This is a genomic window from Brevundimonas sp. EU05-FHT14B11 (assembly GCF_058790835.1).
The window spans coordinates 443112-496182 of record NZ_JBYTCY010000001.1; the positions used below are offsets into that span (position 1 = coordinate 443112).

Annotated in this window: 59 protein-coding genes and 1 tRNA gene (2 of these 60 only partly in view); 30 read left to right on the forward strand and 30 right to left on the reverse strand. The window is 69.6% G+C overall.

Annotation, left to right across the window (positions count from 1 at the left end; translation table 11 throughout):
• Window positions 1-936, reverse strand: the 5' end (the start) of a protein-coding gene (gene polA, locus AC3WRV_RS02240) for a DNA polymerase I (RefSeq protein ID WP_492311991.1). Its footprint begins 1974 nt before the window's first position; only the first 936 of its 2910 coding nucleotides appear in the window; it begins with the start codon at window positions 934-936; its stop codon lies off the left edge, out of view.
• A gap of 105 nt (window positions 937-1041) precedes the next feature.
• On the opposite strand from polA, the gene AC3WRV_RS02245 reads away from it, so the two are divergent.
• Window positions 1042-1671, forward strand: a complete 630-nt coding sequence (locus AC3WRV_RS02245; protein WP_492311992.1) for a hypothetical protein — start codon at window positions 1042-1044, stop codon at window positions 1669-1671.
• A 4-nt stretch (window positions 1672-1675) separates the two neighbouring features.
• Here the strand turns inward: AC3WRV_RS02245 and AC3WRV_RS02250 are convergent, their stop codons facing one another.
• Together AC3WRV_RS02250 and AC3WRV_RS02255 are read right to left on the reverse strand one after the other, a co-directional pair.
• Complete coding sequence (locus AC3WRV_RS02250; RefSeq protein WP_492311993.1) at window positions 1676-2143, reverse strand: hypothetical protein; 468 nt, start codon at window positions 2141-2143, stop codon at window positions 1676-1678.
• Between the two features lie 11 nt (window positions 2144-2154).
• Window positions 2155-3813, reverse strand: coding sequence for a thiamine pyrophosphate-binding protein (locus AC3WRV_RS02255; protein ID WP_492311994.1), 1659 nt, complete (start codon window positions 3811-3813; stop codon window positions 2155-2157).
• A gap of 97 nt (window positions 3814-3910) precedes the next feature.
• On the opposite strand from AC3WRV_RS02255, the gene AC3WRV_RS02260 reads away from it, so the two are divergent.
• Both AC3WRV_RS02260 and AC3WRV_RS02265 read left to right on the forward strand, forming a co-directional pair.
• Window positions 3911-4048 (forward strand): entericidin A/B family lipoprotein, encoded by a 138-nt coding sequence (locus AC3WRV_RS02260; RefSeq protein WP_291834039.1) that lies wholly within the window; start codon window positions 3911-3913, stop codon window positions 4046-4048.
• A gap of 123 nt (window positions 4049-4171) precedes the next feature.
• Window positions 4172-4564, forward strand: coding sequence for a YidB family protein (locus AC3WRV_RS02265; RefSeq protein WP_492311995.1), 393 nt, complete (start codon window positions 4172-4174; stop codon window positions 4562-4564).
• Window positions 4565-4608: 44 nt separating this feature from the next.
• On the opposite strand, the gene truA is transcribed toward AC3WRV_RS02265, so the two are convergent.
• The 7 genes from truA to AC3WRV_RS02300 form a co-directional block, all read right to left on the reverse strand.
• Window positions 4609-5346, reverse strand: a complete 738-nt coding sequence (gene truA / locus AC3WRV_RS02270; RefSeq protein WP_492311996.1) for a tRNA pseudouridine(38-40) synthase TruA — start codon at window positions 5344-5346, stop codon at window positions 4609-4611.
• On the reverse strand, window positions 5346-6275 hold the full coding sequence (gene fmt, locus AC3WRV_RS02275; protein ID WP_492311997.1) for a methionyl-tRNA formyltransferase: 930 nt from the start codon (window positions 6273-6275) through the stop codon (window positions 5346-5348). The genes truA and fmt overlap by 1 nt, the downstream gene beginning before the upstream one ends.
• 102 nt (window positions 6276-6377) lie before the next feature.
• Window positions 6378-6605, reverse strand: a complete 228-nt coding sequence (locus AC3WRV_RS02280) for a hypothetical protein (RefSeq protein ID WP_291837339.1) — start codon at window positions 6603-6605, stop codon at window positions 6378-6380.
• Window positions 6605-7159 (reverse strand): peptide deformylase, encoded by a 555-nt coding sequence (def, locus tag AC3WRV_RS02285; RefSeq protein WP_291837341.1) that lies wholly within the window; start codon window positions 7157-7159, stop codon window positions 6605-6607. The genes AC3WRV_RS02280 and def overlap by 1 nt, the downstream gene beginning before the upstream one ends.
• 57 nt (window positions 7160-7216) lie before the next feature.
• A complete protein-coding gene (locus tag AC3WRV_RS02290; protein WP_492312710.1) occupies window positions 7217-7573 on the reverse strand; it encodes an acyl-CoA thioesterase in 357 nt (118 codons plus the stop codon).
• Window positions 7574-7694: 121 nt separating this feature from the next.
• A complete protein-coding gene (locus AC3WRV_RS02295; RefSeq protein ID WP_291837343.1) occupies window positions 7695-8321 on the reverse strand; it encodes a response regulator transcription factor in 627 nt (208 codons plus the stop codon).
• A complete protein-coding gene (locus tag AC3WRV_RS02300; protein WP_492311998.1) occupies window positions 8318-9859 on the reverse strand; it encodes a sensor histidine kinase in 1542 nt (513 codons plus the stop codon). Before AC3WRV_RS02300 ends, AC3WRV_RS02295 begins: the two co-directional genes overlap by 4 nt.
• Before the next feature lie 303 nt (window positions 9860-10162).
• Between AC3WRV_RS02300 and AC3WRV_RS02305 the strand changes: the two genes are divergently transcribed.
• The 13 genes from AC3WRV_RS02305 to AC3WRV_RS02365 are packed head-to-tail and all read left to right on the forward strand — an operon-like array spanning window position 10163 to window position 20471.
• A complete protein-coding gene (locus AC3WRV_RS02305) occupies window positions 10163-10870 on the forward strand; it encodes a TorF family putative porin (protein ID WP_492311999.1) in 708 nt (235 codons plus the stop codon).
• Between the two features lie 47 nt (window positions 10871-10917).
• Window positions 10918-12822 carry a methyl-accepting chemotaxis protein gene (locus AC3WRV_RS02310; protein WP_492312711.1) on the forward strand — a complete coding sequence of 635 codons (1905 nt, stop codon included), beginning with the start codon at window positions 10918-10920 and terminating at the stop codon, window positions 12820-12822.
• Window positions 12822-13118 carry an STAS domain-containing protein gene (locus tag AC3WRV_RS02315; protein ID WP_492312000.1) on the forward strand — a complete coding sequence of 99 codons (297 nt, stop codon included), beginning with the start codon at window positions 12822-12824 and terminating at the stop codon, window positions 13116-13118. The genes AC3WRV_RS02310 and AC3WRV_RS02315 overlap by 1 nt, the downstream gene beginning before the upstream one ends.
• A complete protein-coding gene (locus AC3WRV_RS02320; protein WP_492312001.1) occupies window positions 13115-13480 on the forward strand; it encodes a response regulator in 366 nt (121 codons plus the stop codon). The genes AC3WRV_RS02315 and AC3WRV_RS02320 overlap by 4 nt, the downstream gene beginning before the upstream one ends.
• A 13-nt stretch (window positions 13481-13493) precedes the next feature.
• Window positions 13494-15728 (forward strand): chemotaxis protein CheA, encoded by a 2235-nt coding sequence (locus tag AC3WRV_RS02325; protein WP_492312002.1) that lies wholly within the window; start codon window positions 13494-13496, stop codon window positions 15726-15728.
• A 3-nt stretch (window positions 15729-15731) separates the two neighbouring features.
• Entirely contained in the window at window positions 15732-16193 is a 462-nt protein-coding gene (locus AC3WRV_RS02330) for a chemotaxis protein CheW (RefSeq protein ID WP_291836793.1), read from the forward strand.
• Window positions 16190-17053, forward strand: coding sequence for a CheR family methyltransferase (locus AC3WRV_RS02335; protein WP_492312003.1), 864 nt, complete (start codon window positions 16190-16192; stop codon window positions 17051-17053). Before AC3WRV_RS02330 ends, AC3WRV_RS02335 begins: the two co-directional genes overlap by 4 nt.
• Window positions 17050-18102: a protein-glutamate methylesterase/protein-glutamine glutaminase gene (locus AC3WRV_RS02340; RefSeq protein WP_492312004.1), complete on the forward strand. Its 1053-nt coding sequence runs from the start codon at window positions 17050-17052 to the stop codon at window positions 18100-18102. The genes AC3WRV_RS02335 and AC3WRV_RS02340 overlap by 4 nt, the downstream gene beginning before the upstream one ends.
• A gap of 10 nt (window positions 18103-18112) precedes the next feature.
• A complete protein-coding gene (locus AC3WRV_RS02345) occupies window positions 18113-18502 on the forward strand; it encodes a response regulator (protein WP_291836802.1) in 390 nt (129 codons plus the stop codon).
• A complete protein-coding gene (locus AC3WRV_RS02350) occupies window positions 18499-19050 on the forward strand; it encodes a chemotaxis protein CheD (protein ID WP_492312005.1) in 552 nt (183 codons plus the stop codon). The genes AC3WRV_RS02345 and AC3WRV_RS02350 overlap by 4 nt, the downstream gene beginning before the upstream one ends.
• Entirely contained in the window at window positions 19050-19400 is a 351-nt protein-coding gene (locus AC3WRV_RS02355; protein WP_492312006.1) for a DUF8776 family protein, read from the forward strand. Before AC3WRV_RS02350 ends, AC3WRV_RS02355 begins: the two co-directional genes overlap by 1 nt.
• A 4-nt stretch (window positions 19401-19404) precedes the next feature.
• Window positions 19405-20016, forward strand: a complete 612-nt coding sequence (locus tag AC3WRV_RS02360; protein ID WP_291836810.1) for a response regulator — start codon at window positions 19405-19407, stop codon at window positions 20014-20016.
• Window positions 20013-20471: a chemotaxis protein CheE gene (locus AC3WRV_RS02365; protein ID WP_492312007.1), complete on the forward strand. Its 459-nt coding sequence runs from the start codon at window positions 20013-20015 to the stop codon at window positions 20469-20471. The genes AC3WRV_RS02360 and AC3WRV_RS02365 overlap by 4 nt, the downstream gene beginning before the upstream one ends.
• Window positions 20472-20608: 137 nt before the next feature.
• On the opposite strand, the gene AC3WRV_RS02370 is transcribed toward AC3WRV_RS02365, so the two are convergent.
• The 4 genes from AC3WRV_RS02370 to AC3WRV_RS02385 form a co-directional block, all read right to left on the reverse strand.
• Entirely contained in the window at window positions 20609-22339 is a 1731-nt protein-coding gene (locus AC3WRV_RS02370) for a class I adenylate-forming enzyme family protein (protein ID WP_492312008.1), read from the reverse strand.
• A gap of 149 nt (window positions 22340-22488) precedes the next feature.
• The gene (locus AC3WRV_RS02375) at window positions 22489-23277 is read right to left on the reverse strand and encodes an alpha/beta fold hydrolase (protein ID WP_291836816.1); all 789 of its coding nucleotides are present in this window, start codon (window positions 23275-23277) and stop codon (window positions 22489-22491) included.
• Between the two features lie 271 nt (window positions 23278-23548).
• Window positions 23549-24340 (reverse strand): SDR family oxidoreductase, encoded by a 792-nt coding sequence (locus AC3WRV_RS02380; RefSeq protein ID WP_492312009.1) that lies wholly within the window; start codon window positions 24338-24340, stop codon window positions 23549-23551.
• On the reverse strand, window positions 24337-24663 hold the full coding sequence (locus AC3WRV_RS02385) for a nuclear transport factor 2 family protein (RefSeq protein ID WP_492312010.1): 327 nt from the start codon (window positions 24661-24663) through the stop codon (window positions 24337-24339). Before AC3WRV_RS02385 ends, AC3WRV_RS02380 begins: the two co-directional genes overlap by 4 nt.
• A 56-nt stretch (window positions 24664-24719) precedes the next feature.
• Here AC3WRV_RS02385 and AC3WRV_RS02390 point away from each other — a divergent pair, with 56 nt between their 5' ends.
• Entirely contained in the window at window positions 24720-25124 is a 405-nt protein-coding gene (locus AC3WRV_RS02390; protein WP_492312011.1) for a winged helix-turn-helix transcriptional regulator, read from the forward strand.
• A gap of 34 nt (window positions 25125-25158) precedes the next feature.
• On the opposite strand, the gene AC3WRV_RS02395 is transcribed toward AC3WRV_RS02390, so the two are convergent.
• A tRNA-Arg gene (locus AC3WRV_RS02395) sits at window positions 25159-25235 on the reverse strand.
• 249 nt (window positions 25236-25484) lie between these two features.
• Between AC3WRV_RS02395 and AC3WRV_RS02400 the strand changes: the two genes are divergently transcribed.
• On the forward strand, window positions 25485-26777 hold the full coding sequence (locus AC3WRV_RS02400; protein ID WP_492312012.1) for a hypothetical protein: 1293 nt from the start codon (window positions 25485-25487) through the stop codon (window positions 26775-26777).
• Window positions 26778-26780: 3 nt separating this feature from the next.
• Here the strand turns inward: AC3WRV_RS02400 and AC3WRV_RS02405 are convergent, their stop codons facing one another.
• From AC3WRV_RS02405 to zapE, 6 genes are all read right to left on the reverse strand, one after another.
• On the reverse strand, window positions 26781-27047 hold the full coding sequence (locus AC3WRV_RS02405; RefSeq protein ID WP_291834910.1) for a hypothetical protein: 267 nt from the start codon (window positions 27045-27047) through the stop codon (window positions 26781-26783).
• The gene (locus AC3WRV_RS02410; RefSeq protein WP_291834907.1) at window positions 26989-27468 is read right to left on the reverse strand and encodes a hypothetical protein; all 480 of its coding nucleotides are present in this window, start codon (window positions 27466-27468) and stop codon (window positions 26989-26991) included. Before AC3WRV_RS02410 ends, AC3WRV_RS02405 begins: the two co-directional genes overlap by 59 nt.
• Before the next feature lie 13 nt (window positions 27469-27481).
• Window positions 27482-27847, reverse strand: a complete 366-nt coding sequence (locus tag AC3WRV_RS02415; RefSeq protein ID WP_291834904.1) for a hypothetical protein — start codon at window positions 27845-27847, stop codon at window positions 27482-27484.
• A 14-nt stretch (window positions 27848-27861) separates the two neighbouring features.
• Complete coding sequence (locus AC3WRV_RS02420; RefSeq protein WP_291834901.1) at window positions 27862-28338, reverse strand: helix-turn-helix domain-containing protein; 477 nt, start codon at window positions 28336-28338, stop codon at window positions 27862-27864.
• A 377-nt stretch (window positions 28339-28715) separates the two neighbouring features.
• Complete coding sequence (locus tag AC3WRV_RS02425; RefSeq protein WP_492312013.1) at window positions 28716-29255, reverse strand: type III secretion system chaperone family protein; 540 nt, start codon at window positions 29253-29255, stop codon at window positions 28716-28718.
• Window positions 29256-29314: 59 nt separating this feature from the next.
• Window positions 29315-30418, reverse strand: a complete 1104-nt coding sequence (gene zapE, locus AC3WRV_RS02430) for a cell division protein ZapE (protein WP_492312014.1) — start codon at window positions 30416-30418, stop codon at window positions 29315-29317.
• 152 nt (window positions 30419-30570) lie between these two features.
• On the opposite strand from zapE, the gene AC3WRV_RS02435 reads away from it, so the two are divergent.
• The 3 genes from AC3WRV_RS02435 (at window position 30571) to AC3WRV_RS02445 (ending at window position 34094) form a co-directional block, all read left to right on the forward strand.
• A complete protein-coding gene (locus tag AC3WRV_RS02435) occupies window positions 30571-31617 on the forward strand; it encodes an aspartate-semialdehyde dehydrogenase (protein ID WP_291834893.1) in 1047 nt (348 codons plus the stop codon).
• An 83-nt stretch (window positions 31618-31700) separates the two neighbouring features.
• Complete coding sequence (rarD, locus tag AC3WRV_RS02440) at window positions 31701-32630, forward strand: EamA family transporter RarD (RefSeq protein WP_492312015.1); 930 nt, start codon at window positions 31701-31703, stop codon at window positions 32628-32630.
• A gap of 9 nt (window positions 32631-32639) precedes the next feature.
• Complete coding sequence (locus tag AC3WRV_RS02445) at window positions 32640-34094, forward strand: MFS transporter (protein ID WP_492312016.1); 1455 nt, start codon at window positions 32640-32642, stop codon at window positions 34092-34094.
• On the opposite strand, the gene AC3WRV_RS02450 is transcribed toward AC3WRV_RS02445, so the two are convergent.
• From AC3WRV_RS02450 to AC3WRV_RS02475, 6 genes are all read right to left on the reverse strand, one after another.
• Window positions 34079-35215: a serine hydrolase domain-containing protein gene (locus tag AC3WRV_RS02450; protein ID WP_492312017.1), complete on the reverse strand. Its 1137-nt coding sequence runs from the start codon at window positions 35213-35215 to the stop codon at window positions 34079-34081. The two genes, AC3WRV_RS02445 and AC3WRV_RS02450, sit on opposite strands and share 16 nt — an antisense overlap.
• 31 nt (window positions 35216-35246) lie before the next feature.
• Complete coding sequence (locus AC3WRV_RS02455; RefSeq protein ID WP_492312018.1) at window positions 35247-36890, reverse strand: M20/M25/M40 family metallo-hydrolase; 1644 nt, start codon at window positions 36888-36890, stop codon at window positions 35247-35249.
• A 17-nt stretch (window positions 36891-36907) separates the two neighbouring features.
• Complete coding sequence (locus AC3WRV_RS02460) at window positions 36908-38131, reverse strand: BaiN/RdsA family NAD(P)/FAD-dependent oxidoreductase (protein WP_492312712.1); 1224 nt, start codon at window positions 38129-38131, stop codon at window positions 36908-36910.
• A gap of 62 nt (window positions 38132-38193) precedes the next feature.
• Window positions 38194-39045 carry a metallophosphoesterase family protein gene (locus AC3WRV_RS02465; protein ID WP_492312019.1) on the reverse strand — a complete coding sequence of 284 codons (852 nt, stop codon included), beginning with the start codon at window positions 39043-39045 and terminating at the stop codon, window positions 38194-38196.
• The gene (locus AC3WRV_RS02470) at window positions 39045-40016 is read right to left on the reverse strand and encodes a diacylglycerol/lipid kinase family protein (protein WP_291837003.1); all 972 of its coding nucleotides are present in this window, start codon (window positions 40014-40016) and stop codon (window positions 39045-39047) included. Before AC3WRV_RS02470 ends, AC3WRV_RS02465 begins: the two co-directional genes overlap by 1 nt.
• 59 nt (window positions 40017-40075) lie before the next feature.
• Window positions 40076-40417 (reverse strand): hypothetical protein, encoded by a 342-nt coding sequence (locus AC3WRV_RS02475; RefSeq protein WP_291837001.1) that lies wholly within the window; start codon window positions 40415-40417, stop codon window positions 40076-40078.
• A gap of 159 nt (window positions 40418-40576) precedes the next feature.
• Between AC3WRV_RS02475 and AC3WRV_RS02480 the strand changes: the two genes are divergently transcribed.
• From AC3WRV_RS02480 to AC3WRV_RS02495, 4 genes are all read left to right on the forward strand, one after another.
• A complete protein-coding gene (locus AC3WRV_RS02480; protein ID WP_291836999.1) occupies window positions 40577-40918 on the forward strand; it encodes a YMGG-like glycine zipper-containing protein in 342 nt (113 codons plus the stop codon).
• Between the two features lie 97 nt (window positions 40919-41015).
• The gene (locus tag AC3WRV_RS02485; protein WP_492312020.1) at window positions 41016-41474 is read left to right on the forward strand and encodes an OmpA family protein; all 459 of its coding nucleotides are present in this window, start codon (window positions 41016-41018) and stop codon (window positions 41472-41474) included.
• 96 nt (window positions 41475-41570) lie between these two features.
• Entirely contained in the window at window positions 41571-43712 is a 2142-nt protein-coding gene (locus tag AC3WRV_RS02490; protein ID WP_492312021.1) for a protein-disulfide reductase DsbD family protein, read from the forward strand.
• A gap of 11 nt (window positions 43713-43723) precedes the next feature.
• On the forward strand, window positions 43724-44392 hold the full coding sequence (locus AC3WRV_RS02495; protein ID WP_492312022.1) for a thioredoxin family protein: 669 nt from the start codon (window positions 43724-43726) through the stop codon (window positions 44390-44392).
• Here AC3WRV_RS02495 and AC3WRV_RS02500 read toward each other — a convergent pair.
• Window positions 44389-44865 (reverse strand): hypothetical protein, encoded by a 477-nt coding sequence (locus AC3WRV_RS02500; RefSeq protein ID WP_291836994.1) that lies wholly within the window; start codon window positions 44863-44865, stop codon window positions 44389-44391. The two genes, AC3WRV_RS02495 and AC3WRV_RS02500, sit on opposite strands and share 4 nt — an antisense overlap.
• A 102-nt stretch (window positions 44866-44967) precedes the next feature.
• Between AC3WRV_RS02500 and pgi the strand changes: the two genes are divergently transcribed.
• Window positions 44968-46593 carry a glucose-6-phosphate isomerase gene (pgi, locus tag AC3WRV_RS02505; protein WP_492312023.1) on the forward strand — a complete coding sequence of 542 codons (1626 nt, stop codon included), beginning with the start codon at window positions 44968-44970 and terminating at the stop codon, window positions 46591-46593.
• Window positions 46594-46882: 289 nt separating this feature from the next.
• Here the strand turns inward: pgi and AC3WRV_RS02510 are convergent, their stop codons facing one another.
• Window positions 46883-47320: a YMGG-like glycine zipper-containing protein gene (locus AC3WRV_RS02510; RefSeq protein WP_291836990.1), complete on the reverse strand. Its 438-nt coding sequence runs from the start codon at window positions 47318-47320 to the stop codon at window positions 46883-46885.
• Window positions 47321-47478: 158 nt separating this feature from the next.
• On the opposite strand from AC3WRV_RS02510, the gene AC3WRV_RS02515 reads away from it, so the two are divergent.
• The 3 genes from AC3WRV_RS02515 to groL all read left to right on the forward strand — a co-directional run bounded on the left by AC3WRV_RS02515 (window position 47479) and on the right by groL (window position 51065).
• Complete coding sequence (locus AC3WRV_RS02515) at window positions 47479-48936, forward strand: tetratricopeptide repeat protein (RefSeq protein ID WP_492312024.1); 1458 nt, start codon at window positions 47479-47481, stop codon at window positions 48934-48936.
• Between the two features lie 140 nt (window positions 48937-49076).
• Complete coding sequence (groES, locus tag AC3WRV_RS02520) at window positions 49077-49364, forward strand: co-chaperone GroES (protein WP_492312025.1); 288 nt, start codon at window positions 49077-49079, stop codon at window positions 49362-49364.
• A 51-nt stretch (window positions 49365-49415) separates the two neighbouring features.
• Window positions 49416-51065: a chaperonin GroEL gene (gene groL / locus AC3WRV_RS02525; protein ID WP_492312026.1), complete on the forward strand. Its 1650-nt coding sequence runs from the start codon at window positions 49416-49418 to the stop codon at window positions 51063-51065.
• Between the two features lie 166 nt (window positions 51066-51231).
• Here groL and mdh read toward each other — a convergent pair whose 3' ends face one another.
• Entirely contained in the window at window positions 51232-52194 is a 963-nt protein-coding gene (gene mdh, locus AC3WRV_RS02530; RefSeq protein WP_291835762.1) for a malate dehydrogenase, read from the reverse strand.
• Between the two features lie 131 nt (window positions 52195-52325).
• On the opposite strand from mdh, the gene AC3WRV_RS02535 reads away from it, so the two are divergent.
• Window positions 52326-53071, forward strand: the 5' portion of a protein-coding gene (locus tag AC3WRV_RS02535; protein WP_492312027.1) for an EcsC family protein. 52 nt of this gene lie beyond the right edge of the window; the window shows 746 of its 798 coding nt (coding positions 1-746); its start codon is at window positions 52326-52328; its stop codon lies off the right edge, out of view.

Sequence of the window (53071 nt, forward strand, 5' to 3'; positions counted from 1 at the left end):
CTCCTTCGCGGCCGCCTTGCCGTCGCCGACCCGGTTGCGCAGGCTGCGGAACTCCATCTTGTCCAGGAACTCGGCCAGCAGGACCGGATCGGGGTCGCGGACGGCGAAGTCGTCGATCGGCTCGGGCGCGGGGGCGTCGCAGGTCAGCCTGACCAGCTCGCGGCTGAGCCGGATCTGGTCGGCGAAATTGATCAGGGTCTCGCGCCGCTTGGGCTGTTTGATCTCGCCGGCCCGGGCCAGCAGGGTGTCCAGGTCGCCGTACTCGTCCAGCAGCTGGGCCGCCGTCTTGGGGCCGATGCCGGGCGCGCCCGGGACGTTGTCGACGCTGTCCCCGATCAGGGCCTGCAGGTCGATCATCTTCTCCGGACCGACGCCGAACTTCTCGAACACCTCGGGCTCGGCCAGGCGGCGGTCCTTCATCGGGTCCCACATGACCACGGAGGGGCCGATCAGCTGCATCAGGTCCTTGTCGGAGCTGACGATGACCGCCTCGCCCCCGGCGTCCCGCGCCCGGCAGGCGTAGGTGGCGATCAGGTCGTCGGCCTCATAGCCGGGCAGCTCGACGCAGTGGACGCCGAACGCCGCCGTGGCCTCGCGCACCAGCGGGAACTGCGGGACCAGATCCTCGGGCGCCGGCGGCCGGTGCGCCTTGTACTGGTCGTACAGGGTGTTGCGGAACGTCTTCTCCGAGTGGTCGAAGATGGCCATCAGATGGGTCGGGCCGTCGGCGCCCTTCATGTCCTGCAGCAGCTTCCAGAGCATATTGCAGTAACCCTGCACCGCCCCGACGGGCAGGCCGTCCGACTTGCGGGTCAGGGGCGGCAGGGCGTGGTAGGCGCGGAAGATGTAGGCCGAGGCGTCGATCATCCAGAGCCGCAGCGGCGGGCCGTCCTGGGTCAGGGGGCGGGGGGCGGTCTCGGGCGTCGCGTCGGTCATGGCGCGAACATAGGCAAGGCGGGTTCTGACGTCACCTGACGAACGGCCTTGTCGTGTTGACGGCGGGTCCGGCGAGCGCCCACGCTGCTGCGACAGGAGATCATCATGCTGGGCGTCCTCTCATTCTCGCTGGCCCTTTCGGGCGCTCCACAAACGGTGGAGCCTTATCCCCTGCTCCGTCTCGATACCCTCGTCCCTCCGGTGACGGACACCCACCGGGAGAACCCCGTCGAGTTCGTCGAGCGTGGCGCGACGGACGATCTGAGCTGGACGTCGCCTGTCGTCGAACTGGCGGCCAAGGCCGACATGCGCTGGACGGCGGTGTCGGTGGCGTTCAACTGGGTCTGGATCACGGACGACCGCTCTCGGCGCCCCATCTGGTTCGCGCGGCTGCGGGCCCGGCACAACCGCGGAACGATCGAGCGTTTCGCCGATTCCCGGCAGTGCCCGGCCGTGCAGGAGGCGCTGGACCGTATCGCGGGTCTGCCGGTGCTCACGCCTCGCGTGCCCGCGCTGCCGGACCCCCCAGGTCCCGCCACGGAAATCGATTCCGGCGGCGGCTATCTGCACGACAACACCTACCGGATCCGCATGCGCGGACGTTTCGACGGCGTCGCCTGGAGTGACCGGATCGAGATCACCGCGAACTCGGGATCACCGGTCGCGCCAGTGGTCGGCGATACTCTGGCGCAGCTCCTGCCCTGCTGGACCGAAACGGCGCCGCCCCGTCAGTAGGGGATCAGGAAATCCAGGTGTTCTCGCACGGGCCCGCCAGGGTCCAGCCGGCGACGCCGGAGACGACCCGGCAGCGGACGCCCATCCCGGCCAGCGGGCCGTGCAGGATGCCGGACTCCAAGGTGGCGCCGTGGCCGTCATAGACCGGCTTCTGGAACTGCACCCACTGGATGCGGTCGCCGGGGCTGTGCGGGCGATCGGGGTCGTAGGTGGTCGGGAAGCTGACGCCGTGGCGGCTCCAGTCGCAGCGCGGCGACCAATCGCCGGTCTCGCTGAACAGCCACAGCGGCGGGGGGAGGTTGTCGGTGGTGTTGAAACGATAGTGCGCCTTGGCCACCGCCGCGATGACGGCGCAGTCGTTCTGGTCGGTCGCCTGCTCCGGGCCGCCGGGGACGGAGGTCGCGGGCGTGGCGCAGGCCGTCAGGGCCAGGGCCGGGACCAGGGCGGCGATCAGGGCGGCGGCGGCGCGCATGGCGGCTCCTGTTACGAACGCAGGCCGGAGATCGTGCGGTTGGGCGCGATGTCCTCGGCCGAGGTGATCAGGTGAACGACGGCGGGGCGGCCCGCGTTCCGGGCGGCCTCCAGCGCCGCCGGGAAGTCCTCGGTCCGCTCGCAGCGGATGCCAAAGGCGCCGAAGGCTTCGGCGTACTTCACGAAGTCGGGGTTCTTCAGGTCGGTGGCGATGACCCGCTGGGCGCCCGGATAGTGGGTTTCCTGGTGCATGCGGATGGTGCCGTAGGTCCCGTTGTCGACGATCACGACCACGGCGTTGATGCCGTACTGGACCGCCGTGGCGATCTCCTGCCCGGTCATCAGATAGTCGCCGTCGCCGGCGATGCAGATGACGTCCGTGTCCGGATGGACGCTCTTGGCCGCCAGCGCCGCCGGATAGCCGTAGCCCATGGCGCCCGAGGTCGGGGCCAGCTGGGTGCGGCAGGCGCGGTGGCGATAGAACCGGTGCAGCCAGGCGGCGAAATTGCCCGCTCCGTTTGTGACGATGGCGTCGGGCGGCAGGATCTCGCCCAGGTGCGCCATGCACTCGCTCATGTTGACCGCGCCGCCGACGGGCACGGGCGTGGAGAAGGCCTGATAGTCGGCGTGGGCGGCTTCGGCCTCGGCGGTCCAGGTCCGGCCCGGATCGATGGCCGACAGCGCCAGCGCGGCCAGCGAATTGTCGGCGGTGGCGCTTAGCAGCGGCGTCCACACCCGGCCCAGCTCCTCGGCGCCCGGATGGATGTGGATCAGGGTGTCCGCCGTGCGGGCGCGGTCCAGCAGGGTGTAGCCCTGCGTCGGGTTCTCGCCGAGCCGGGCGCCGACGGCGATGATCAGGTCCGCCGCCTTGGCGCGCGCGGTCAGTTTCGGATTGCAGCCCAGGCCCAGGTCGCCGGCGTAGTTGGCGCGGTCGTTGGACAGGATGTCCTTGCGGCGGAATGACAGGGAGACCGGCAGGCCGATCCGCTCGGCCCAGTCGCCGATGGCGGCGGCGGCCTCGGTGGTCCAGCCGGAGCCGCCCAGCACCAGCAGGGGCCGCTCGGCCTGCGCCAGGCGGGCGCGGACCTGTTCCACGAAGGCCGGGTCCAGCGCCGCCTTCGCGGGCGTAACGGCGCGGACGGGGGCGGGGCCGCCGTCTTCGTGCAGGATGTCCTCGGGCAGGGCGATGACCACCGGCCCCATCCGGCCCTGCAGGGCGGTGGCGAAGGCGCGCTCGACCACCTCGACGGTGCGCTCGGGGCTTTCCAGCTCGGTCGCCCATTTGGCCAGGCCGCCGAACACCTCGCGGTAGTCGACCTCCTGGAAGGCGCCGCGGCCGCGGTCGGTCAGGGCGATCTGGCCGACGAACAGGATCATCGGGGTGGAGTCCTGATGCGCCGTGTGCACGCCGATCGAGGCGTGGGTCGCGCCCGGCCCGCGCGTGACCATGCAGACGCCCGGCTTGCCGGTCAGCTTGCCGTAGGCCTCGGCCATGTTGGCGGCGCCCGCCTCGTGCCGGCAGGCGATGACCTGGATCTGGTCGCGCACGTCGGCCAGTGCGTCCAGCACCGCCAGATAGCTTTCGCCCGGGACGCAGAAGACGCGGTCCACTCCGTTCACGACCAGGGTTTCGACGAGGCGGCGGGCGGCGGTGTTCGCGGGCTGGGTCATTCCGCCCGACTAGCAGATCAACCCGGACCTTGGCCATGCAACCCCACGGCCACGCTTGCGTTTACCGTGAAGGTTCAATGTCACCGGGGATCACCCAATGAAGAAGATTATCGCCCTCACTCTCGTCGCCGCCGCCCTGGCCGTGTCGGCCTGCAACACCATCTCGGGCGTCGGCCGCGACGTTCAGGCGGCGGGCAACGCCGTCACCTCGGGCGCCGAGCAGGCCAAGAACTAGAGCTCTCGCTCTCGAAGATATGAGGGCCCGCCGGTCGATCCGGCGGGCCTTTTCGTTGCCCGTTTCCCGCTTCTGTGGCCTGACTTGGCCGTCGCACTTCAGCGGACGCACGGAGGCAGGACCATGGGACTTCTCGATGACGTGGCGGGCGGACTGGGCAAGGACGCGGGCGGCGGGCTGGCCGATCTGCTGAAGGGACAGGGCGGGGTCGCGGGACTCGCCGAGAAGTTCGGCCAGAACGGTCTGGGCGACGTGGTCGGATCGTGGATCGGCAAGAGCGCCAACGCCGGCATTTCGCCGGAACAGATCGCCGGCGTTCTGGGGTCCGGTCCCATCGGCGACTTCGCCGCCAAACTGGGCATTTCGCCGGAGCAGGCCAGCGAGACGCTGGCGGGCCTGCTGCCCGAGGCCATCGACCGGCTGACGCCGGGCGGCTCCGTCGACGGGGCGGGCGACCTGCTGGACAAGCTGCCCGGCGGTCTCGGCGACATGATCGGCGGCTTCCTGAAGCGCTAGAACGAAACCGGGTTGAGCGGACGCCGTCCGGCTCGACCCGGGTTTCAGTAGACCACGCCGGTCAGATACAATCCTTCGGACGGCGCGACCGGCCCGCAGGCGTTGCGGTCGCGCGCCTCAAGCGCCTTGGCCACATCCTCGACCGCCCAGCGGCCCAGGCCGACTTCGGCCAGGGTCCCGGTCATCGACCGCACCTGGCGATGCAGGAAGCTGCGCGCCTCGAACACCAGATGCACCTCTTCGCCCACGCGGGTGACGCGGGCCACGTCCAGCGTCTTCTCCGGCGACTTGGACTGGCAGTTCACGTCCCGGAAGGTGGTGAAGTCGTGCAGGCCGACCAGCGCCTGGGCCGCCGCGTGCATGGCCTCGGCGTCCAGCGGCTTCTTCATGTGCCAGACCCGCCCCAGATCCAGCGCCGGACGGCCAGGCCGGTTCAGGATGCGATACAGGTAGCGCCGTCCCGTCGCCGAGAAGCGGGCGTGCCAGTCGTCGTCCACTCCGACGCAGTCCAGCACCGACACCTCTTCCTCGATCAGGTGGGCGTTCATGGCGTTCATGACCGTGTGCTCGGGCCAGGCCTTGTCCAGGTCGAAGCTGACCACCTGTCCGGTCGCATGCACGCCGGTGTCGGTGCGGCCGGCGGCGGCGAGGCGCAGCGTCTGGCCCGAGAAGGCCTTGATCGCGGCCTCCAGCGCGCCCTGCACGGTCGGCTGGCCGGGCTGGGCCTGGAAGCCGTTGTAGCCCGAGCCGTCGTACTCGACCGTGAGCCGGTAGCGCGGCATTACGCCAGCACCGTACCGGCGGGCAGCGCGAAGCCGCGCAGCATCTCGTCGGCGGCCTGCGCCGCCTTGCCTTCGCGCTGGACACGGATCAGACGCACCGCGCCCTCGCCGCAGGCGACGTTCAGGCCCTCGCCGTCCAGCACCTCGCCGGGGGCCGCGCCGCCCCGCGGGCTGACGGACGAGAGCAGGGCCTTGATCCGCACCGGGCCGTCGGCGCCGGGCGCCTCGAACCAGGCGCCGGGGAAGGGCGACAGGCCGCGGATATGGGCGTCCACCTCGGCGGCGGGGCGGGACCAGTCGATGCGGGCCTCGGCAGGGGTGATCTTGCGGGCGTAGGTCGGCTCGCCGGCCTGTTCCGTGCCCTCGGCGCCGCCGCGCTCGATGGCCGCCAGGGCGCGGGGCCACAGGCTGGCGCCGGTGTGGGACATGCGTTCCGACAGGGTGGCGGCGGTGTCGTCGGCGCGGATGTCGAGGATTTCGGACAGCAGGATCGCGCCCTCGTCCAGGCCCTCGGACATGCGCATGATCTGGACGCCGGTCTGTTTGTCCCCGGCCATGATGGCGCGCTGGATCGGCGCGGCGCCGCGCCAGCGGGGCAGCAGAGAGCCGTGCAGGTTGAAACAGCCCAGACGCGGCGCTTCCAGCACCTCGGTCTTCAGGATCTGGCCGTAGGCGACCACGCAGGCGGCGTCGACGTCCAGGCTCTGGAAGTTGGCGATGGCCTCGGACGCCTTCATCGAGGCGGGGGTGAAGACCGGCAGGCCCATGGTCTCGGCGAAGGCGTGCACCGGTGACGGGGTCAGCTTCTGGCCGCGGCCGCGCGGCTTGGGCGGCTGGGAATAGACGGCCACGACCTCATGGCCGCTGGCGATGATCTCGGCCAGCGACGGCACGGCGAAGTCCGGGGTGCCCATGAAGGCGAGGCGCATGGCGACCGATCCAGTCAGTAGAAGCGGCGGCTCTAGCAGAAACCGCGTTCAAATCGCGAGCCTTGGAGGGATACGCCCTCAAGCAGCGAGCCGCCTGGGACGTTAGTCCCAGCGGGTGAAGACGCCGCCGCCCTCATCCCATTCGCCGCCCGCGTCCAGCGCGTCGTCGAAGTCGAGCAGGCGGTCCAGCAGGACGCCGGCGATCACGCCCACGGCGGCGACGCCGACCAGGGTGACGACCGAGGCGACGCCGACCTTCTCGTTGCGGGTCAGTCGGCGACGGCCGCGCGGGTCGATGATGCGGTCGCGGTTGCGTTTGATGCGGGCCATCAGGCGGCGAGCCTCGCGGCCTTCTTCACCTTGGCGACCGCGCGCTCGCGCTTCAGCCGCGACAGGTGGTCGATGAACAGGACGCCCTCGAGGTGATCCATCTCGTGCTGGATGCAGACGGCGAACAGGCCCTCGGCCTCTTCCTCGACCGCCTCGCCGGCGTAGTTCAGGTAGGTCAGGCGCACACGGGCGGGGCGTTCGACGGCGTCATAATACTCCGGCACCGACAGGCAGCCCTCCTCATAGGTGAACAGCTCTTCCGACGACCAGACGATCTCGGGGTTCACGAAATGGCGGGGATTAGGCTTGCGGGCCTCGGGGTCGTCGCCCTCGACCGGGTCGCCGTCGCCCAGGTCCATGACGATGACGCGGCGGGTGTCGCCGATCTGCACCGCGGCCAGGCCGATGCCCGGCGCGGCGTACATGGTGTCCAGCATGTCGTCCATCAGGCTACGCAGCTCATCCGTCACCGGTCCCTCGACCGGCGTGGAGATCTGCTTCAGCACCGACAGGTCGGCGGGGTTGTCGATGGTCAGGATGCGACGGACGGCCATGCCCGCGAGGTAGGCGCGCAGGGCCGAAAGGTCAAGATTTCCGACGGTTTCGAAGGGTTATCCGGCCGCGTTGTCGGCGACGGGCAGGGGGCGGGGCTTCCGGTCCTGGTCGATGGCGACATAGGTGAAGACGCCTTCGGTCACGCGCATGGACTCGGCTTGGGCGTGGTTGCGCGGCCGTTTCCAGGCCTCGACGTGGACCCGGATCGAGGTCCGGCCCGTCTTGATCACCCGGGCGTAGATCGAGACCTCGTCGCCGACCGAGACCGGCTGGTGGAAGACCATGCCGTCGATGGCGATGGTGGCGCAGCGGCCCTGCGCCAGTTCGAAGGCCGGGGTGGCGCCGGCCAGGTCCATCTGGGCCAGCAGCCAGCCGCCGAAGATGTCGCCTTCCGGATTGGTGTCGGCCGGCATGGCGATCACCCGGCCGACGGGTTGGCCGGTGGGACGGGTCGGCAGATCAGGGTGGCTCAAGGTTCGGCTCCGGGCCTCAGGGCAGGCTCATATCCGCCGCCCGCCGGGGAACCGCAAGCGGTCAGGCGTCGGTGGGCGGCGATGCCGACAGGCCCATGCGGACCAGGGCGGAAAGGCTGGCGGCCTGCATCTTGTCCATGACCTTGGAGCGGAAGATCTCCACGGTGCGCGGGCTGATCGACAGCAGCAGGGCGATCTCCTTGTTCGACCGACCCAGGATCAGGGCGTCGAACACCTGGTGCTCGCGCGGCGTCAGGGTGGCCAGCCGGCGGTCGACCTCCAGCCGCTGCTCCTGCCGGGCCGAGATGTGGTCCAGCTGGTCCAGCGCGCCCTTGACCGTCTCGATCATGCGGGTGGGATCGAAGGGCTTTTCGATGAAGTCGATGACCCCGGCCTTCATCAGATGCACCGCCATCGGCACGTCGGCGTGGCCGGTGAAGACGATCACGGGCCAGACGCGGTCGGTCATCTCGCTGAGGCGGCGCACCACCTCTGCGCCGTCCATGCCCGGCATGCGGATGTCGGTGATGACGCACGCCGAGCGGTCTTCCGGCAGGTTGGCGAAGAAGTCGGCGCCGCTGGCGAAACCCCGGGCCCGCACGCCCTCGGCGCGCAGCAGGTGCAGCAGGGAGTCGCGGACCGCCGCGTCATCGTCGATCACGAACACCGAATGCCGGATGTTGCTCATGCCTCTTCAGTCTCCTGCGGCAACTCAATCGAGAAGGCGGCGCCGCCCAGATCGCTGCGCCCCACGGACAGGGCGCCGCCGTGGCTCTCGACGATGGTGCGTGTGACGGACAGGCCCAGGCCCATGCCCGACGACTTGGTGGTGGTCATCGGACGGAAGACGGCCTCGATGTCGTCGCCGGGAATGCCGGGGCCGCTGTCTTCAACCGTCAACCGATAACCTCCGCCGTCCAAGGACTGGCCGCGGACCACCACAACGGATTGCGCCTGATCCGCCACCGCCTCGGCGGCGTTGCGGACCAGGTTGATCACGGCCTGTTGAAACTGGATACGCTCGGCTCGCACGATATCGTCGGAATCGTCGACGTATGTGCGAATCTCGACCCCCCTATCGCGGGCAATAAGGGCAAAAGCTGGACCCAAATCCTCGATCATGGAAGAAATTCTCTCACTCTCCAGGCGACGGGTGCCGGTGACCAGCATGTCCCGCATGCGCCGGATAATGCTCCCGGCCCGGAGCACCTGCCCCTTGGCCAGGTCCAGGGTCCTGGCGGCGCTCTGGCCGATCAGCCCGGCCCGCTCGATGTCGCGCTGGCTGGCCTGCATATAGGTGGTGGCGGCGCTGAGCGGTTGGTTCAGCTCATGCGCCAGGGTGGCGGCCATCTCGCCCAGCGAGTTCAGGCGCCAGACGCGGTTCAGCTGGATGTCCAGATCCCGGGCCCGCTCGGTGGCCATCTCCGCCTCGGTCAGGTCGGTGATGCAGACCGCGGCGTAATCCTCCTCCGAGGCCATGGGCATGACGCCCATCTGCAGGCTCAGGATCAGGGGCCGCCCGTCGGGACGGCGGCCGATCCAGTGGCCGGTCGGCGCCTCCAGCGGACCGTTGGAGGCCTTGCCGTCCAGCCGTTGCAGATCGAAGCCGTGGACCAGCTCTCCGAAGGACCGGTCGGCGGTCTCGAAGCTGTCGATCCCGAACAGGCTGGCGGCGGCCGGAGTCAGGCGGCGGATCTGGCCCTCGCGGCCCAGGATGACCACCGGCACGGTGGCCAGCACCGTATCCAGCACGGCGTTGCGGCCCGCCAGCGTGCGGGTCAGCTCCATGGAGCGGCGGTGCATGCGGCGCTGAGCCCAGCAGATCTCGGCCACCAGCCAGCCCACGACCACGAACAGGCCGGCGTTGACCAGGGTGTCGGCCAGGCTCTCGCGGCTCACCAGCATGACATTGCCCGCGATCGACAGGGCGATGGCCAGGGCGGTCGGCGCGCGGCGCGCCAGCATGGCGGTGATGACCACCGCCGGCACCAGCGGCAGGTAGTAGAAATGGCCGAAGAGCTCGAGCACGGCCCTGAGGGCGAAACACGCCAGAACGGCCCCGATCGCCAGAAGATAGGCCCGCCATCCCCGGTAGGACCGGGTGGTCGCCATGGAGAACAGGATCTCCGACGCCGAGCGCTTGCCTGTCACATCGTGCAGATCGAGTCCGGTGATCGGATCGACCCCTCCCTCTGCCGGAACCTCTGTTCCGCTGGAGTCAGGCATAACAACAATCCGCATAAGGGAAAATACGTATAGGGCCCGCTCTCGTGAGAAAGCGGGCGTCTGGCGTTTGGGGGGGAGCCCTCGGGTGGATTTTTTGCGCCGAGCGGCGCGGCCGCTGCGGGACAGACCTTTCTTTGAAGGGTCTGCGCGATCTCGGCAAGCAGTTCTCAAGTCGGTTAAGGATCAATCAAAGTAAACAGCAACTACGTAGTCCTACGTATTCGTACGGTTTTGTACGTACCGTTGAGTTTACGAAGAATATTAGCGTTACCCGGATTATGTCCCAAACAAACCGGGGTAAGAATGTCCTCCTTCAATCTTCAAGTTGTGCGCCGGACCGGCGCCCTCTTCACGGCGGCCTTCGCGGCTGTCCTCTTCATCGCCGGCCCTGCCGCGGCCGATCCTGAATTCAGCGGCCAGGTCGGCGTGGCCAGCGAATACGTCGGCAAGGGGCTCGGAAAGAGCAACGGCGAGGTCGCCTGGTCGGGCGAGTTCGAGGTCGCCCAGGGCGCCTTCCACGCCAGCGTTTTCGCCTCGACCGCCGAGCTGTCGCAGGGTTCCGACGCAGAAATCATCACGACTGTGGGTTGGGCGCCGGAAGCGCTCGGCTTCGAGTTCGACTTCGCCGTCCTTAACCGTGACCTGCCCGGAACGGCGGCGAACGTGGATTCCAATTATTGGGAATATCAGGCGGATGTGTCGCGCAGCATCGGCCCGGTCAGCGGCCGTTTTCGCGTGAACTACACCCCGGACGGCTTCGCCGGGACCAAGGAGGCCTGGTGGGTCGAAGCCCAGGCCGCCTACAAAATCGCCCCCAAGACCAAGGCTTCGGCCGCCGTCGCCACCCGCCGCGCCCACGGCGGCGCCGACTACACCGCCTGGAACGTCGGCGTGAAGCAGAAGCTGACCGACGCCGTCTCGGCCGACCTGCGTTGGTACGACACCGACGAGCATGATCTGGGCGAGCCCTACGAGGGCCGACTGGTCGCCGCTCTCACCTTCGCATTCTGACTCCACTCCGAACGTTCGAGGCTTATCCAGTGAATTTCCTGAACAACATGCCCGTCGGCCGGAAGCTCTTCCTGGCCTTCGCCTGCGTCCTGACGGCGATCGCCGTGATGGGCGCGGTCGTCTTCCTGCAACTGAGGACGCTGGACAGGGCGCAGGCCGAGCGTTCCGTCTCGAACGCCATGGTCCGGTCCACGGCCGCGGCCGAATTCTACATGGTCCGTCAGGAAAACAGCTTCCGCGGTTTCCTGATCTCGAACGATGAATACTACGTCGAACGCGCCGCCGCTCACCGCAACTCCTTCAAGGCCAAGCTGGCCGAGATGCGCGAGAAGGCCACCGGCGACAACTTGGCCGCTATCGACGCGGCCGAACGGACCGCGGACGCCTGGTACGACCACGTCGTCATCAACGGTCGCACGCTCTCGCTCAATCCGGCCACTCGCCATCAGGCCCTGACCATGGTCGGCCGCGACGGTTCGGCGGACAAGGTGATGGAGCCGGTCGAAGAGGCCATCGACGCCATCAAGACCGCCAACGAGGCCGACCTCGAACGGGTTCGCGCCCAGTACGACGCGGCCATGGCCACCGCCAAATGGACGCTGGGCCTCGGCATTCTCGCCGCCATCATCCTGTCGCTGCTGGTCGGGGTGGCCCTGACGCGCGGCATCGGAGGCCCGGTCATGAAGATGGTCGAGCACATGAAGCGCCTGATCGGCGGCGACACCGCGCTGCAGGTGCCGGAAGCCACCCGCAAGGACGAGTTCGGCGCCATGGGCCAGGCGATCATCGCCTTCCGCGACGCCGCCATCGACAAGATCCGGGTCGAGGCCGAAGCCGCCGACGCGCGTGAGAAGGCCGAGGCAGAACGCCGCCGCAACCTGACCGCCACCGAGGCCGCGGCCGAGGAACAGGCCGCCGTGGTCACGGCCCTGGCCGAAGGCCTGGAGAAGCTCAGCGCCGGCGACCTGACCTATCGCCTGACCCAGACTTTCCCGTCCGACTATGTGAAGCTGCAGTCCGACTTCAACGCGGCTATGGCCCAGCTGAAGGACGCCATGTCGGTGGTGGTCTCCAACGTGTCGGCCATCCGGTCCGGCTCGGGCGAGATCAGCCACGCCGCCGACGACCTGTCGCGCCGCACCGAACAGCAGGCCGCCTCGCTTGAGGAAACCGCAGCCGCGCTGGATCAGATCACCGCCACCGTCAACAAGACCGCCTCGGGCGCCCGTCAGGCCTCCAGCGTGGTCCAGGGCGCGCGCGGCGACGCCGAGACCTCGGGCATCGTGGTTCGCGACGCCGTCGAGGCCATGAGCGCCATCGAACGCTCGGCGCAGCAGATCAGCCAGATCATCGGCGTGATCGACGAAATCGCTTTCCAGACCAACCTGCTGGCCCTGAACGCGGGCGTTGAAGCCGCCCGCGCCGGCGACGCCGGCCGCGGCTTCGCGGTCGTCGCCTCCGAGGTCCGGGCCCTGGCCCAGCGTTCGGCGGAAGCGGCCAAGGAGATCAAGACCCTGATCTCGGCCTCGACCAACCAGGTGGCGTCGGGCGTGCAACTGGTCGGCCAGACCGGCGAAGCCCTGCAACGCATCGTCGGCCGCGTCGCCGAGATCGACAGCCTGGTCTCCGAAATCGCCGCCTCGGCGCAGGAGCAGGCCACCGGCCTCCAGCAGGTCAACACCGCCGTCAACCAGATGGACCAGGTGACCCAGCAGAACGCCGCCATGGTCGAGGAATCGACCGCCGCCAGCCACTCGCTGTCGCAGGAAGCCGAAAGCCTGGCCAACTCGGTGTCGCGCTTCCGCATCGGCGACGGCAGCGTCCAGACGCGCGCCCCGGCGCCGGCTCCGCGCTCCCACGCCCACGCCCCGGTTCCGCAGATGCGGGCCACGGGACGCGGCGGCGCCGCCCTCAAGCCGCAGGCCGTCGAGGACGGCTGGGAGGAGTTCTGATGAGCGACGTCGCCGGTCACTCCCTCGTCCTTCCCGCCGTGCTCGACATCCGCGCGGCGGGGCCCCTGCAGGCCGACCTGCTGGCCGTTCGCGGCCAGCCCCTGACCCTCGACGCCTCGGCGGTCGAGCGTCTGGGCGGCCTGTGCCTTCAGGTTCTGCTGTCGGCCCGCGCCCTGTGGGCGGCTGACGGTCAGCCCCTGACCGTGACGACCGGCGACGGCGCCGTCTTCTCCGACCAGTGGGCCGCGTTCGGCGCGGCCGCCTTCGACACCGTTCCTCTGGGAGCTCCCGCGTGACCAAGACCGTTCTGACCGTCGACGATTCCCGCACCATGCGCGACATGCTGCTGATGGCTCTGGAGGAGGCGGGTTACCGCGTCATCCAGGCCGTCGACGGCGTTGACGGCCTGGAGGTCCTCGCCGCCAACGGCGCGGACATCATCATCACCGACATCAACATGCCCCGGATGGACGGCTTCGGCGTCATCGAGGGCGTGCGCGCCGATCCGAACCACCGCCACACCCCGGTGCTGGTGCTGACCACCGAGAGCGACGCCGAGAAGAAGGCCCGCGCCCGCGCCGCCGGCGCGACGGGCTGGATCGTCAAACCCTTCGACCCGGTGAAGCTGGTGGACGCCGTCCGCCGCGTCGCCGCCTGAGGCAGAGGTAAACGTGGACGCGTTCGAAGCGATCAAGGCGACCTTCTTCCAGGAATGCGACGAGCTGCTCGCCGACCTGGAGGCCAAGCTGCTGGTGCTCGAGTCGGGTCAGACCGACAACGAGACCATCAACGCCGTCTTCCGGGCCGTTCACTCGGTCAAGGGCGGCGCCGGGGCCTTCGGGCTGGAGGCGCTGGTCCGGTTCGCCCACGTCTTCGAGACGCTGATGGATGAGCTGCGCGCGGGCCGTAAGGAGTGCGACGACATCACCGTCCGCACCCTGCTGCGCGCCTCCGACGTGCTGGCCGACCACATCGCGGCCGCGCAGGGACGTATCCCCGAGGTCGACGAGGTCCGCTCCGCCGGCCTGGTCGCCGAGATGGAGGTCCTGACCCACGGCGAGGCCTCGGTTCCCGACGCCGCCGCCGAGGACGAGGACGACGATTTCGGCTTCGTTCCCCTGACCGTCGGCCTGCCGTCGCTGGATCTGCCGTCGTTGGACCTGCCGTCGCTCGACCTGCCGCCGCTGGCCGCGCCGGCCTCGGCCGCCTCCGGCTGGCGCGTGGTCTTCCGGCCGCACGGCGCCATGTACGCCAACGCCAACGAGACCGGCCTGCTGCTGCGCGAACTGGGCCGTCTGGGACCGATCTCGGTCACGCTGGACGACAGCGCCGTTCCGGCGCTCGACGCGCTGATCGCCGAAGACAACCACCTGATCTGGACCATCGACCTGACTGCCGCTGTCGAGGAGACCGCTGTGCGAGAGGTGTTTGATTTCGTCGAGAGCGACTGCGACCTCAGCATCACCCCGCTGGGCGACGCTCCGGTCGTGGATGACCTGCCCCCTCCGCCGGCCCTGCCCGAACTGGCCGCGCCGGCCGCCGCCGCTGATCTCGACATCGCGGCCCTGCTGGCCCGCGCCGCCGACCCCGCGCCCGCGCCGGTGACCCAGGCCGCGCCCGTCGCGCCCCTAGCCGCCGCTCCGGCCGCCCCGCCGGTCGCCGCGCCCGCCGCCGCCAACGCGCCGTCCGCTCCGCCGGCGGTGGCCCCCGTCACCATCCGCGTCGACCTGGACCGCGTCGACCGCCTGATCAACGTCGTCGGCGAACTGGTCATCCAGCAGGCCATGCTGGCCCAGCGCGTCGCCGAAAGCGGCCTCACGCGCTCCTCGGGCGTGCTCATGGGTCTGGAAGACCTGGAGCTGCTGACCCGCGAGATCCAGGACAGCGTCATGGCTATCCGGGCCCAGCCGGTGAAATCGGTGTTCCAGCGCATGCCGCGCCTGGTCCGCGAAGTCGCCGACATGACCGGCAAGCGGGTCAAGCTGGTCACCGCCGGCGAGGACACCGAGGTCGACAAGACCGTGGTCGAACGCCTGGCCGAGCCGATCACCCACATGCTGCGCAACGCCATCGATCACGGGCTGGAGACGCCCGCGGACCGCGAGGCCGCCGGCAAGAGCCCCGAGGGCGTGGTCCACCTGGCCGCCCTGCACCGCTCGGGCCGCATCGTCATCGAGATCAGCGACGACGGCCGCGGCATCAACCGCGAACGCGTCAGGGGCATCGCCGTCAGCCGCGGCCTGATCGCCGAGGACGCCGTCCTGACCGACGAGGAGGTCGACAACCTGATCTTCCTGCCCGGCTTCTCGACCGCCGAGACGATCACGGACGTCTCGGGCCGCGGCGTGGGCATGGATGTGGTCAAGCGCTCCATCCAGGCGCTGGGCGGCCGAATCTCCATCAGCTCGATCCCGGGCAAGGGCTCGACCTTCACCCTCAGCCTGCCGCTGACGCTGGCCGTGCTGGACGGCATGGTCGTCGGCGCCGCCGAACAGACCCTGGTCGCCCCGCTGACCAATATCGTCGAGAGCCTGACCCCCCGCGCCGAGGACGTGCATTACGTCGGCGGCCGCGACGCGGTCATCCGCTTCCGCGACAGCTTCGTGCCGCTGGTCGACGTGGCCCAGGTCATGGGCTTCCGGGACACGCCGGTCCCGCCCGGTCAGGGCGTGGCCCTGGTCGTCGAAACCGAATCCGGCGCCCGCGCCGCCCTGATGGTCGACGCCATCCAGGGCCAACGACAGGTCGTCATCAAGAGCCTGGAGACCAACTATCAGCAGGTCCCCGGGGTCGCCGCCGCCACCATTCTCGGCGACGGCCGCGTCGCCCTGATCCTCGATGTGGACGCCATCGTCGCCAACGCCCGTCGCCGCGCGGCGGGTCCCGAACTCAAGCTCGCGAGCTGATCCATGACCGAAGTGCAAACCAACGCCGCTGTCCGTGAACTGATCGCCTTCCGTATCGGCGAGCAGGAATTCTGCGTCGACATCATGTCGGTGCGCGAGATCCGCGGCTGGACCCCCGCCACCCCGCTGCCCCGGTCCCCCGGCTATATGAAGGGCGTCATCAACCTGCGAGGGGCCGTGCTGCCGATCGTCGATCTGGGCGCGCGCTTCGGCCTCAGCACCTCGGACCCGACCGCGCGTCATGTCATCATGGTGGCCCACATCGGCGGCCGCACCGTGGGCCTGCTGGTCGACGCCGTCTCGGACATCATCCAGCTGACCGACGGCGCCGTGCAGCCGACCCCCGACGTGGCCAGCGACGACGTGCGCACCTTCGTGAAGGGCATCTTCGCCCTGGAAGGCCGGATGATCAGCCTGATCGAGCTGGACATGATCCTGCCGGAAACGGAAGCCGAAGCCGCATGACGTCCGCCGCCGGGGTGTCGTCGATGGTGGAGGGCGAGTTCGTCCTCACGCCGGAAGACTTCCGCCACATCGCCCACACCCTGCATTCCTACGCCGGCATCGCGCTGGGCGAGGGCAAGGCCGCGCTGGTCTATTCGCGCCTGGCCAAGCGCCTGCGCGTGCTCGGCCTGCGCAGCTTCCGTGAGTATTGCGCCCTGATCGACGGCGTGGACGGGGTGGACGAGCGCCAGCTGATGACCGCGGCCCTGACCACCAACGTCACCCGCTTCTACCGCGAGCCGCACCATTTCGATCATCTCCGGGACAAGGTGATGCCCCGCCTGGCCGAGCGCGCCCGCGCCGGCGGCCGGGTCCGGCTGTGGTCAGCCGCCTGTTCGAACGGGCAGGAGCCCTATTCGATGGCCCTGACCGTGCTCCAGACCCTGCCCGAGGCGGCCGACCTGGACGTGAAGATCCTGGCCACCGACATCGACCCCAACATGGTGGCCCAGGGCCACGACGGGACCTATTCCGAAGAGGCCCTGGAGCCGGCGCCCGTCACCCTGTGGCGCAAATATTTCGACCGCGCCGACCGCGGAAACTGGACCGCCGGGGCCCAGCTGAAGCGTCTGGTGTCGTTCAAGGAGCTGAACCTGATCGGCGACTGGCCGATGAAGGGCAAGTTCGACGTCATCTTCTGCCGCAACGTGGTCATCTATTTCGACGACGCCACGCAGGAGAAGGTCTGGAACCGGTTCACCCCGCTGATGAACCCGGGCGCCACCCTCTACATCGGCCACTCCGAACGGGTCGCCGGCGCGGCGATGTCCCGCCTGCAGACCAGCGGCCTGACCACCTACCAGCTCGGGACCGCCGCATGAGCCGTCCGGTCACCGTCCTGGTCGTAGACGACAGCCCCACCATGCGGGGGCTGCTGACGGCCGCCCTGCGCCGCGATCCCGAGATCGAGGTCGTCGGCTCGGCCGCCGATCCGCTCGAGGCCCGCGAGGCGATCAAGCGGCTGAACCCGGACGTCATCACCCTCGACGTCGAGATGCCCAACATGAATGGGCTGGAGTTCCTCGAGAAGATCATGCGCCTGCGGCCGATGCCGGTGGTCATGGTTTCGACCCTGACCCAGGCCGGGGCCGAGACGACCGTCGCGGCGCTGGAGATGGGCGCCGTCGACGCGATCGGGAAACCCATGGACGGCACCCCCGCCGCCACCGCCTTCGCCGAGCTGGCGACCAAGGTGAAGACCGCCGGCCGCTCGCGCGTCCGCGCTCGGGGCGACGCGCCCGCGGCGCCGCCGCCGGTCGACACCGACTATCGTCCGGATCCGAACCATGTCCTGGCCATCGGCGCCTCGACCGGCGGCGTCGAGGCCCTGCTGACCATCCTGCAGGGCTTCCCCGCCGACTGCCCGGCCACGGTCATCACCCAGCACATGCCGGCGACCTTCACCAAGAGCTTCGCCGCCCGCCTGGACAAGGTCTGCGCCCCGACCGTCTCCGAGGCCGAGGACGGCGCGCCGGTGAAACCCGGCCACGTCTACATCGCTCCCGGCGGCGAGGCTCATCTGGAAGTCTCCGGCGCCTCCCCGCGTTGCCGCCTGGTGCGCAGCGAGACCGTCAACGGCCACCGTCCGTCGGTCGATGTCCTGTTCCACTCGATCGCCCGCCTGGGCCGTCCCATGACCGGCGTCATCCTCACCGGCATGGGCAAGGACGGGGCCCAGGGTCTGCTGGCCATGCGCGCCGCCGGAGCCCGGACGCTGGGCCAGGACGAGAATTCCTCGGTCGTCTACGGCATGCCGCGCGCCGCCCATGAGATCGGCGCCGTCGAGCGCCAGCTCCCGCTTCACCGCCTCCGCCCCGCCATTCTCGACCTCTGCGCCGCGTCCCCCCGCGCCGTAACGCCTGCCGCCTGAAGGATTCCGCATGCCCTCCGCCGCCGCCCTGAATGTCCTTGTGGTTGATGACCAGCTGACGATGCGTTCGCTGGTCCGCAACAGCCTGCAGCAGCTCGGCGTGCGCGAAATCCGTGAGGCCGCGGACGGCGAGATCGCCCTGCGGGAGGTCGTGACCAAGCCCGTCCATCTGGTGATCTCGGACTTCAACATGCCGAACCTGGACGGCCTGGGCCTGCTGCGCGCCATCCGCGCCCACCCGCCGATCCAGACCACGGCCTTCATCATGCTGACCGGCCGCGCCGACCGCGAACTGGTCCAGCGCGCGGTCCAGTTCGGCGTCAACAACTACCTGGTCAAACCCTTCACCGTCGCCCAGCTGAAAGAGAAGCTGGAAGGCGTGTTCGGACCCCTGACATGACCCCCGCCCAGTCTTCGGACCGCGGCGAGATCCGCATCCACGTCGGCCAGGGCGAGCACCATGTGACGGCCGATCCGTCGGTCATGCTGACCACGGTGCTGGGCTCCTGCGTCGCCGCCTGCCTGACCGATCCGGTGACCGGCGTCGGCGGCATGAACCACTTCCTGCTGCCGGACGGCGCGGGCGCCGGGACCGACGCGGGCCGCCGTTACGGCGCCTATGCGATGGAGCTGCTGATCAACGAGCTGATCAAGGCGGGCGCTCGCCGCGAGCGGCTGGAGGCCAAGCTGTTCGGCGGCGGCCGCATGTTCGACAGCCTGCGCGACGTGGGCATGGCCAACGCCGACTTCGCCGAACGCTTCCTGCGCGACGAAGGCATCCGCGTCATCGGCGGCAGCCTGCGCGGCGCCGGCGGACGCCGGCTGCACTATTGGCCCGTCAGCGGCCGCGCCCTGCAGCGCGGCGTGACCGACGCCGCCACCGTCCCGACGCGTCCCGCGCCCATTCTTCCGCCGGTGGTCGCCGGCGGCGAACTGGAGCTGTTCTGATGCCCGCGGACGCGCCTGCCCTGCTGGCCGCCCTGGCCGCCGAGATCGGCGACGTCCGCGCGGGCGTGGACCGCATGTCCACGCTCGTTTCCGACCTGGTGCGCCGCCTTCCCGCCGAGGACCGGGCCGAGGCCCTGACCGACGCCCAGGCGCTGGACGTGCTGATCCAGCGCCTCGACGCCGTGGCGGGCGTCCTGCACGGCCTGTCCGATGGCCAGACCTCGGCCGACGCCGTCTCCACCGTCCTGCTGGCCGATGTGGCCGGCCGACTGAAGGGCGAGACGCCCGCGTCGCCCGCTGTCGCCGCCCACCCGCCGCCCGCCTCGGGCGATGTCCTGCTGTTCGACTGATCCCATGTCCGCCGCTTCCTCCCAGTCCGCCGCCAACACCCGGGTCAACCTCGAGCACTCGACGGTCCTGCTGATCGACGACAATCCCAAGTCGCTGGATATGCTCAGCTCGATCTTCCACGGCTTCGGCGTGAAGGAGCAGATCAAGTGCGAGAGCGCGGCCGAGGCGGCCGAGATCGTCAAGCGCCGCGCCGTCGACCTGATCCTGGTCGACTGCTCGATGCCCGAGATGGACGGCTATGACTTCACCCGCTGGCTGCGCCGCGAGACCCCCGCGCCGACCCGCCACACGCCGGTGATCATGCTGACCGGCCACGCGGCCCAGTCCAGCATCCAGAAGAGCCGCGACTGCGGCGCCAGCTTCGTGGTCGCCAAGCCCCTGACCCCGACGGTGCTGCTGCGCCGCATCCTGTGGCTGGGCGGCGACGAGCGCGAGTTCGTGGAGTGCGAGACCTACGTCGGCCCCGACCGCCGGGTGCGCAATTTCGGCCCGCCGCTCGGCGAGCCCGGCCGCCGCGCCGGCGACCTGTCCACCCACGTGGGCGAACCGGCCGAGGCGAACATGGATCAGTCCGATATCGACATGCTGATGAAACCCATGCGGGTGGCCCTGTGACCCAAGTGCGCACGACGAAGATCAAGAGCTCGCTGGCGAAGCAGCTGGAACGGCCGGGCGGTCGCACCATCGCCGACGCCCAGCGCCTGGCCGAGGCCGGCCTGCAGAGCCACAAGGCCGACATCATGGCCGACCTCGGCCGCCTGATCGGCCAGCTGGAGGATCTGTGCGCGGCCGCCGCGCCGGAGGGCCGGGAACGGGTCTACGTGCTGGCCGCCGCCCTGGTCGACCTGGCCGGCTTCTTCGACACCGGACCGCTGTACAGCGCCGGCTACAGCCTGTGCGACCTCAGCGACCGCATGCGCGCCCCCGCGCCGTGGAACTGGCCGGCGGTCGAGGTGCATGTGAAGGCCCTGCGCCTGATCCACACGGGCGGCTGCAAGGCCGGGGCCGAGTCCGACATCCTGCTGGCGGGGCTCCGCAGCGTGCTGGGCGCGTTCACGGCGGCGGCGTGAGGCCAGTTTTCTCCCTCCCCCGGAGTGGGGAGGGATGTCGGCGCGAAGCGACGACAGGGTGGGGAATTTCGGTTCGCCGCCGTTCCCCACCCGTCCCGCTTCGCGGTCCACCCTCCCCATGAGGGGAGGGAGATTTACTATCCGAACCGCGCCTTCAGCTCGGCCTTGACCACCTTGCCCGCCGCGTTGCGGGGCAGGGGGCCGTCGATCACGAAGATCTCCACCGGCGTCTTGAACGCCGCCAGCCGCGCCGCCGTCAGCGCCTTCAGCGTCGCCGGGTCCACCGTCTGGCCGGGCGCCAGCGAGACCACGGCCACCGGCTCCTCGCCCAGCACCGGATGCGGCCGGGCGATCAGCGCGGCCTCGGCCACCGCCGGGTGGTCGAACAGCACCGCCTCGACCTCCTGGCAGTAGATGTTCTCGCCGCCGCGGATGATGATGTCCTTCTTGCGATCGACGATGAAGCAGAAGCCCTCCTCATCGATCCGCGCCAGGTCGCCGGTGCGCACCCAGCCGTCGACGAAGGTCGCGGCGGTCTCCTCCGGCCGGTTCCAGTAGCCCTTGACCACATTGGGCCCATAGGCCAGCAGCTCGCCGACCTCGCCCGCCGGCAGGTCCGCGCCGTCCGGACCGACCACCTTGATCGCGCTGACCGGCATGGCCGGGCCGCAGCTGTCGGGGCGGTTGACGTAGTCCTCGCCGAAATGATGGGTGTGGGTGGCCGAGGTCTCGGTCATGCCCCAGCCCGATCCCGGCGAGGCGCTGGTCCGGTCGGCGATCTGGCGCACCAGGTCCGTCGGCGCCGCCGCCCCGCCGTAGGTCACGGTCTCCAGCGAGGACAGGTCGTACTTGTCCCGGTCCGGATGCTGCAGCAGCTGGATCGCCACCGTCGGCACCCCGCCGATCAGGTTGATCTTCTCCCGCTCGATCAGCATCAGCGCCTCGGCGGCGTCGAACCGGCGCTGGCAGACCAGCGTCTGCCCCGTCACCAGCGCGGGCAGCAGCAGGGCGTTGCAGCCGGTCGTGTGGAAGAAGGGAATGGACACCAGTCCGACCTTGGCCGGGGCCGCCGGGTCCGGCGTCGGCGGCGCCTCGCCCCGGCGCACGAAGCTGCGGACATAGGAATACAGCCCCGCCACCGCGCCGCAGCCGGCGTTGCGATGGGTGCCCAGCGCCCCCTTGGGGAAGCCGGTGGTGCCGGAGGTGTAGAAGATCGCCGCGGGATCCTCGGGGTCCAGCGGCACGCCGGGCATCTCGCCCGCGGGCAGGTCCGCCCAGGTCGCCGGGGCGCCGATGACGGCCTCCAGCCGGCGGACGCGCGGATCGCCGACCGCCTCGGTTCCGCGGCAGACCAGCACGTCGGCCAGGGCCGTCAGCTCCGGCAGGTGGGGCGCGATCCGTTCCAGCCGCTCGATGTCGACGATGGCGACCGTGCTGCCCGAGTCCGCCAGTCCATAGGCCAGCTCCGCCCCGGTCCACCAGGCGTTCAGCGGCGTGGCGACGGCGCCGCACAGGGCGGCGGCGAAGAAGGCCACGGGCCATTCCGGCAGGTTGCGCATGGCGATGGCGACCCGGTCGCCCTTCTTCAACCCGCGCGCCTTCAGGTCTGCGGCCAGCGCCAGGGTGGCGCGTGCGAAGGCCTCGTACGACACCCGTTCGTCGCCGTAGACGATGAAGGTCCGGCCGCCCCACTGGCGTCCGGCCATGAAGCTGTGCAGCAGCGTCGGCGGCGCGTTCTTCCAGATCTTGTAAGGCCGCCCCTCGATCACGGCGTCGACGACCTCGAACGGCGAGCCCGGCGCGGTCAGGGCGGCGGTCGCATGGGCCAGGGGCAGGGCGGGCCACGGGCGTGTGGTGGTTTCGGTCATCTGGCGCTTCCTGGTCGGGTCCGCCGCTTTGCGCGGTCTGGTCTGGCGCCACACTGACCCCGATTACCGCAACTGATCAAGGTTCAGTTGGTCGCAGCAAGGCGGAGTCTGAAACGGGCGGAGCTTGGCGCTCCGCCCGTGCCCTCGGTTTACTGATTGCGGCCAGTGCTCCGCGCCGCCTGATCGATCACGTCGGCGACCTCGTGCGGCCGGGACACCATCGGAACGTGGCTGGCCTCGATCTCACGCACTTCGGCGCCGATCTTGCGCGCCTGCTGGCGAAGCATGGCCGGGGCGATTGCCGCGTCCTCCGTGGCGACGATGAACCAGCTCGGACGTGTTCTCCAAGCGGCCTGGGTCACCGGCGTTCCAAAGACCGACATTGCGATCGGCACCTGAGAATCGCGCATGAAGGCGGCGTCCGCGTCATTCACGTCAGCGGCGAAGCCTTCCTGGAAGCGCTCGGGGTTGATGAAGCCGAAGCCGTCGGCCTGGGTGTCGATGACGAAGGTCGAGGGGATGCCAAAGCCTTCGTACTGGTCGCCGGCCGTCTCGCCCACGTCCGGGGTCAGGGCCGAGACATAGACCAGACCCTTCACCTTGTCGTCCACGCCCGCCTCGGTGATCACCACGCCGCCCCAGGAATGGCCGACCAGGATGACGCCGCCCTCCTGGCGGGCGATGGCGCGCCGCGTCGCCGCCACGTCATCGGCCAGCGAGGTCAACGGGTTCTGGACGATCGTCACCCGGTAGCCTCGGGCGGTGAGGTCATCATAGACCCCGCGCCAGCCGGAGCCGTCGGCGAAGGCGCCGTGCACCAGCACGACGTTGCGGACGCTTTGATCCACGGGGATGTGTTGAACGGACTGGGCCTGGGCGGCTCCGCCGATGCTGGCGGCGCCGACGGCGGCGAGGAGGATGTTGCGGAACGTGATCATGGTGGTCTCCTGTCGATGGTGTGAGCGGCGCTGACCGCGCGGGGAAGAAAGTCCCGCGACAACTTTTATCGCGATAAATGAATGTATCGATGAGGGCGGGTTTGTTGTCAAGCGAATAGTTGTCGCGATATAGGTTGTGCCGTATCGCAGGAATGGATGCCGTCATGACCGCCGCTCCGGGCCCGTTCCAATGGAAGATCAGCTATGGCCCTGGGCGGCGAGCGGGCGTCGCAAGCCTGACTTCTGTCGGATCGATGGGGCGTCCATGACGTCAAACCGTCGGTAGGGTCCCTCCGTCGATGACGTAGTCGCCACCGTGGATGGACGACGCCCGGTCCGAGGCGAGGAAGGCGATCAGCTCGGCGATCTCTTCGGGCTCGGCGGGGCGACCCAGCGGGATGCCACCCAGGCCCGCGAGCACGCTCTGTCGGGCGTCCTCGATCGTGCCGCCCGTACCCTCGGCGATCCGTTCGAGCAGTCGCCCCGACGCCTCGGTCATGATCCAGCCGGGGGAGACGACATTGACCCGCACGCCTTTCGGGCCAACCTCCTTGGACAGCGCCTTGCTGTAGGTTGTCAGCGCCGCCTTGGCCGCGGCGTAGGCTGTGGTGGAGTCAGGCAGCGGCAGCCGCCCCTGGATCGATGAGACGTGGACGACGGCTCCGGAGCCGCGCGCGATCATCTGCGGGACCAGCAGGCGATCAAGGCGAACCGCCGGCATCAGGTTGATATCGAACTCTGCCCGCCAGTGGTCGTCGGTCAGGGCCGAAAAGCCGCCTGCCGGCGATGACGACCCGCCCACGACGTGAACCAGGACATCGACGCCGCCCAGCCGGCTCATGGCCGCGTCGGCCAGGGTCTCGCAACCGTCAGGCGCCGCCAGATCGGCCTGGATGAACTCGACTCCGTCGAGGCTGTCCGGCGTGGCGCGGGCGGCGGTGATCACGCGGGCGCCGCCGGCCAGGAAGCGCTGCACGGTCGCCCGGCCGGCGCCCTTGGTGCCGGCGGTGACGAGGATGCGTCGGCCTTCAAACTCGGTGGGATCCGGACGGGGCATGGTCATCCGATCTCCAGGGCGCGGATGACGTCGCCCTTAAGCGTAAAGCGCAGGGTGAACCGTAGCGGACTGCCCTTGAAGTCGCCGGTGGTCAAGCCGTCGACGACCACCTGGCCATTCTCCTCGCGATGCGTTTCAGGGGTGAAGATCGCCCGGGCGGCGATGGTCGCGTCCTGGATCCAGGTCCGGAGTTCGGCATGGCCTCGGTGCTCTCCGCCGTCGTCTTGCACGACGCCGTCGGGGGCGAATGGCCGCAACATTCCCTCAGGATCGAGGCGGGCATTAGCCGCGACATAGTCGGCTATGGGCTTGGGAAGGGCGGTGGCCATGTGGCTCTCCGGTTCAGGTGGTTGCCTGGGACCCAAACTGGAAATAAGCTGTGAGGATGGCAAGTACGGACGAAAAAGTAAGGTACTCACCTGAAGGTGAGCGCATCGACTACACGCCGTGGACGGCTGCTTCGAGCGCGCAGAACGTCATCCGGATTCTGGAGGGGCGATGGAAGCTGGTGATCCTGTTCCAGCTCTTCGGGTCGAACGTCCGCCGGTTCTCGGAGCTGGAACGGGCGATACCGGGCGTGTCGCAGAAGATGCTGATCCAGCAACTGCGACAGCTCGAACTTGACGGGGTGGTGGCCCGGATCGTCCATCCCCAGGTCCCGCCCAAGGTCGAGTATCACCTTACGGAATGGGGCCAGTCGCTCTGCCCGGTGCTCGACAAGCTCCTGACCTGGGCCGAAGCCGCGCCTCGCAACGTCCGTGATCGGCTGATCGAGACAGAGAGGAGCTAGCCGAACGGGGCGAGCAGATGTTCGAAAGGGAAAATGGCGCACCCGAGAGGATTCGAACCTCTGACCCCTGCCTTCGGAGGGCAGTACTCTATCCAGCTGAGCTACGGGTGCGTCTGGCGGCGAGAACGCCGGAGGCAAGGCCTCTACAGGATGAGCGGCCCGCCCTCAATCCCGAAAGCATGACCGCTCTTGGCCGGACGGCGCCGCGGGCCTAGGGCGAAATCGGCGGTGCGGGACATCGGTCCCGTGCAGCTCAGATTTCGCTCCCGGATGATGCTGGACCATTTTTTGGATTCAGGGCGGGTCGCCCTGAAGCAAAAATGGTCTAGCCTGCCGCCGCTTCATCGACGGGAGGTTCCGATGCGCGCCCTCATTCTCGCCCTGCTCTGTCTCGTGGGGGCCTGCGCCACCGCGCCGTCAGCTCCGCCGACCGGACCCGGGGGCGACACCCTGGACGCGGTGGCCCGCGACTATGTCGCGCTGATCCTGGAGATCGGCGAGCGCGAGCCCGGCTATGTCGACGCCTACTACGGCCCGGCCGAGTGGCAGGCGGCGGCGCACGCCAATCCGCGCACGGTGCCGCAGCTGATCCAGGGCGCCGCGACGCTGACCGATCGTCTGAACGCCATCTCCACGACCGGCGCGGAAGCCATGACCGTCCAGCGCAAGGCCTATCTGCTGGCCCACGTTTCGGCGGCTTCGGCCCGCCTGCGCATGCTGTCGGGTGAGAAGATGAGCTTCGCCGACGAGGCCTTCGCCCTGTTCGGCGTGCGGCCCGAGCTGAAGCCCCTGTCGGACTATGACACGGTGCTGGCCGAGATCGACGCCCTGCTGCCCGGTCCGGGGGCCCTGTCGGACCGGGTGACCGAGTTCAAATCGCACTACGTCATTCCGAAGGATCGGCTGCAGGCCGTCATGGACGCCGCCATCGCCGAGTGCCGCGCGCGGACCGCCCGTCACATCCGCCTGCCCGCGAACGAGAACTTCACCCTGGCCTTCGTCGGCGACAAGCCGTGGTCCGGCTATAATTATTACCAAGGCAATTCGCAGTCCAAGATCGAGATCAACGCCGACTTCCCGATCTACACCGAGCGCGCCATCGATCTGGGCTGCCACGAGGGCTATCCCGGCCATCACGTCTATAACGCCCTGCTGGAACAGACCTTCGTGCGCGACCGCGGCTGGGTGGAGATGAGCGTCTATCCGCTGTTCAGCCCCATGTCCTTCGTCGCCGAGGGCAGCGCCAACTACGGCATCGATCTGGCCTTCCCCGGCAGCGAGGGAACCCGTTTCGAGCGCGAGGTGCTGTTCCCCCTGGCCGGCCTGGACCCGGCGACGGCGGAGAAGAAGGCCCGGCTGGGCGCGTTGACCCGCCGCCTGGCCCGCGCCGAATACACCATCGCCGACGACTATCTGGCCGGACGCGTCAGCCGCGACGAGAGCATCGACCGGCTGATGAAATACAGTCTCGCCGACCGCGCCAAGGCGACCCAGCGGCTGCGCTTCATCGACACCTACCGCAGCTACATCATCAACTACGGCCTGGGCCGCGACGTGGTTCAGGCCTGGGTCGAGCGGCAGGGACCGGATCACTGGCGGGGCATGGAGACCCTGCTGTCCAGCCAGATCCTGCCGGCCGACCTTACGGACTGAACCTCAGCCGGCGACGCGCGGGTCCTGGTCCAGGCGCCGCATGAAGGCGGTCAGCCGGGCCAGGGCGCCCAGGTCCCGGTCGTCCGTCCGGCTGCCGGCGCGCAGATTGTCCTGGAGCACTTCCAGGATCATCGCCGCGTGCTTGGGCGTCTCCGGTTTCTGGTCGAGGATCTGGGCCTCGGCGCGGGCGCGCCGGACCTCGTCGCTGGTGTCAGGGCCGCTGGATTGCGTCCAGATCGACCAGGCTTGATCGATGTTTGTCTTGGTCATGAAACCCGCCCTCCCGGGCAAAGCGTCGAGCGGCCCAGGCTTCCCAGGCGCCGACGAAGAAAGTGATACAGATCAGTAGCCACACCTCCAGGCGGATGGTGATGGCGGTCCATGCGAAGTGCCGGCCGGCGGCCAGCACGGGTACGACGTGGGTCAGGACCGAGATCAGCTGGAAGCCGGCCAGGGCGGTCAGCCACCAGCGATCACGGACATAGGTCAGCCACAGGATCGCGAACAGGAAGGCGATCTCCAGTCCCGCCACTCCGGCGCGCAGGGTGCCGATCTGGATCGGCTCCACGACGCGAATGAGGATCAGCAGGGCCAGAACCATCACGCCGACGGCGCGCTCTTCCCATCCGCCGAAGCGGAACAGGGCCAGCACACCCGCGAGGGTGATGGCGATGATCACGATTGTGGTCACGCGGGGCTGATCGTCAGACCGTGGCCAGACGGCCGGTCGGTTTCGGATTGGGCGTCAGCACCTCGCCGTCCTGGGGCTTGGTCTCGCCCGGGATCAGCAGGGTGTGGTTCAGCCCCATGCGGCGCGCGTCGCGCAGGGCGTGGCCATGGGCCTCGACCAGCTCGCCGCGGGCTTCGGTCAGGGTGTGCAGCGCCTTGGCGGCGGCGCTGAACGCCCGGTGACCGGCGCCGGCGGCCAGGCCGGCGCTCATGCGGCCGGACAGGGCGTGGGAGATCATGTCGGCCAGCCGGGCGCCGGCCGCGTCGATCATGTGTTCGGCTTCCCGCAGATCCAGCGCGACGGCGCTGGCGTACTGGTCGGGCTTCTGAGCGATGTTCATGAGATCCTTCAGGGTCAGGGATTGCCACCTGTCGGTGCGAAAGGATCCGTTCCCCCGAAGACCAGACCGACCAGCCCCGTAAGGATGGTCAGCAGGATCAGCCCGACCATGGCCCATCCGAAGATGGCGAAGGTCCGGACGCGCAGAGAGCCTGGCGTCCGCCACCGTCCCAGTCGGCTGTAGACTCCGTAGAGGCTGCGGTCGGCCGGAACAGTGGAGGCGAGGGAACCGGCGACCCGGTCCGCATCGACCCCGCGATCTGGCGTTGAAAAAGGGCCGGGCGGTATGGCGTCCGTCGCGTATGACGCGTCAGACGCCAGTAGGCGCAAGGCGGCTTTTCGCGTGTTGACCCCGAATTTCCGGAGGATTTCGCGGAAGTGTTTGTCGACGGTGTTTTCAGAGATGCCGAGCGCGCGCGCGATCTCCTTGTCGGTCATGGTCGCCGACAGGCGCAGGCATTCTTCCTGCCGTTTCGTCAACCTTTCCGGCATTCCGCGACCCCTCCCGGAGACAGCTAAGTCCGTTAGGTCGTGGCCGTCCAGAGCCTTGATTCTTCACGCGGCTTTCGAGGCGCCGGGACCACGTTCATCCTTAACGCCCCAAGGTAGTGTTGAGCACCTGACAGACAGATGAATGCGTGAGAACGGGCGTTCGGCGCAGGCCGTTCGCGGTATGCGAGTCCGCGCTCCCCGCTTTGTCCGGAGCCGGATTGTTAGAGCGCGTCCCGATGAAAAAGGGCCGTGACAATAATTCGCGGCCCCTTCCGTTCGGTTTGATCGCGACTCAGCCCGGGTCGCCGGGACGTGTGCCGCAGGCGGGGGACGGAGCGTCCTCGATCATGACCGAGCCCGCTCTCACAATCCCGGGATCACTGGCCCGGCGAAGACGCCGCGGGAGCCGCCGGAGCGACGCTCTGGAACAGGGTGCGGGCGAACTGGGTCAGGAGTTGGAGCCAGATGTAGGTCGGCTCCTGCAGCTGGGTGTTTCCGTCGGCGAGCAGCAGGACATCGTACTGGGCCAGGATGGTGGCGTCGGCGCCCGTCGTGGCGGGGGCGACCCAGACCGCCTTCAGATAGCGGTTGTCACGATTCCAGGCGGTGACCTGGGCCTCGGTGATCGGGCCGGTGAAGACGGCGTTGTACTGGATGTCGTCGCAGCGGGTCTGGCAGCCGAACAGGCTGAGGCTCCACGGAAGCGGTTCGTCGGAGACGCGCAGCAGGAAGCCGCCGTCGACCGGCGCGGGGTCTGCGACCGTGCCGCCCAGGCTGGTCAGCCAGGCCTTCACCTCGGCCGGAACCACGCCGCGCTCGGCCGCCGCCGCCGCCGGGGGCGGAGTCTGGGCGACGGCCGGCAGGGCGACGGCGAGCGTCAGGCCGAGAGCGGCGGCGAAGGGGGTCAGGCGGCGCATGGCGATCTCCGTGGGTTCGCGATCAGGTCCGACCGACGAAGCGAAATTGTGGCCACACCCTAAGCCGCTCTTTCGTGCTCAAGCCAGTCCGCCGAGGCCATTTCATTCAGGCGCGAGACCGTCCGCTCGAACTCGAAGGCGCCGACGCCCTCGGTGTAAAGCGCCTCGGGCGGAGCGGCGGCCAGCGCCACCAACCGCGTCTTCGCCTCATACAGGGCGTCGATCAGGGTCACGAAGCGGCGCGCCTCGTGATGGTTGGCGGGGCCCAGGACCGGGACGGCCTCGATGAAGACGGTGTGGAAACGTCCGGCGACGGCCAGATAGTCCTGCGGTCCCAGCGGACGACCGCACAGCTCCTCGAACGTCGCGCGCGCCATGCCGCCGTCGGTCCGCTCGATGACCACGTCACGGCCCAGAACGGTCAGATGCGTCGGACATTCGTGCTGGTCGCCCTTGAGGTCGGACCACAGGGCTTCGAAACCGGCGCGGGCGTCGGCGTCGTTCGGCGCGAACCACATGCGGTCGCCCCTCAGCCGGTCCAGCCGCCAGTCCCGGGCGCCCTGAACCGAGACGACCTCGCACTTCGCCTCGATCATGTCGATGAAGGGCAGGAAGAGCTGGCGGTTGATTCCGTTCAGATAGAGCTGGTCCGGCGCGCGGTTGGAGGTGACGGCCAGAACCACCTTCTTCTCGAACAGGGCTTCGAACAGCCGGCCCAGGATCATGGCGTCGGCGATGTCGGTGACCTGCAACTCATCGAAGCACAGCAGCCGGGCTTCCGAGGCGATCAGGTCGGCCACTGGCTCGATGGGATCGTCGCCCTTGTGTGTCCCGAACACCGCCTGGCGAGCCTTCTTGTCGCCCTTGCGCCACTGGCCGATCAGGTCGTGGATGCGGGCCATGAAGGCATGGAAATGGGCGCGGACCTTCCGCTCTTCCGGCGCGCTGGCGAAGAACAGGTCCATCAGGATGGATTTGCCGCGTCCCGGCGGGCCCCAAAGATAGACGCCGCGCACCTCCGGCCGGGCGCCGAACAGGCCCCGTTTCTCAAGGTCGGCCTCCAGCCGCCCCAGCGCCTCGACCACCGTCACCTGCGACGGATCGGGCGTCAGCCGCCCATCGGCCAAACGACGGTCATAAGCTGTGCGTATGCGAGAGGACATCGTTCTCGGGCTTAACCGTCGCCGTCCCGCCTGAAAAGCGATTGCTTCGCGCCTGCGAAGGGCTACATGCAATCTTGCTTATCCACACCCCCTATCGCGCTCAAGCCGCAAGCCACCGTGTGGCGAGCGTCGGCGCACCAAGGAATATGCTCATGGGCTATCGCGTTGCTGTCGTTGGCGCCACCGGCAATGTCGGTCGGGAGATGATGAACATCATCGAGGAACTGGAATTCCCCGTCGATGAAATGCACGCCATCGCCTCGCGCAAATCCAAAGGCATGGAGGTCTCCTTCGGCGACCGCACGCTGAAGGCCCAGGACCTGGAGCAGTTCGACTTCTCGACCGTTGACCTGGTCCTGATGTCGGCCGGCAGCGGGGTGTCGAAGGAATGGTCCGAAAAGATCGGCAAGGCCGGTCCGATCGTGATCGACAACTCCTCCGCCTTCCGCATGGACCCGGATGTGCCGCTGATCGTGCCGGAAGTGAATCCGGACGACATCAAGCTGGCGAAGAAGAAGAACATCATCGCCAACCCCAACTGCTCGACCGTCCAGCTGGTCGTGGCCCTGAAGCCCCTGCACGACGCCGCCAAGATCAAGCGCGTCGTGGTCTCGACCTATCAGTCGGTGTCGGGCGCCGGGAAGGAAGGCATGGACGAGCTGTGGAACCAGACCAAGGCCATCTACGGCCTGGGCGACGCCACGCCGAAAAAATTCCCCAAGCAGATCGCCTTCAACGTCCTGCCCTTCATCGGCTCGTTCCGCGACGACGGCTACACCGACGAGGAAGCCAAGATGTGGGACGAGACCCACAAGATGCTGGATCCGAACATCAAGCTGACGGTCACTTGCGTCCGCGTGCCGGTCTTCGTCGGCCACTCCGAGTCGGTGACCGTCGAGTTCGACAAGTCGATCAGCCCCGACGAGGCCCGCGCCATCCTGCGTGACGCGCCCGGCGTGCAGGTCATCGATAAGCACGAGGCCGACGGCTACATCACCCCGGTCGACGCCGCCGGCGAGCACGCCGTCTACGTCAGCCGCATCCGCAAGGATCACACGGTCGAGAACGGCCTGTCGTTCTGGGTGGTGTCGGACAACCTGCGCAAGGGCGCGGCCCTGAACGCCGTCCAGATCGCTCAGCTGCTCGATGAGACCGGCACGATCAAATCCTCCAGCGGCTATCGCACCCTGACTGTCTAAGCGTCGGCGCGTCGCCAGACGCAGCCGTTTCCCGCCAGCCTCGCCGCCCTCCCCGGACTAGTCCGTCGGCGAAGGAGAAGCCCATGGCCCCCGCTCCCGGCTCCGACCAGAGCCGTCCCGCCCTGCTGTCCGCCTTCGCCTGCTACACCCTGTGGGGGCTGATGCCCCTGCTGTTCATGGGCCAGCACGCCGTCGGCTTCGACGCGTTCGAGATCCTTGCCCACCGCGCCCTGTGGGCGGTGGTGGTCGCGGGCCTGCTGGTCCTGCTGGCGAAACAGGGCGGCCAGGTCCTGGCGGTCTTCCGCACGCCCAAGGTCCTGGCCTGGCTGTCGCTGTCGACGGTGCTGATCGCGGTGAACTGGGGCATCTACGTCTGGGCGACCACCCACCATTCCACCCTGGAAGCCAGCCTCGGCTACTACATCAACCCGCTGCTCAACATGGTCGTGGGCCTGTGGCTGTTCCGCGAGAAGATCGACAAATGGGGCTGGGTCGCCATCGGCCTGGCCGCCGTCGGCGTCACGCTCCAGGCGGTGGCCCTGGGTCGGCCGCCGTGGATCTCCATAGCCCTGGCCCTGTCGTTCGCCAGCTACGGCGTGATCCGCAAGCGCGTGCCGATCGACGCGCAGGCCGGCCTGCTGGTCGAATGCCTGCTGCTGGCGCCGCTGGGTCTGGTCTGGGTGCTGTGGCTGCAGCACACCGGCGGGGGCGTGGCCTTCGACAGCCCGACGAACACCCTGTGGGCCCTGGTCAACGGGCCGGCGACGGTGCTGCCCCTGGCCCTGTTCGCCTGGTCCGCGCGCCGTCTGCCGCTGTCGACCATCGGCTTCATCCAGTTCCTGGCCCCGACCCTTCAGTTCGCCGTCGGCGTCTGGGCGGGCGAGGCGCTGACAGGGCTTCGCATCGCCTCCTTCGCCTTCATCTGGATCGGCGCTGGCGTGTTCGCGGCGGCCGCCTGGTTCCGGGTGCGCGCCGCGCGTCAGGCGTTGAAGGATTCCGCTGAACCGGCGTAGCGTCGGTTCATGACCCTGTCCAAGAGCCGTAAACACTGGGTGCTGGTCGCCACGGTGCTGGGCAGCAGCCTGACCTTTATCGACGGCTCGGCCCTGGGTGTGGCCCTGCCCGCCATCCAGCGCGATCTGGGCGCCGGGCCCGCCGCCGTGCAGTGGGTGTCGAACGCCTATCTGCTGACCCTGGGCGCCCTGGTGCTGATCGGCGGGGCGGCGGGCGACCGGTTCGGACGGCGCCGGGTCTTCCTGATCGGGGTGGCGCTTTTCGCTCTCGCCTCCGTCGCCTGCGGCCTGGCGCCGAGCGTCGAACTCCTGATCGCGGGGCGGGCGGTGCAGGGGGTCGGCGCGGCCCTGCTGACGCCGGGGGCCCTGGCCGTCATCGGCGCGGTCTTCCCGCCCGAGGAGCGCGGCAAGGCCTTCGGGACCTGGGCCGGGGCGGGCGCCCTGTTCGGCATGATCGGTCCGCTGGTCGGCGGCTGGCTGGCCGATGCGGCGGACTGGCGCTTTATCTTCTGGATCAATGTCCCGCTGGCCGCCCTGACCGCTCTGGTCACCCTGAAGGCCGTGCCCGAAAGCCGGGACGCGGACGCCAAGGGACTGGACTGGCTCGGCGCCGTGCTGGCCATGACCGGGCTGGCCGCCCTGACCTGGGCGCTGACGGCGGCGCCGGACCTGGGCTGGACCGACCCGTGGATCGTCGGCGGCCTGGCGGGCGGAACGGCCCTGCTGGCGGCCTTCCTGTGGGCCGAGGCGCGGGAGAAACACCCGATGATGCCGCTGGGCCTGTTCCGGTCCCCCGTGTTCAGCGGGATCAACCTGCTGACCCTGCTGCTCTATTTCGCGCTGGGCGGGGCGATGTTCTTCCTGCCGTTCCAGCTGATCCGGGTGCACGGCTGGAGCGCGACGATGGCGGGCGCCGCCATGCTGCCCTTCGCCGTGATCATGAGTCTGTTCTCGGGCGCGGCCGGAAAGCTGGCTGACCGGTTCGGGGCGCGGCTGTCGCTGGGGCTGGGCCCCGTCCTGGCCGGCGTCGGCCTGATCCTTCTGGCCATCATGCCGCGCACCGCGGGCTATGTCGGAGGTCCCCTGGCCGGAATGACCGTGCTGGCCGTCGGCATGACGCTGGCGGTCGGACCGCTGACGGCGGCGGTGATGGGCGCCGTTCCCGAAGGCCACACCGGCGTGGCCTCGGGGATCAACAACGCCGTCGCCCGAGTAGCCGGTCTGCTCGCGGTCGCGGCGCTGGGCGTGGTGCTGTCGGCGCAGTTCGCCCACCATGCCGAGGGCCGTGGCGTCGCCCGGGACTTGCTCGGCGCCTTCATGGCGGGAGAGACCGACGACGGCGGGCTGAGGAACGCGTTTCACTGGGGCTACATCTGGGTGATGTTCAGCTGCGCGCTGGCGGCCTTCGCCGCCGGGATCATCGGCGCCCTGACGGCGCCGAAGCGAAGTCAGAGCGCGCCGTAGAGGGCCCCGATCAGCCGCTGGGCGCGCGGGTCGCCGATCAGATAGGCCGACTGGCGGGTCATCACATAGGCCGCCGACAGGCCGCGCGCCGGGTCTGCCAGGACGCAGCTGCCGCCCCAGCCGCAGTGGCCGACCGTGGTCTCGTCCGGGCCGAAGATGTTCAGCCCGTTATTGCGCGTGAAGCCGGCCGCCCAGCCCATGACGAAGGGCAGCACCTTGTCCAGGCCGTGGATGCGCTCGCGCGTCGCGGCGGCGAGGGTTTCCGGCGACAGGATGGTCCGTCCCTCGAACGCGCCGCCGTTGGCGATGACGCCGGCGATGCGGGCCAGGTCATGGGCGGTCCCGTGCAGGTTGGCCGACGGGATCTCGATCGAGCGCCACTCGGCCGAGCCGCGCCCGCCGGGCGACGAGCCCTTGTCCAAGAAGGCGGCGGTCTTGATGGCGTCGATGGTCCCCAGGTCCGTCGCCTTGGCCGGCTTGCGCATCTGCGCCACCCGGTCGTGCTCCGCCTCCGGCAGGCCGATCCACAGGTCGAGGCCGGGGAAGTCCTGCCGCAGCGCCGTGCCCATGGTCCGCCCGTCGACGATGCGGAACAGCTCGCCGGCCAGATAGCCGATGACGATGGGGCTGTAGCCCGAGGCCGTGCCCGGCTCCCACATCGGCGTCTGGGCGCACAGTCGGGCCAGGGTCGCCTCGCGGTCGAACCAGATCGCCGGATCCTCGGTGGTGTCGAACCCCGGCAGACCCGCCTGGTGGCTCATCATCTGGCCGACGGTGATGCGATCCTTGCCCGCCTGTCCGAAGGCCGGCCAGTAGCTGGCGACCGTCGCCTCATAGTCCAGCAGGCCGCGCTCGACGCAGGTGGCGATCAGCAGGGCCATGACCGCCTTGCCGGTCGAGAAGACGGGCGTCAGGGTCCGCTCGCCGAACGGAACCGTCTTCGCCGCGTCGGCCCAGCCGCCCCACAGGTCGACGATCACCTCGCCGCCCCTGCAGACGCTGAACCGCGCGCCCTGCTCGTTCAGCCCCTCGGGCGCATCGGTGAAGTTGGCCGCGAAGGCGTCCTTCACGGCGGCGAATTCGGGCGGGCAGACGCCGTGGATGTCGGGCAGGTCGGTCATGCGGTCCTCCTACCGGCCTCGCCCGCGTCCGTCACTCCCGCCGATCCGCCGAGGCGTTCCGCGCCGCCTCGAACTCGGCGCCTGCGTTCCATTGCGGCCACTCCCGGCTGTCGGCCAGGTCGCGGCCAACGGCGTAGAGCAGGTTCACGTCCACGGCGGCGGCGTCCATCACCCAGTCCGGCGTCCACTCGTCCGAAGGCTGATGATAGCGGTTCTGGACGTAGTCCCGGCTGGCGGCGTTGTGGCCGGTGAAGCCGGCGGCGGCGAACAGGGCCGGGACGCCCATCTTGGCCAGCGGGAAGTGGTCGGAGCGGTAGAAGCCGCCGGCCTGGGGCGCGGGGTCGGGGATCAGGCGGCGGCCCTGTTCGGTCGCCCGGCGTTCGATCCAGGCGTCGGTCTGGCTCTTGCCGGCGCCGATGACGACGATCTCGGGCGAGACCTCCGTGCCCGGAAGGAAGCTGTCCATATTGATGTTGGCGACCGTGGTCTCCAGCGACCAGACCGGATTGGCGGCGTAGTATTCCGCGCCCAGCAGCCCCGCCTCCTCTGCGGTCCAGGCGGCGAAGACCACCGAGCGCTGCGGCGGCGGGCCTTCCTTGAACAGCCGCGCCAGTTCCAGCACGGCGGCCACGCCGGTCGCGTTGTCCACGGCGCCGTTATAGATGTCGTCGCCGTTCTTCGGCGTGGCGCGGCCATAGGCGTCCCAGTGGGCGCCGTAGAGCACCGTCTCGTCCGGATGCTCCGACCCCGGAATGCGGGCCAGGATGTTGCGGCTTTCGATGTTGGCGTGGGTCTGGCCGAAGTCGATCGACATCGTCACCCCGGGCAGTGCGACCGGCCGGAACTCCGGCGTACGGGCCTGATCGCGCAGGGCGGCGTAGTCGAGACCCGCGTCGCGGATCAGCTGTTCCGCCACCGCGCCCTGGATCCACCCTTGGGCCGGCACGCGCTCGGCCTCCCAGTTGGTCCGCACGATGTCGAAGTCGGGCGCGGTGGAGGAGTTCTCCAACACGCTCCAGCCATAGCCGGCGCCGGCGGTGTCGTGGATGACCAGAACGCCCGCGGCCCCCTGCCGCGCCGCCTCCTGGAATTTGTAGGTCCAGCGACCGTAGAAGGTCATCGCATTGCCGTCGAACCGGTCCGTCACAGGGTGGCCCTCGGGCGCGCCGAAGTCGGGGTCGTTGACGATGACGAGCAGGATCTTGCCCCGCACATCGACGTCCTTGAAGTCGTCCCAGTTCCGCTCGGGCGCATCGACGCCGTAGCCGGCGAAGATCACCGGGGCGTCGGCGACGGTGATGCGGTCGACGGGCCGGTCGCTGGCCACGAGGATCTGCGGACCCCGCTCCAGCGTCCGGGTCGCGCCGCCGACGGTGGCCGTGATGACGGCGGGTCCGTCCTGCTGGGTGCGGCTGAGATGGGCGGTCTGCACCCATTGGCCGTCCGGTCCCCCCGGCTCGAGGCCGAGCGCCCGGAATTGCGCCACTACATAGTCGACGGTCTTCTGTTCGCCCGGCGTGGCCACGCCCCGGCCTTCGAATTCATCCGAGGCGAGGACGCGGGTGTATTCGTTGAGGCGGGCTGGGTTGGCCTGCTGGGCCCAGGACAGACTGGGGGCGGCGCTCGCGAGACAGAGCAGCGCCGTGGCCGAAACGAGGATCGATCTCAGGCGCATGCGGATACTCCGGGCGGTCAGGACGGGCGGTCACCCTGCCCCGCGGGACCCAGCCAGTCCAGCAGCCCGTCCGCCGCGACCACGCCCGACGCCAGGCTGGCCTGAAGCAGATAGCCGCCTGTCGGAGCCTCCCAGTCCAGCATCTCGCCGGCCACGAAGACGCCCGGCAGGGCCTTGAGCATCAGCCGATCGTCGACCTGGTCCAGACGGACGCCCCCCGCCGAGGAAATGGCCCGCTCCAGCCCCTGCACCCCGGTCAGGGTCAGGCGCACCGCCTTGATCCGCCGGGCCAGCTTGTCGGCGCCTTCCGGGATCGCGCCCGGGATTTCCCGCATCAGTCCGACCGCCGCAGGCGACAGGCCGCCCGCCTTGCGCAGCCAGTTGGTGACGCTGTCCTTGCCGCGCGCCCGGGTCAGCCGGGCCGCGAGTTGTTCGATGGTCAGGTCGGGGCGGAGATCGACCGCCACCGTCGCGGCGCCGTCGCGCGCGATGGCGTCGCGCAGGGCGGCGGACAGGGCGTAGACCACCCCGCCCTCCAGTCCGTAGCGGGTCAGCATCAGATCGCCGCGCACGGTCTGGCCATCGTGGGTCAGGCTGATGGTCTTCAGCGGCTCGCCCGCGAACCGCTCGATCAGGACCTCGCTCCACGCCACGTCGAAGCCGACGTTGGAGGGGCGGAAATCCGCGACCTCGACTCCCGCCGTGCGCAGATCGTCCGCCCAGCTCCCGTCCGAACCCAGACGCGGCCAACTGGCTCCACCGAGCGCCAGAACCACGGCGTCGGCCTGTTCGACGGTCTCGCCGTTCGGGGTGGCGAAGACCCAGCCGCCGTCGCGGCGGCCGGTCCAGCGCGAACGGGTCCGCACCTCGACGCCCAGGTCCGACAGCCGGCCCAGCCAAGCCCGCAGAAGGGGGGAGGCCTTCATCGCCCTGGGGAACACCCGGCCCGAGGAGCCGGTGAAGGTCGCCTGTCCCAGACCCTCCGCCCAGCCGATCAGGCGGGTGGGGGAGAAGCGGTCCAGCCAGGCCGAGACCGCCGGCGCGGCCTCATTGTAGCGGCCCAGGAAGCTGTCCAGCGGCTCGGAGTGGGTCAGGTTCAGGCCGCCGCGTCCGGCCATCAGGAATTTGCGAGCGACCGACGGCATGGCCTCGTGGACCACGACGCGGACGCCGCCGCCGGCCAGCCGTTCGGCGGCCATCAGGCCCGCGGGTCCGGCGCCGATCACATGGACGGTCTTCATCACGGTTTTGCTTTCGATCGGACGGGCGGGACCTCAAGCGCGGTTCGGGCCGCCGCGCAACCTCAGACCGCCGCGCGCTCGCGCTCGCCCGGAGCGTTGGGATCGGGCGCGGTAGCGGGTTTGCGCGTGTCCTGGCGGCGCGGCAGCCGCCAGGTCTGGCTGGGCTCGAACCGCTCGCCGGTCCAGGCGATCGCCGTCACCGTGATCTCGTGGGCGTCCCATTCGATCTGGTTGAAGCCGGCCGGAACCCCCCGCTCGCGGTGCGACAGCGTCCCGCAGCCGACCGCATAGGAGCAGTGGTCGCCCAGGTTGATCGGCAGGGCGAAGGGCACATGGACGTGGCCCGTGGTGATGAGATCGACCCCGGCCTCGGCGAAGATCAGCGCCGCCTCGTCGCCGCGCTTCACATCGCCGGTCATGGGCGTGCCGATCATCTCGACCAGCGGATGATGGCAGGCCAGCACGCGCAGGGCGCCGACCGGGGCCTGCCGCAGGGCTTCGGCGGCCTTGCGGGTCTGATCCAGGTCGATGACGCCCTTGGACCAGTTGGCACGGGCCTGCCAGCCGCGCGCCGTCACCACGCCGCGCACCATGAGGTCGGGGCTGAGGAACTGGTGATCGTGGGCCGGATGTCCGGTGGCCTTCTCAAACGCCTTCCACGGATGGAACAGGCGCGCGGTCAGGCTCCAGTAGGGCACGTCGTGATTGCCGACGATGACGAAGCGCGGGTCTGGCATGCGCCGGATCCACTCGCCCGCCGCGGCGAACTCGTCAGGGAAGCCCTGCTGGGTGATGTCGCCGGTGATCAGGATCAGGTCGGCCGGGTGGGCATGGGCGTAGTCGAGCGCGGCGGCGCAGGCGTGGCGATGCTCGCAGCCGAAATGGATGTCAGAGAACTGGAGGATACGCCCCACTAGACGGCGTCCTCCGCCGCCGGCGGGATGGGCGCCAGCGCCTGGAAGGCCTTGGGAATGAAGCGCACCTTGGCCTCATGCCGCAGCAGCACCGGCTCGCCGTCGATGACGGCCGGGATGCGCGAACGGGCGCGGATCGTGACGTTCCGGGTGGCGCGGGTGGTCACCGCCGGATCCTGTCGCCAGTCGTCCATCACCGCATGCGCCGCCAGACGGAAGGCTTCCATGGCGTCGCTGGGGTTCATGGCCGCAGCCTCCAGCCCGGTGTTCTCCTCCATGGCGCGCGAGATCATCGGGCTGATCAGGACCAGGGCCTCTGCGCGGCGCTCGGGCCGCTGGTCCAGCGAGAAGCGCAGGCGGCCGCTGAACGCCCGCTTGAAGGCCCGGCGGGCGTAGAGCCAGGCCAGTTTCAGCTTGCCGGTCCGCATGGCCTCGCGGGCGGGCGCCCACAGCGCCGGCGAGCCCATGATGGCCGCGCAATAGAAGGCCTGTTTGACCTCGCCGTCCGTGACCTCGCCGCCCGCGACGCACTGGGGCGCGCCCTCCTCGAGGGCTTTCTGGAGCGCCAGCTTCCAGTCGGCGGTGCCGTACAGCGCCCGCGGCAGCATGTTCATGGTGCCGCCGGGCAGGGGCGCGACAAGGGGGCCGTCCGGACCGGCGCGCGAGGCGATCGTGCCAGCGGTGCCGTCGCCCGCCAGCACGAACAGGACGTCGGGCCTGGCGTCGAGCGCATCCTGGATCTGCTGGTCGAACTGGTCGCCTTCCAGCGACACCACCGAGGCGTCACAGGCGTACTGGGACAGGATGGCCTCGGCCTCCGCCACCGCGCGCGAGCCCACGCCGCCGGACAGCGGATTGACCAGCATGATCACCCGCGACAGCTCCAGATGGGGCGTCAGCGGGCGTGGTTCGACGACCGCATCCGGAGATGCGGCCGCCGGATCGGAAACCGTAGCCGTTGTCGTGCTCATGCCGCCCGAACGTCCCGCGACGGGGGATGTTCCGGCGGCGCGAGGCCCCGCGGCGCCGGTTATTTCTTGAGTTCGTCGGTGGCGGCGGCGGCGCCGGCCTGGGCCGCGTCACCCGCCTTGCCGGCCGCGGCGCCGGCGGCGTCGACCGCCTCGTCAGCGACCTTGGGCGCCTCGCCCTTCACGGCGGCCACGGCGCTGGAGATCCAGCCGTCCATGATCGCGCCGCCTTCAGCCAGCGACCGTTCCTTGACGCCCAGCACGGCCGTCAGAACGCCGAACACCGCCAGCAGGGTCACGATGACGCCCACCAGGGGATTGGCCCCGCGCCGACGCCTGGTGCGCGCCCATACCGGGCTGTGCTCGCCATCGTCCGCCATACGAACCGGTTCAGAAAAACGCATACGAAACCCCCGTCTCACCCGAAAATCCCGACGCGCGCCCTCCGCGCCGCCGGAACCAAGCCTAATACAGGCTTAACCTTCGTCATAGGCCGGGGAACCGTGACGCTTATCCAGCGTTCTCACCCACGGGGCGAACCCGAGGGATGTGAGGAACACACCATGAAGAAGGCGATCATCGCGATTGCGGCCGCCGGCATGATGGCTTCGGCCTGCGCCAGCGACGGCTACGGCGGCTCGAATGAAACGGTCCGTCAGGGCGCCATCGGCGCCGGCATCGGCGCTGTCGCCGGCGCCATCATCGGCAACAACGTAGGTAACGGCAACGCCGGCACCGGCGCGGCCATCGGCGCTGTCGTCGGCGGCGCCGCCGGTGCGATCCGCGGCTCGTCGCAAGACCGCGCCAACCAGCGCCGTTACAGCGACAGCCAAGGCCGGTACTACTATTGCTACGACGGCCGTCAGGACGAGTGCTATTGGGAAAACGGTCAGCGCCGCCGCTAGGGAGCGCGGGCCTTTAGCCTGAAGTTCCGGGGCGGTTCGTCGGCGACGAGCCGCCCTTTTTCTTGCGCCGCCCGGGGCTGGGCGGAGGAGACAGGGGATGCCTATGAAACGTCTGATCATCATCACGACCGCCGCGGCGGCCCTGGCCGGGTGCGGCTGGACGCCGGGCATGCGGGACCGCAGCGAATTGGTCGCCGAGCCGTCGGCGTGCTCGACGAAGCGGTTCGAGGTCTATTTCGCCGAGAACGAGGCGCGGCTGACCAATCCGGCGCTGCAGGCCATCGGCCTGACGGCGACGCAGCTGCAGGGCTGCGACATCAAGCGGGTGCAGGTGCTGGGCCTGGCCTCGGCCACCGGCGACGTGGCCTCGAACCTGAGCCTGTCCGAACGCCGGGCCGTGGCGGTGGCCGAGGCGCTGGCGGCCGCCGGATGGCCGACCCCGGCCTTCGAGCTGGGCGCGGTCGGCGACGCGGGCGCGACCACGACGGCGGGCGCCAACGAGCCCATGCGCCGCCGCACCGAGGTGCTGGTCGAAGCCGCGCCCCGCGGACGCTGATCCGGAACGCTGAGGCGACCTGACGCTGGCGGCGGACAGTGACGGCGGGGGGCTGGGGCGGCTAAGGTCCCCGCTTCCCGAGCGAGAGACCGTCGCGTGCGCCGCCTGCTGTTCCGTTTCCTGATCCTGACCGGCCTGCTGCTGGCCCCCGCCATGGCTTGGGCGCAGGCCGGCCCCCAGCGCAGCGAGCGCATCGAGGCAGAGCTGGTCTCGATGAGCCGCTGGGCCGCGCCGGGTTCGACCGCCGTGGTGGCGATCCGTCAGGACATCCAGCCCGGCTGGCATACCTACTGGCGCAATCCGGGCGATTCCGGCGGCGCGACCACCCTGAACTGGACCCTGCCCAACGGCGTGCGCGCCGGCGAGATCGTCTGGCCCCTGCCCGAGCGGCAGCGGCTGCAGGGGCTGGTCAACTACGGCTATGAGGGCAAGGTCTATCTGCCGGTGCCGGTCGAGATTCCCGCCGACGCCCGGCCCGGCTCGACCCTGCCGCTATCGGTGAAGGCCCTGTTCCTGGTCTGCAGCGCCGAGATGTGCGTGCCGGACGAACTGACCCTGAACATGGACCTGCCCATCCGCGAGGGCGCCGCGCCCCAGGATTCCGCCCACGGCGCGGCCATCGCCCGGGTTTTGGAACAGGCCCCGCGCCCGGCCGGGATCACCGCCCGGGCGACGCTGGACAACGGCGTCCTGACCCTGACCGCGACCGGCGGGCCGCTGGCGGGCAAGGATCCGGGCGCCGGCTACTTCTTCCCATACGCCGCCGGGACCATCGACCACGCCGCCGCGCAGACGGGCTCATGGGGCCCGAACGGACTGACGTTGGTGCTGGGCGCGGGCGGCAAGGTCCTGGCCGGAGGGTTGACCGGCCCGGTGTCGGGCGTTCTGGCCACCTCAGAAGGGGCGTTCGAGATCACCGCCGAGCCGGGTCCCGTCCTGCCGGGCGCGACCGGGTCGGGCGACCTTGCCGCCCTGCCCGACGCGGCCCCGGCGGCGCAGGCCCCGGGGACCGGCTGGGCCGTCTTCGCCCAGGCCATGGCCTTCGCCCTGCTGGGCGGGCTGATCCTGAACCTGATGCCCTGCGTCTTCCCCATCCTGGCGATGAAGGCGGCGGCGCTGGCGGCCTCGGCTCACAACGCCCGGCGCTCGCGGATCGACGGGCTGGCCTTCCTGGCGGGCGTTCTCGTCACCTTCCTGGTCCTGGCGGGCGTGCTGCTGGGCCTGAGGGCGGCCGGCGAGGCGATCGGCTGGGGCTTCCAGCTGCAGTCGCCGCCGGTGACGGCGGGACTGGCCGTGCTGATGCTGGCCGTGGCCCTGAACCTGTCAGGGGTCTTCCACGTCGGGGCCGGGCTGCAGGGCGCCGGGTCCGGTCCGCTGGCCCGCCTGCCGGGCGGGATCGGCGCCTTCTTCACCGGGGCGCTGGCCGTGATCGTGGCCGCGCCCTGCACGGCGCCCTTCATGGCCTTCGCCCTGGGCGCCGCCCTGCTGATGCCGTGGCCGATGGCGCTGGCGGTCTTCCTGATGCTGGGGCTGGGCCTGGCCCTGCCCTATGTGCTGGTCAGCCTGAGCCCGCGCCTGCTGGCCAGGCTGCCGCGCCCCGGCGCCTGGATGGAGCGGCTGAAAGGCCTGCTGGCCTTCCCCATGTACGGCGCCGCCCTGTGGCTGGCCTGGGTGTTCAGCCGCCAGACCGGAGCGGACGCCCTGGGCCTGCTGTTCGTGGCCGGACTGCTGGCGGCGGCGGGTCTGTGGCTGGTCGGCGCCGGTCAGGGGCAACAGGCGCTGGGCCGACGCGGCGTGATCCATGCGACGGCGGGTCTGGTCTTGCTGGTGCTGGCGGGCGGAGCCCTGACGCTGGCCGTGCGAGCGCCGGTCGAAGCCGCCGCCGATCCCGCCGGACCCGAGGCGGCCGCCTGGTCGGCGCCGGCCGTCGACGCCGCGCTGGCGCAAGGCCGCCCCGTGCTGGTCAACTTCACCGCCGACTGGTGCGTGACCTGCAAGATCAACGAGCGCACCGCCCTGGGCGCGCCGGGGGTGAAGCGGGCGATGGAACAGACCAACGCCGTCTACCTGGTCGGGGACTGGACGCGGCGCGATGACGCAATCACCGCCGAGCTGCAGCGCCGGGGCCGCTCCGGCGTTCCTCTTTATCTGCTGTACCGGCCCGGACAGGCGGAGCCCGAAGTCCTGCCCCAGTTGCTGACCGAGGGCGTCGTCGTCGAGGCCCTGACCCGCCGCTGAAGGAGACCGCCATGATCCGCCTGACCGTCGCCGCTCTCGCCGTTCTCGCCCTGGCCGCCTGCCAGCAGCCCGCCGCCGCGCCGGAGAAGGCGAAGGCTCCGGCCCCGGCGGCCGCTCCGGGCGCGATGCCGATGGCCGGTCAGGCCGCTCCGGCCTTCACCCTGGTCGACGCCGAAGGCGCGCCGCGTTCCCTGGCCGACTACCGCGGGAAGGTGGTGGTGCTGGAGTGGACCAATGAGGGCTGTCCCTATGTGAAGAAGCACTACTCCGGCGCCATGCAGGCGCTGCAGCGCGAGGCCGTCGAGGACGGCGTCGTCTGGCTGAGCGTCATCTCCTCGGCGCCGGGGACGCAGGGCTATGTGACCGGAGACGACGCGCGCGGCTGGAAGGCCCGGACCGGAGCCAACTCGACCCATCTGCTGCTGGATCCGACGGGCCAGGTCGGCAAGCTGTACGGGGCCAGGACCACGCCGGACATGCGGATCATCGATCGCGAGGGGCGGCTGGTCTATGTCGGCGGCATCGACGACAAGCCGACCACCGATACGGCCGACCTGCAGGGCGCGACCAATTTCGTGCGCCGGGCCCTGGACGATCTGGCGTCGGGCAACCCCATGCGCACCGCCTTCGCCACCCCTTACGGGTGCTCGGTGAAGTATGCGGAGACGGCGGAGACCTAGACCGGCGGCGCGGGCGGGGCGGTGATGACCTCGACGTTGTCGTTCAGCAGATAGGCCAGCTCATCCAGGGCCACGCGGCGGGCGGCGGGCGAAGCGGCGGATTCCACGGCCTCGACCTTTTTCGGCATGTCTTCCGAAATGCCGCGCAGGATGCATTTCAGGTCGCCGTCGGTGCCGCGTTCCTTGAGGATCAGGTGACCCTGCATGTCCAGCGCGGCCAGTTCGGCGGCGCGCGCCTTGAAACCGGTGAAGATCGCGCCGGTCAGGAAGTTGGGCTCGTCGGCGGCGCCCGAGGCCATCCAGTCGCGGACGACGCCGCGCAGGTCGCCCGAGCGGGAGATGATGTCGGCGAACAGGGGCTCGCCGGCGACCGAGACCGGTGCATCGGCGGCGGGCGGCGGCAGGGCCGCGGCGGCGGCCACGTTCGGATCGGTGAGCAGCAGGGAAATGGCCAGGGCGACGCCGCAAGACATGGCGAACCTCAATTGTTTTGCCGAATCACGGATTCAGCGTTGAACCGGCTTACGCCCGACCCGTAAACGAGGGTTTACCTCTCCCGCATCGAGTCCCCGCCGATGACCGCTCGCAAACAAGCCCTCGACCTGCTCCGCGCCGTCGCGCGCAAGGACGCCGGGGCGCGCATCGTCCATCATTTCGCGACCGATCCGGGCCGCGTCGACCGGATGAGCGTGGACGCCGCGGGCCTGTATCTGGACCTGTCGAAACAGTCGTGGAGCGCCGAGGGCTTCGAGGCCGCGCTGGACGTGGCGCGGGCCTGTGACGTCGAGGGCCGCCGCGCCGCCCTGTTCGGCGGCGAGGCCGTGAACAACACCGAGGGCCGCGCGGTCCTGCACCCGGCCCTGCGCGCCGCCGCCGGCGCCGACTTCCACGCCCTGGGCGAACCGGTGTCGAAGGAGGTCGACGAGACCCGCAAGGCCATGGCGGCCTGGACCGCCGACATCCGATCGGGCGCGGACACGGGCGGGACCAAGCAGCCGTTCACGGCCATCGTCCACATCGGCATCGGCGGCTCGGACCTGGGGCCGCGCCTGCTGTGGGACGCCCTGCGCCCGCTGGAGCCGGCCATCGACCTGCGCTTCGTCGCCAACATCGATCCGCGCGACATGGCCGAGGCCCTGGCCGGGCTGGATCCGGAGACGACGCTGATCGTGGTGGTGTCCAAGACCTTCACCACGCAGGAGACGCTGGCCAACGCCGACCTGGCCAAGGCCTGGTTGGCCGAGAGCCTGTCGCCGCGCCGTATGGTCCGGCATCTGGTCGGGGTCACCGCCGCGCCGGAGAAGGCCAAGGACTGGGGCTGCGGCCGCACCTTCGGCTTCCGCGACTGGGTCGGCGGCCGCTATTCGCTGTGGTCGGCGGTCAGCCTGTCGGTCGCCGTGGCGCTGGGCTGGGACGTGTTCGAGCGGGTGCTGGCCGGCGCCCGCGCCATGGACGAGCATTTCACTCACGCGGACCTTGAGAAGAACGCCCCGGTGCTGCTGGCCCTGGCGCAGATCTTCAACGTCGAGGGCCTGGGCCGCAACGCCCGCACCGTCGCCCCCTACGCCCACGGCCTGCGCCGCCTGCCCGCCTTCCTGCAGCAGTTGGAGATGGAGTCGAACGGCAAGCGGGTGAAGCGTGACGGAAGCCCCGTGGACACCGGCACAGGCCCCATCGTCTTCGGCGAGCCCGGCACCAACGGTCAGCACGCCTTCTTCCAGCAGATTCACCAGGGTCCGACGGTGGTCCCCGCCGAGTTCGTGGTGGTCGCCCACACCTCGACGGCGGCGATCGACGACCGCGAGGGCGACGCCCCCCTGTGGTCGAACGCCCTGGCCCAGGCCCAGGCCCTGATGGTCGGCAAGACCGAGGCCCAGGCGCGGGCCGAGCTGATCGCGGCGGGCGCCGACGAAGCCGAGGCCGACCGTCTGGCCCCGCACAAGACCTTCCCCGGCGACCGGCCCTCGACCACCATCCTGACCGACGCCCTGACCCCCGAGGCCGTGGGCGCCCTGCTGGCCCTTTATGAGCACAAGACGTTCGTCGAGGGCGTGATCTGGGACATCAACAGCTTCGACCAGTGGGGCGTCGAGCTGGGCAAGGTCCTGGCCAAGGCGATCCTCAAGGACGTCGCGGCGGGCGAACCCTCGCCGGGGCTGGACCCGTCGACGGCGGAGCTGATGAAGCGGCTGATGGTGTGACCCACAGGGACCTTCTCCCGATGGGAGAAGGTGGCCGGGCGTAGCCCGGTCGGATGAGGGGACGCTGATTCAGTCGGCCTTCCGCCGCTCCGGTCGGCGACACAGCTTACGCCGACCGCCAAGGATCGACCCTCATCCTTTCGCGCAGGGACGACGGCTGCGCCATCGTGCGCTCAAGCCCTCTCCCATCGGGAGAGGGTGCAAAGAAAAAGGCGGCCCCCGTTGCAGAGGGGCCGCCTTCCTCGCCCACGTCCGGCCTACTTACGCGGCCGGACGAAGAGGTGTCTGACTACCAGCGGCGATCGTAGCGGTAGTCGCGGTCGCGACGGTCATAGCGGTCGTCGCGGCGATCACGACGGTAGTCGCGATAGTCCTGGCGTTGCTCCCAGCGCGGGTCGCGGCTGTTGATGCCGTGTTCGCGTTCCCAGTGGCCCTGGTTCCGGTAGCACTGGCCGCCGCGGTAGTAGCCGCAGTCGTCGCGGTTGCTGCTGGAGGCGGCGCCGACCGCCGCGCCGGCAAGCGCGCCGCCGGCGATATAGGTGCCGTCGCCGTTGCCGATCAGGGCGCCGGCCAGGCCGCCGACGACGGCGCCGACGATGGCGTTACGGCCGGTGTTGTCGTCACGGTCGCGATGGCGGCTCTGGGCCTCGGCGGGGGCGGCGGCCATCAGGGCCAGGGCGCCGACCAGGGCCGGCGAGGCGAAAGCGATCTTCGAAAGCATCTTCATGGTCGTGTCCCTTCAAACGGTTCGGCGCTGTCCGCCGGTTGTGGAGACCCTTATGAGCGTGGCCGTCTGAACGGGTTCGGGGGGAGGCGTTCAGATACGGTTCACCTTGCATACAACGCCGTAATGCGGCCCTGTGCGGGTCTGAGGGGGAGGCGCGGGTGCGGCGGCTGATCGGGATCGGGATTCTGGGGGCGGCGCTGGCGCTGGCGGCGACGCAGGCCCTCGCCCAGACCGCCCCGCCTCAGGAGCCGCCTCCCCGCCCGACCCGGCCCGCGCCGGTTCCGCCCCCGCCGCCACCCCCGCCGCCACCCCCTCCGCCGCCCCCGCCGCCACCGGCCGATGTGCGCATCTCGGCCGAGACCGAAATCGACCCGGTGCGCGCCATCCTCGTCCGCGAGAGCGACCCGCAGGCGGCCGCCGAGGCCCTGGTGGCCCTGGGTATCGAACGCTACGGCGCCGATGACGTCCCCGGCGCCGGGGCGGCGCTGAAGGCCGCGGTCGAGGTGGTGGAGACGCGGCTGGGCCCGGCCGCGAAGGCGCTGGTCCACCCGCTGGCGGTGCAGGCGCGTCTGAAGCTGGAGGTCGGCGACTATCCCGGGGCCCTGGCCGACCTCGAGCGGGCCCTGTCCCTGATGGACGAGGCCTCCGATCCGCTGGAGCGGGCGACCCTGATCTACGACCGGGCCCGGACCTTGGACGCCGTGGGCCGCAACGAGGAGGCCGAGGCCGCCGCGCGCGAAAGTCTGGCCATCCGCCGGGCCCAGCTGGGCGAGGTGCACGAGAAGACCGCCGACAGCCTGAACCTGGTCGCCAACGCCCTGACCGCCCAGGGCCGCCACGCCGAGGCCGATCCCCTCTATCGGCAGGTGCTGGGCATGTATGAGGTGCTGTACGGTCCCGACGACTTCCATGTCGCCATCGTGCTGTCGAACCTGGGCAACTCCCTGCGCCGCACCGGGCGCGCGCATCAGGCCGAGCCGCTGTATGTGCGCGCCGTCACCATCGCCGAGGGGGCCAATGATCCGGTTCTGCTGGCCCAGTGCCTGACCAACTACGGCTGGTTCCTGCATGTCGCCGGCGACGGGGCGCGGGCCGAGGCGCCGTTCCGCCGGGCGCTGGCGCTGGCCCTGGAGATCGTCGGGCCGGACCATCCCTTCACCGGCAACGCCCGCGCCAACATCGGCTACGCCCTGTCCGACCAGGGGCGCTGGACCGAGGCCGAGGAGCCGTTCCGGCAGGGGCTGGCGATCTTCGAGGCCGGCGTCGGCGCCGACAGCCCCGACCTGCTGGACACCCTGACCGGCTACGCCGCCGTGCTGGACCGGCTGGGCCGGGGCGAGGAGGCGGAGGCGCTGTATCGCCGCGCCCGGACCATCGCCGGCGCCCGCCTGCCGCCCGCCCACGCCACGGCCCTGGCCGGGACAGAGCAGTATGCGGGCTTCCTGATCCACCGGGCGCGCTCGGACGAAGCCCTGGTGCTGGTCCGCGGAGGGCTGGGCGACCTGCTGGGCCAGCAGGCCCGCGGCCGCGACTGGCGCACCCGCGTGCGCGGGGCCCGTCCCCTGTTCGCGCGGCAGGTCGAGGCCGCCTGGACCCTGGCCGCCGCGACCGATTGATCCTCTTAAATCAGCGGTCCTGCTTGACGCTGTGGGCCGCCCGCCCTACCTCCCGCTCGCGTTAGCACTCGGGGCTGTCGGCTGCCAAAATCGACGGTCGCCCGGGTCGCGCATCGAACTTCTCAAGGGAGATACATCAGATGGCGTTTCGTCCGCTCGGCGACCGCGTGCTCGTGAAGCGCGTTGAAGAAGAATCCAAGACCAAGGGCGGGATCATCATCCCCGACACCGCCAAGGAAAAGCCGCAGGAAGGCGAAGTCGTCTCCGTCGGCCCGGGCGCCCGCGATGACAGCGGCAAGGTCAATGCGCTGGAACTGAAGGCCGGCGACCGCATCCTGTTCGGCAAGTGGTCGGGCACCGAGATCAAGATCGACGGCGAAGACCTGATCATCATGAAGGAATCGGACGTCCTGGGCGTGCTGTCCTAAGCACCCGCGTCTGACTTTCCTCCCCAAAATCATAGAATTAGGAGCTGCCTGATGGCTGCCAAACAAGTTCAGTTCTCTACCGACGCCCGCGAAAAGATGCTGCGCGGCGTCAACATCCTCGCCAATGCGGTGAAGGTGACCCTGGGTCCCAAGGGCCGCAACGTCGTGATCCAGAAGTCCTTCGGCGCCCCGCGCTCGACCAAGGACGGCGTGTCGGTCGCCAAAGAGATCGAGCTGGAAGACGCCTTTGAGAACATGGGCGCCCAGATGATCCGCGAAGTCGCTTCGAAGACGAACGACAAGGCGGGCGACGGCACCACCACCGCGACCGTCCTGGCGCAATCGATCGTGCAGGAAGGCCTCAAGTCCGTCGCCGCCGGCATGAACCCGATGGATCTGAAGCGCGGCATCGACAAGGCCGTCACGGTCGTCCTGGCCGACATCAAGGCCTCGGCCAAGAAGGTCTCGAACAACTCCGAGATCGCCCAGGTCGGCACCATCTCGGCCAACGGCGACTCCGAAGTCGGCGAGATGATCGCCAAGGCGATGGAAAAAGTCGGCAACGAAGGCGTCATCACCGTCGAGGAAGCCAAGACGGCTGAAACCGAGCTGGACGTCGTCGAAGGCATGCAGTTCGACCGCGGCTACCTGTCGCCCTACTTCATCACCAACGCCGACAAGATGGAGGTTCAACTCGAGGAGCCGCTCATCCTGCTCCACGAGAAGAAGCTGTCCTCGCTGCAGGCCATGCTGCCGATCCTGGAAGCCGTCGTGCAATCGGGCCGTCCGCTGGTGATCATCGCCGAGGACATCGAGGGCGAGGCCCTGGCCACCCTGGTCGTCAACAAGCTGCGGGGCGGCCTGCGCGTCGCCGCCGTCAAGGCTCCGGGCTTCGGCGACCGCCGCAAGGCCATGCTGGAAGACATCGCCGTCCTGACCGGCGGTCAGGTGATCTCGGAAGACCTGGGCATCAAGCTCGAGAACGTCACCCTCGACATGCTCGGCAAGTCCAAGAAGATCACCATCACCAAGGACGACACCACCATCGTCGACGGCGTCGGTGAGAAGGACGCGATCGAGGCCCGCATCGGCCAGATCAAGGCCCAGATCGAAGCCACGACCTCGGACTACGACAAGGAAAAGCTGCAGGAACGTCTGGCCAAGCTGGCCGGCGGCGTTGCTGTCATCCGCGTCGGCGGCTCGACCGAAGTCGAAGTGAAAGAGAAGAAGGACCGCGTCGACGACGCCCTGAACGCGACCCGCGCGGCCGTTGAAGAAGGCATCGTCCCGGGCGGCGGCATCGCGCTGCTGAAGGCGACCAAGGCGCTGGAAGGCCTGACCGGCGACAACGCCGACCAGACCGCCGGCATCGCCATCATCCGCCGCGCCATCCAGGCCCCGATCCGTCAGATCTCGGAAAACGCGGGCGTCGAAGGCTCGATCGTGGTCGGCAAGGTGCTGGAGAACGCCGACAAGTCGTTCGGCTTCAACGCCCAGACCGAAGAGTACGGCGACCTGGTCAAGATGGGCGTCATCGACCCCGCCAAGGTGGTCCGCACCGCCCTGCAGGACGCCGCCTCCGTGGCCGGCATCCTGATCACGACGGAAGCCGCTGTCGCCGACGCGCCGAAGAAGGCCTCGGCCGGCGCCGCTCCGGGCGGCATGGGCGGCATGGGCGGTATGGGCGACATGGACTTCTAACCGGATCGAGGCGGGCGGCGACGCCCGTCTCGTGACGTCCCGGCGAAAGCGGGGTCCGTATCGTTCAGCGCTTCAGCTGAAACAAAAGAGGGCGCCCCGGGAAACCGGGGCGCCCTTTCTTATGGGTGGCCGGCGCCCGCAAGCGGGCGACCGGGACGTTGTCAGATCAAGCCAGCGAGGGCTCGATGTCCTTGCACGCCTGGATCAGGCCCTGCACCGACTCGACCGACTTGGCGAACATCGCCTTTTCGTCGGCGTTGGTGGTGAACTCGATGACCTTCTCGACGCCGCCGGCGCCGATCAGGGCCGGCACGCCGACGTAGAGGTCCGACAGGCCGTATTCGCCCGACAGCCAGACGGCGCAGGGCAGGACGCGCTTCTGGTCCAGCAGGTAGGAGCGGGCCATGGCGATGGCCGATTCAGCCGGGGCGTAGAAGGCCGAGCCGGTCTTCAGCAGGGCCACGATCTCGCCGCCGCCCTTGCGGGTGCGCTCGACGATGGCGTCCAGTTCGGCCTGGGTCAGGAAGCCGGCGGCGACGGCGTCCGGCAGCGGCAGGCCGCCGACCGTCGAGTGACGGACCATCGGGACCATGTCGTCGCCGTGACCGCCCAGGGTCCAGGCGTGAATGTCCTGCACCGAGACGCCGGTCTTTTCGGCCAGGAAGTAGGCGAAGCGGGCCGAGTCGAGCACGCCGGCCATGCCGACGACCTTTTCCTTGGGCAGGCCCGAGAATTTCTGCAGGGCCCACACCATGGCGTCGAGCGGGTTGGTGATGCAGATGACGAAGGCGTTCGGCGCGTGGGCCTTGATGCCTTCACCCACGGCCTTCATGACCTTCAGGTTGATGCCGATCAGGTCGTCGCGGCTCATGCCCGGCTTGCGCGGCACGCCGGCGGTGACGATGCAGATATCGGCGCCGGCGATGTCGGCGTAGTCGTTGGCGCCCTTCAGGGCCACGTCCTGGCCGAACACGGCGGAGGCCTCGGCGATATCCAGCGCCTTGCCTTGCGGGGTGCCTTCGGCGATGTCGAACAGGATGATGTCGCCCAGCGCTTCACGCGCGGCCACGTGGGCCAGGGTGCCGCCGATCATACCGGCGCCGATGAGGGCGATCTTCGCGCGAGCCATATCATTCTCCGTTGGCCTACCGCGCTTTGCGCTACCTGAGGCCGGGTCAGGGTGGGGAGGGAAGGTTGGCGGCGGTCTAGACCCGCGCGCTTTCGCCTGCAACCGTGACGCCGCGTGAGGTTTTCCCGACCATGACCCATCCCCCCGAGACCCTGCCCGAATTCGTCGCCCCCGATGAGGTGCCGACGGGTCTCGTCGCGATCACGGACGAGCGGGCGATCCGGGCCGAGATGCAGGTCTGGCGGGACAAGGTGCTGAAGCGGCCCGGCCTGTGGGACAAGGCGACGCGAGGGACGCAGGACCGGATCAACCGCATCATCCCCGAGCGCGTCCACGCCATCATCACCTCGGGCGTCGAGGCGATGACCAAGGGCATCCTGTTCGGCTCGGACCTGATCCAGCCGCGGCGCACGGCGGAAGGCTCTCTGGCGGCGCGGGAGCAGCGGGCCCGGGCGGCGATCCGCGCCTACCGCAACACCGCCAGCGTCGAGGGCGGGGTGGCCGGGGCCGGCGGCTTCGTGCTGGCGGCGGCGGACTTTCCGGCTCTGATGGCCATCAAGGTGAGGATGCTGGGCGACGTGGTCGCGGCCTATGGCTGGGGCGGCGGCTCTGTGCGCGAGCGGCTGTTCGTGCTGCACATCTTCCACCTGGCCTTCGCCAGCGCGCGGCGGCGGCCCGAGGCCCTGGCGGACCTGGAGAAGTGGATCGCCGGCGTCGACCAGCCGGAGATCCTCACCGAATACGACTGGCGGACCTTCCAGATCGAGTACCGCGACTACATCGATCTGGCCAAGATGGCGCAGCTGATCCCCCTGGTCGGCGCGCCGATCGGGGCGGTGGTCAACTGGCGGCTGGTCGAGCGTCTGGGCGAGACTGC

What these genes read in the sequence shown, in the direction of transcription:
- AC3WRV_RS02315 (WP_492312000.1), top strand. Translation starts at nt 12,822, where the DNA reads ATGAGCGACGTCGCCGGTCACTCCCTCGTCCTTCCCGCCGTGCTCGAC.
- AC3WRV_RS02510 (WP_291836990.1), bottom strand. Translation starts at nt 47,320, where the DNA reads ATGAAGATGCTTTCGAAGATCGCTTTCGCCTCGCCGGCCCTGGTCGGC.
- zapE (WP_492312014.1), bottom strand. Translation starts at nt 30,418, where the DNA reads ATGTCCTCTCGCATACGCACAGCTTATGACCGTCGTTTGGCCGATGGG.
- AC3WRV_RS02445 (WP_492312016.1), top strand. Translation starts at nt 32,640, where the DNA reads ATGACCCTGTCCAAGAGCCGTAAACACTGGGTGCTGGTCGCCACGGTG.
- AC3WRV_RS02385 (WP_492312010.1), bottom strand. Translation starts at nt 24,663, where the DNA reads ATGGCCACCGCCCTTCCCAAGCCCATAGCCGACTATGTCGCGGCTAAT.
- AC3WRV_RS02310 (WP_492312711.1), top strand. Translation starts at nt 10,918, where the DNA reads ATGCCCGTCGGCCGGAAGCTCTTCCTGGCCTTCGCCTGCGTCCTGACG.
- AC3WRV_RS02265 (WP_492311995.1), top strand. Translation starts at nt 4,172, where the DNA reads ATGGGACTTCTCGATGACGTGGCGGGCGGACTGGGCAAGGACGCGGGC.
- AC3WRV_RS02295 (WP_291837343.1), bottom strand. Translation starts at nt 8,321, where the DNA reads ATGAGCAACATCCGGCATTCGGTGTTCGTGATCGACGATGACGCGGCG.
- AC3WRV_RS02370 (WP_492312008.1), bottom strand. Translation starts at nt 22,339, where the DNA reads ATGACCGAAACCACCACACGCCCGTGGCCCGCCCTGCCCCTGGCCCAT.
- AC3WRV_RS02280 (WP_291837339.1), bottom strand. Translation starts at nt 6,605, where the DNA reads ATGGCCCGCATCAAACGCAACCGCGACCGCATCATCGACCCGCGCGGC.
- AC3WRV_RS02485 (WP_492312020.1), top strand. Translation starts at nt 41,016, where the DNA reads ATGCCTATGAAACGTCTGATCATCATCACGACCGCCGCGGCGGCCCTG.
- AC3WRV_RS02335 (WP_492312003.1), top strand. Translation starts at nt 16,190, where the DNA reads ATGACGTCCGCCGCCGGGGTGTCGTCGATGGTGGAGGGCGAGTTCGTC.
- AC3WRV_RS02435 (WP_291834893.1), top strand. Translation starts at nt 30,571, where the DNA reads ATGGGCTATCGCGTTGCTGTCGTTGGCGCCACCGGCAATGTCGGTCGG.
- AC3WRV_RS02400 (WP_492312012.1), top strand. Translation starts at nt 25,485, where the DNA reads ATGCGCGCCCTCATTCTCGCCCTGCTCTGTCTCGTGGGGGCCTGCGCC.
- AC3WRV_RS02470 (WP_291837003.1), bottom strand. Translation starts at nt 40,016, where the DNA reads ATGAGCACGACAACGGCTACGGTTTCCGATCCGGCGGCCGCATCTCCG.
- AC3WRV_RS02340 (WP_492312004.1), top strand. Translation starts at nt 17,050, where the DNA reads ATGAGCCGTCCGGTCACCGTCCTGGTCGTAGACGACAGCCCCACCATG.
- AC3WRV_RS02375 (WP_291836816.1), bottom strand. Translation starts at nt 23,277, where the DNA reads ATGATCACGTTCCGCAACATCCTCCTCGCCGCCGTCGGCGCCGCCAGC.
- AC3WRV_RS02245 (WP_492311992.1), top strand. Translation starts at nt 1,042, where the DNA reads ATGCTGGGCGTCCTCTCATTCTCGCTGGCCCTTTCGGGCGCTCCACAA.
- truA (WP_492311996.1), bottom strand. Translation starts at nt 5,346, where the DNA reads ATGCCGCGCTACCGGCTCACGGTCGAGTACGACGGCTCGGGCTACAAC.
- AC3WRV_RS02390 (WP_492312011.1), top strand. Translation starts at nt 24,720, where the DNA reads ATGGCAAGTACGGACGAAAAAGTAAGGTACTCACCTGAAGGTGAGCGC.
- AC3WRV_RS02415 (WP_291834904.1), bottom strand. Translation starts at nt 27,847, where the DNA reads ATGAACATCGCTCAGAAGCCCGACCAGTACGCCAGCGCCGTCGCGCTG.
- AC3WRV_RS02455 (WP_492312018.1), bottom strand. Translation starts at nt 36,890, where the DNA reads ATGCGCCTGAGATCGATCCTCGTTTCGGCCACGGCGCTGCTCTGTCTC.
- groES (WP_492312025.1), top strand. Translation starts at nt 49,077, where the DNA reads ATGGCGTTTCGTCCGCTCGGCGACCGCGTGCTCGTGAAGCGCGTTGAA.
- AC3WRV_RS02500 (WP_291836994.1), bottom strand. Translation starts at nt 44,865, where the DNA reads ATGTCTTGCGGCGTCGCCCTGGCCATTTCCCTGCTGCTCACCGATCCG.
- AC3WRV_RS02305 (WP_492311999.1), top strand. Translation starts at nt 10,163, where the DNA reads ATGTCCTCCTTCAATCTTCAAGTTGTGCGCCGGACCGGCGCCCTCTTC.
- AC3WRV_RS02290 (WP_492312710.1), bottom strand. Translation starts at nt 7,573, where the DNA reads ATGCCGGCCGACACCAATCCGGAAGGCGACATCTTCGGCGGCTGGCTG.
- AC3WRV_RS02330 (WP_291836793.1), top strand. Translation starts at nt 15,732, where the DNA reads ATGACCGAAGTGCAAACCAACGCCGCTGTCCGTGAACTGATCGCCTTC.
- AC3WRV_RS02355 (WP_492312006.1), top strand. Translation starts at nt 19,050, where the DNA reads ATGCCCGCGGACGCGCCTGCCCTGCTGGCCGCCCTGGCCGCCGAGATC.
- AC3WRV_RS02480 (WP_291836999.1), top strand. Translation starts at nt 40,577, where the DNA reads ATGAAGAAGGCGATCATCGCGATTGCGGCCGCCGGCATGATGGCTTCG.
- AC3WRV_RS02300 (WP_492311998.1), bottom strand. Translation starts at nt 9,859, where the DNA reads ATGCCTGACTCCAGCGGAACAGAGGTTCCGGCAGAGGGAGGGGTCGAT.
- mdh (WP_291835762.1), bottom strand. Translation starts at nt 52,194, where the DNA reads ATGGCTCGCGCGAAGATCGCCCTCATCGGCGCCGGTATGATCGGCGGC.
- AC3WRV_RS02475 (WP_291837001.1), bottom strand. Translation starts at nt 40,417, where the DNA reads ATGCGTTTTTCTGAACCGGTTCGTATGGCGGACGATGGCGAGCACAGC.
- AC3WRV_RS02380 (WP_492312009.1), bottom strand. Translation starts at nt 24,340, where the DNA reads ATGACCATGCCCCGTCCGGATCCCACCGAGTTTGAAGGCCGACGCATC.
- pgi (WP_492312023.1), top strand. Translation starts at nt 44,968, where the DNA reads ATGACCGCTCGCAAACAAGCCCTCGACCTGCTCCGCGCCGTCGCGCGC.
- AC3WRV_RS02460 (WP_492312712.1), bottom strand. Translation starts at nt 38,131, where the DNA reads ATGAAGACCGTCCATGTGATCGGCGCCGGACCCGCGGGCCTGATGGCC.
- AC3WRV_RS02495 (WP_492312022.1), top strand. Translation starts at nt 43,724, where the DNA reads ATGATCCGCCTGACCGTCGCCGCTCTCGCCGTTCTCGCCCTGGCCGCC.
- def (WP_291837341.1), bottom strand. Translation starts at nt 7,159, where the DNA reads ATGGCCGTCCGTCGCATCCTGACCATCGACAACCCCGCCGACCTGTCG.
- AC3WRV_RS02260 (WP_291834039.1), top strand. Translation starts at nt 3,911, where the DNA reads ATGAAGAAGATTATCGCCCTCACTCTCGTCGCCGCCGCCCTGGCCGTG.
- AC3WRV_RS02450 (WP_492312017.1), bottom strand. Translation starts at nt 35,215, where the DNA reads ATGACCGACCTGCCCGACATCCACGGCGTCTGCCCGCCCGAATTCGCC.
- AC3WRV_RS02425 (WP_492312013.1), bottom strand. Translation starts at nt 29,255, where the DNA reads ATGCGCCGCCTGACCCCCTTCGCCGCCGCTCTCGGCCTGACGCTCGCC.
- AC3WRV_RS02360 (WP_291836810.1), top strand. Translation starts at nt 19,405, where the DNA reads ATGTCCGCCGCTTCCTCCCAGTCCGCCGCCAACACCCGGGTCAACCTC.
- AC3WRV_RS02345 (WP_291836802.1), top strand. Translation starts at nt 18,113, where the DNA reads ATGCCCTCCGCCGCCGCCCTGAATGTCCTTGTGGTTGATGACCAGCTG.
- rarD (WP_492312015.1), top strand. Translation starts at nt 31,701, where the DNA reads ATGGCCCCCGCTCCCGGCTCCGACCAGAGCCGTCCCGCCCTGCTGTCC.
- fmt (WP_492311997.1), bottom strand. Translation starts at nt 6,275, where the DNA reads ATGCGCCTCGCCTTCATGGGCACCCCGGACTTCGCCGTGCCGTCGCTG.
- groL (WP_492312026.1), top strand. Translation starts at nt 49,416, where the DNA reads ATGGCTGCCAAACAAGTTCAGTTCTCTACCGACGCCCGCGAAAAGATG.
- AC3WRV_RS02255 (WP_492311994.1), bottom strand. Translation starts at nt 3,813, where the DNA reads ATGACCCAGCCCGCGAACACCGCCGCCCGCCGCCTCGTCGAAACCCTG.
- AC3WRV_RS02405 (WP_291834910.1), bottom strand. Translation starts at nt 27,047, where the DNA reads ATGACCAAGACAAACATCGATCAAGCCTGGTCGATCTGGACGCAATCC.
- AC3WRV_RS02250 (WP_492311993.1), bottom strand. Translation starts at nt 2,143, where the DNA reads ATGCGCGCCGCCGCCGCCCTGATCGCCGCCCTGGTCCCGGCCCTGGCC.
- AC3WRV_RS02420 (WP_291834901.1), bottom strand. Translation starts at nt 28,338, where the DNA reads ATGCCGGAAAGGTTGACGAAACGGCAGGAAGAATGCCTGCGCCTGTCG.
- AC3WRV_RS02350 (WP_492312005.1), top strand. Translation starts at nt 18,499, where the DNA reads ATGACCCCCGCCCAGTCTTCGGACCGCGGCGAGATCCGCATCCACGTC.